Origin of the sequence: Citrobacter sp. wls706 (assembly GCF_005281305.1) — a bacterium.
Lineage (GTDB): Bacteria > Pseudomonadota > Gammaproteobacteria > Enterobacterales > Enterobacteriaceae > Citrobacter > Citrobacter werkmanii.
Genome location: NZ_SZXG01000029.1, coordinates 402,442 through 458,831, shown reverse-complemented (window position 1 = coordinate 458,831; position 56,390 = coordinate 402,442). Strand labels below are relative to the sequence as shown.

The window sequence follows — 56,390 nt, the reverse complement described above, 5'->3', positions numbered from 1 at the left end:
TCGCACGGTCGCCAGGTGCTGAAATTAGGTGTCAGACGCAGGCTGGCGAGCTGTTCAACGGCCTGGTGCGTAGGACCATCCTCCCCCAGACCAATCGAGTCGTGGGTATAAACCATGATTTGTCTGGCCTTCATCAGCGCCGCCATGCGCGCGGCATTACGGGCATATTCGACAAACATCAGGAACGTGGCGGTGTAAGGCACAAAGCCACCGTGATGGGCGATACCGTTAGCAATCGCGGTCATGCCAAACTCCCGCACGCCATAGTGGATGTAATTTCCGGCTGGATCCTCTTTAAGCGACGTAGATCCTTTCCAAATGGTCAGGTTGCTCGGCGCCAGATCCGCCGAGCCGCCAAGCAGCTCAGGCAGAATCGGCCCGTAGGCGTTCAGGGTATTTTGCGAGGCCTTACGGGTGGCGATTTTGGCCGGATTTGCCTGTAAGTCGGTAATGTACTTCTGGGTTGTTTCTTCCCACTGTTCCGGCAGCCCGCCGCTCATTCGACGGGTAAATTCAGCCGCCAGCTCCGGGTGTGCTTGTTGATACGCCGCGAATTTCTCATTCCAGGCCTGTTGCGCTTTTTCGCCTTTTTCCCGTGCATCCCACGCCCGGTAAATCTCTTTGGGGATCTCAAAAGCAGGATGGTGCCACCCCAGCTTCTGTCGGGTTAGCGCCACTTCTTCTTCACCCAGCGCGGCGCCGTGCGCTTCTTCTTTCCCGGCTTTATTCGGTGAGCCAAAACCAATCACCGTGCGGCAGATAATCAGCGATGGCTTATCGGTAACAGCCTGCGCTTCCTGAATCGCTTTTTTCACCGCCTCAGGATCATGACCATCAATCTCATGCACCACATGCCAGTGATAGGCCTCAAAGCGTTTTGCGGTATCGTCGGTAAACCAGCCGTCGGTTTCGCCATCAATCGAGATGCCGTTGTGATCGTAGAAGCCGATCAGTTTGCCCAGTCCCAGGGTTCCCGCCAGGGAACAAACCTCGTGGGAAATCCCCTCCATCAGGCAGCCGTCGCCCATAAACACCCAGGTATAGTGGTTAACAATCTCATGATCCGGCTGGTTAAATTGCGCAGCCAGCGTGCGTTCGGCAATCGCCAGGCCAACCGCGTTGGCTAAACCCTGACCCAGCGGGCCGGTGGTGGTTTCCACGCCCGGCGTGTAGCCGATTTCCGGATGCCCTGGCGTCTTCGAATGCAGTTGGCGGAAGTTCTTCAACTCCTCTAACGGCAAATCGTAGCCGGAAAGATGCAGCAGACTGTAAAGCAGCATTGAAGCGTGACCATTGGACAGAATAAACCGGTCACGATCGTACCAGGTGGGATCGGTCGGGTTATGGCGGAGGAAATCATTCCACAGTACTTCGGCGATATCGGCCATACCCATTGGTGCGCCGGGGTGGCCTGAGTTAGCTTTTTGTACGGCATCCATACTTAGCGCACGAATGGCATTGGCAAGCTCTTTACGGGTCATAGGAAATACTCCTTGAAAAGTAAAGCGTTAGATGCGTGTGTTAATTCACACTTTTGGGAAAATTGCGGGCTGCACACGCAAAAAGCATAGCAGACAAGCATGGCATTGCTGGATTAAGCAGGTAACATGGCTGTTATAAGTTGATAACAAATTCTTTCTTTGAATGGCGAGAGTTTGGGGACCTTCAAAGTTTGGGCCGCTGACTGAGGTGATAATGTGCGGCTCGTAGCATGGTTACCCGCGCCACTTTTTTGATCGACACGTGAAAGGAACAACAAGATGGATGACCAGTTAAAACAAAGCGCCCTCGATTTCCACGAATTTCCAGTACCAGGTAAAATTCAGGTTTCTCCGACCAAGCCTCTTGCAACACAGCGCGATCTTGCTCTGGCCTACTCGCCAGGCGTTGCAGCGCCGTGTCTGGAAATTGAAAAGGACCCGCTGGCGGCCTATAAATACACCGCGCGCGGCAACCTGGTTGCGGTTATCTCCAACGGTACCGCGGTGCTGGGCCTGGGCAATATCGGCGCACTGGCTGGCAAACCGGTGATGGAAGGTAAAGGCGTTCTGTTTAAGAAATTCGCCGGGATTGACGTGTTCGATATCGAAGTGGATGAGCTCGATCCGGATAAATTTATCAATGTCGTGGCGGCTCTGGAGCCAACATTTGGCGGCATCAACCTCGAAGATATCAAAGCGCCGGAGTGCTTCTACATTGAGCAAAAACTGCGCGAGCGCATGAATATTCCGGTATTCCATGATGATCAGCACGGCACGGCGATCATCAGCACCGCCGCAATTCTGAACGGTCTGCGGGTGGTGGAGAAGAACATCTCTGACGTACGCATGGTGGTGTCCGGCGCAGGTGCGGCGGCGATTGCCTGTATGAACCTGCTGGTGGCGCTGGGGATGCAGAAACACAATATTGTGGTCTGCGACTCCAAAGGCGTGATTTACAAAGACCGCGAACCGAACATGGCGGAGACCAAAGCGGCTTACGCGGTAGTGGATGATGGTAAACGTACGCTGGATGATGTGATTGACGGCGCAGACATTTTCCTCGGCTGTTCTGGCCCGAAAGTGCTGACCCAGGAAATGGTCAAGAAGATGGCGCGAGCGCCAATGATCCTGGCACTCGCCAACCCGGAACCGGAAATCCTGCCGCCGCTGGCAAAAGAGGTGCGTTCCGACGCCATCATTTGTACCGGTCGCTCCGACTACCCGAACCAGGTTAACAACGTCCTGTGCTTCCCGTTCATCTTCCGCGGCGCGCTGGATGTCGGCGCTACCGCCATCAACGAAGAGATGAAACTGGCTGCAGTACACGCGATTGCTGAGCTGGCGCACGCCGAGCAGAGCGAGGTGGTGGCCTCTGCCTATGGCGACCAGGATCTGAGCTTTGGCCCGGAATACATCATTCCGAAACCGTTCGACCCACGTCTGATCGTCAAAATCGCCCCAGCGGTAGCAAAAGCGGCGATGGACTCCGGTGTGGCGACGCGTCCGATTGCTGACTTTGACGCTTATATCGATAAGCTGACCGAATTTGTCTACAAAACCAACCTGTTCATGAAGCCGATTTTCTCCCGGGCACGTAAAGCGCCGAAGCGCGTGGTGCTGACGGAAGGGGAAGAGGCGCGTGTGCTGCATGCGACTCAGGAGCTGATCACCTTAGGTCTGGCGAAGCCGATCCTGATTGGTCGTCCGAGCGTGATCGAAATGCGTATCCAGAAACTGGGGCTGCAGATCAAAGCCGGTGTCGATTTTGAAATCGTTAACAATGAGTCCGATCCGCGCTTTAAAGAGTACTGGAGCGAGTACTACCAGATCATGAAGCGCCGTGGTATTACCCAGGAGCAGGCGCAGCGTGCGGTGATTGCTAACACCACGGTGATCGGTGCGATCATGGTGCAGCGCGGTGAAGCGGATGCGATGATCTGCGGTACGATTGGCGACTATCATGAGCACTTCAGCGTAGTTAAAGAGGTGTTTGGTTACCGCGAAGGCGTGCATACGGCCGGAGCGATGAACGCTTTGCTGCTGCCAAGCGGTAACACCTTTATCGCCGACACCTACGTCAACGATGACCCTACGCCGGAGCAACTGGCTGAAATCGCCGTGATGGCGGCAGAAACCGTACGTCGCTTTGGTATTGAACCGAAGGTGGCATTACTGTCGCATTCCAACTTTGGCTCATCAAACTGTCCGTCGGCCAGCAAAATGCGTGAAGCGCTGGCGCTGATTAAGGCGCGTGCGCCAGAATTGATGATTGACGGTGAAATGCACGGTGATGCCGCGCTGGTGGAAAGTATCCGTAATGACCGTATGCCGGACAGCCCGTTGAAAGGCTCAGCGAATATTCTGGTGATGCCGAATATGGAGGCTGCTCGTATTAGTTACAACTTACTACGTGTTTCCAGCTCCGAAGGCGTAACGGTCGGCCCAGTGCTGATGGGGGTAGCGAAACCGGTTCACGTATTAACGCAGATCGCCTCTGTTCGTCGTATCGTTAATATGGTGGCGCTGGCCGTTGTAGAAGCTCAAACACAGCCGCTGTAATTTCACTTTAATTATTTCTGGCGCGGGTACCTCCCGCGCCTTTTTATTTTCCTTTTCTTAGTGATCCACTTCACCTTTTAAACCTGGTTGCCGAATTTTGTTATTTACTCTGACAAAAAATTGCCACGATGAGGGCAGTTTTAGCGGAGGCGGTGAGCAATGGAAAAAGAACGCATCATTCAGGAATTTGTGCCGGGGAAACAGGTCACGCTGGCGCATCTCATTGCGCACCCTGGCGAAGAACTGGCGAAAAAGATCGGCGTTCCCGAAGCGGGCGCCATCGGCATTATGACGCTGACGCCAGGAGAAACCGCGATGATAGCCGGTGATTTAGCCATGAAAGCGGCGGATGTACATATCGGCTTTCTCGATAGATTCAGCGGGGCGCTGGTGATTTATGGCTCGGTAGGCGCGGTAGAAGAAGCGCTATTACAGACGGTGAGCGGTCTGGGTCGGTTATTAAATTTCACGTTGTGCAACCTGACAAAAAGTTAATCAGAGGCGGCGATGAAACGTATTGCGTTTGTCGGTACGGTGGGCGCGGGGAAAACAACGCTCTTTAATGCGCTACAGGGGAATTATTCCCTCGCCAGAAAAACACAGGCCGTTGAGTTTAATGAAAATGGCGATATCGACACGCCTGGGGAATATTTTAGCCATCCGCGTTGGTACCACGCCTTAATTACCACGCTGCAGGATGTCGATACGTTGATTTATATACACGCGGCAAATGATAAAGAAAGTCGCTTACCTGCCGGGCTGTTGGATATCGGCGCCAGTAAACGACAAATCGCCGTTATCAGCAAAACGGACATGCCGGATGCCGACGTCGCCGCAACGCGACAACTACTTCGCGGGATGGGGTTTCATGAGCCGATTTTCGAGCTCAATAGCCATGACCCGCGCAGCGTGCAGCACCTGGTGGATTATCTGACTGAGCTCAGCCAAAAGGAGGAAAGGGCAGGTGAAAAAACTCATCACAGCTAACGATATTCGTGCGGCCCACGCACGCGGCGAACAGGAAATGTCGGTTGTTCTGCGCGCCAGCATCATCACCCCGGAGGCACGCGAAGTGGCGGAGCTGCTGGGCGTCACTATCCGTGAATGCGACGAATCCGCGCCAACTGCCGCCGCTGTTGCACCGGCTGCGGTGGATGATGGCAAAACGGAGAGCCAGCGCATTCGTGAAACCATCATTGCGCAATTGCCCGAAGGACAATTTACCGAAAGCCTGGTCGCGCAGCTGATGGACAAAGTCATGAAGGAGAAACAGTCGCTGGAGCAGGGCGGAATGCAGCCGAGCTTTAAATCGGTCACCGGCAAAGGCGGCGTCAAAGTCATCGACGGTAGCAGCGTGAAGTTTGGGCGTTTTGACGGCGCACAACCACACTGCGTTGGCTTAACCGATCTGGTGACCGACCAGGACGGTAGCAGCATGGCCGCCGGGTTCATGCAGTGGGATAACGCCTTTTTCCCATGGACGCTGAACTACGACGAAATCGACATGATTCTGGAAGGCGAGCTGCACGTTCGCCACGAAGGCGAAACCATGATTGCTAAAGCCGGGGACGTCATGTTTATCCCGAAAGGCTCCAGCATTGAATTTGGTACGCCATCGACGGTGAAGTTTCTGTATGTGGCCTGGCCTGCGAACTGGCAGTCCTGCTAAGGCGGATGTATGAAGGATTTCATTACCGAAGCATGGCTCAGAGCGAATCATACGCTCAGCGAGGGGGCTGAAATTCATCTCCCCGCTGATGCTCGCCTGACGCCGTCTGCCCGGGAATTACTGGAAAGCCGACATCTGCGCATTAAGTTTATCGACGAGCAGGGCAGCCTGTTTATTGATGACGAACAACAGCAGCCGCAGCCGGTGCATGGTTTAACCAGCAGCGATACCCATCCACAGGCCAGCTGCGAACTGTGTCATCAACCGGTGGCGAAGAAACCAGACACGCTGACGCATCTGACGGCTGACAAGATGGTGGCCAAAAGTGATCCACGTCTGGGATTTCGCGCCGCGCTGGACAGCACCATCGCGCTGGCCGTGTGGTTGCAGATCGAGCTGGCGGAACCGTGGCAGCCGTGGCTGGCGGATATCCGTTCGCGTCTGGGCAATATTATGCGCGCCGATGCTATGGATGAGCCGCTGGCCGCACAAGCTATCGTCGGTTTGAGCGACGAAGATTTACACCGGCTTTCACATCATCCGCTGCGCTATCTGGATCACGATCATCTGGTGCCTGAGGCCAGCCACGGACGTGATTGCGCGCTGCTGAATCTGCTGCGTACCAAAGTCCGTGAAACGGAGACGGTGGCGGCTCAGGTCTTCATTACCCGCAGTTTTGAAGTTATACGACCGGACATCATGCAGGCGCTCAATCGCCTTTCCAGTACGGTCTACGTGATGATGATTCTGAGCGTGGCGAAACATCCGCTGACGGTTAGCCAAATTCAACAACGACTGGGGGAGAAGCCATGATCATCGAACGTGCTCGTCAACTCGCCCAGCAAGCCCCTGCTCGGGTGGTGTTCCCGGATGCGCTGGATGTCCGGGTGCTGAAAGCCGCGAATTATCTGCATCAGCACGGTCTGGCACGCCCCATTCTTGTCGCCAGCCCATTTGCTTTGCGCCAGTTTGCTCTCAGCCATCGGGTGGCGATGGATGGTATCCAGGTTATCGATCCGCAAAGCAATCTGGCAATGCGCGAAGAGTTTGCGCTGCGCTGGCTGACCCGCGCGGGAGATAAAACGCCAGCCGATGCGCTGGAAAAGCTCAATGATCCGCTGATGTTCGCTGCGGCAATGGTCAGCGCGCGAGAAGCTGACGTCTGTATTGCCGGCAATCTGTCGTCAACAGCAAACGTGCTGCGCGCCGGGTTACGCATTATTGGGCTACAGCCGGGCTGTAAAACGCTGTCGTCGATTTTTCTGATGCTGCCGCAGTATCTCGGACCGTCATTAGGCTTTGCCGATTGCAGCGTCGTACCCCAGCCCACCGCTGCACAGCTGGCGGATATTGCGATTGCCAGCGCGCAGACCTGGCAGGCAATTACCGGTGAAGAGCCGCGCGTGGCCATGCTGTCGTTTTCAAGTAATGGCAGTGCCCGTCACCCCAACGTCGCTAACGTGCAGCAGGCGACCGAGATCGTTCGTGAACGTGCGCCGCAGCTTATCGTGGATGGCGAACTGCAATTTGATGCCGCCTTTGTTCCGGATGTCGCCGCGCAAAAAGCGCCTGCAAGTCCGTTAAAGGGTAATGCCAATGTGATGGTCTTCCCATCGCTTGAAGCAGGCAATATTGGTTACAAAATCGCCCAGCGTTTGGGAGGGTATCGTGCAGTCGGGCCACTGATCCAGGGGCTTGCCGCACCGCTTCATGACCTCTCTCGCGGCTGTAGCGTACAGGAAATTATCGAACTGGCGTTGGTGGCAGCAGTGCCGCGCCAGACTGACGTGAGTCGTGAAAACGCCTCACAAACACTGGTTGTTTAGGTCCCGTTCTGGACCCCTTAATGAGAGGAAAACACAATGGAAGCATTAGGAATGATTGAAACCCGGGGCCTGGTTGCACTGATTGAGGCTTCTGACGCAATGGTTAAAGCGGCACGCGTGAAACTGGTTGGCGTGAAGCAGATCGGTGGCGGTCTGGTCACTGCCATGGTCCGTGGCGACGTAGCGGCATGCAAAGCCGCAACGGACGCAGGTGCTGCGGCTGCACAGCGTATTGGCGAGCTGGTTTCCGTACATGTGATCCCGCGTCCGCATGGCGATCTGGAGGAAGTATTCCCGATCAGCTTTAAAGGCGACAGCAACGACATGTAAGTCGTCCATGTGACGCCACAGACTGTATTGCTGGCGTCACCCTCTCTCCTTTTCACATTACCTTCTGCGGAGGGTAGGGGGAGGTTTTACCTGAAATATGCCACGGAGGCGCGTATGAAACTGGCAATCGTCACAGGACAAATTGTTTGTACCGTACGCCATCAGGGGCTCGCGCACGACAAGTTGCTGATGGTGGAAATGATTGATGCCCAGGGTAACCCCGACGGGCAATGTGCTGTTGCTATCGACAGCATCGGGGCGGGAACCGGAGAGTGGGTGCTGCTGGTCAGCGGAAGCTCAGCCCGTCAGGCGCACCGTAACGAATCATCACCTGTCGATCTGTGCGTGATTGGCATTGTCGATGAAGTGGTGGCAGGTGGTCAGGTGATCTTCCATAAATAAGGCAGAAAATCATGAATCAACAGGATATTGAACAGGTCGTGAAAGCGGTACTGCTGAAAATGAAAGACAGCAGCCAACCCGTCAGTGCCGTTCAAGAAATGGGCGTTTTTGCCTCCCTGGATGACGCAGTGGCGGCAGCAAAACTGGCCCAGCAAGGGCTGAAAAGCGTTGCCATGCGCCAACTGGCTATCACGGCGCTACGTGAGGCGGGCGAAAAGCACGCCAGAGAATTAGCGGAACTTGCCGTCACAGAAACCGGCATGGGACGCGTTGAGGATAAATTTGCCAAAAACGTGGCGCAGGCACGCGGCACGCCGGGAGTGGAATGTCTGTCTCCACAGGTCCTGACCGGCGATAACGGCCTGACGCTGATTGAAAATGCGCCGTGGGGCGTGGTGGCCTCGGTGACACCGTCCACCAACCCGGCCGCAACCGTTATTAACAATGCCATTAGCCTGATCGCAGCTGGCAACAGCGTGGTCTTCGCGCCGCATCCGGCGGCGAAAAAAGTTTCTCAGCGCGCCATCACCCTGCTTAACCAGGCGGTGGTCGCTGCAGGCGGTCCGGCAAACCTGCTGGTCACCGTTGCCAATCCGGATATCGAAACCGCCCAGCGTCTGTTCAAGTACCCAGGCATCGGCCTGCTGGTCGTCACCGGTGGCGAAGCCGTAGTGGATGCCGCGCGTAAACACACCAACAAACGTTTGATTGCTGCCGGTGCGGGTAACCCGCCGGTGGTGGTGGATGAAACGGCCGACCTGGCACGCGCGGCGCAGTCGATCGTCAAAGGCGCGTCGTTTGACAACAACATTATCTGCGCCGACGAAAAAGTGCTGATTGTGGTCGACAGCGTCGCCGATGAGCTGATGCGTCTGATGGAAAGCCAGCATGCGGTGAAATTGACCGCGGCCCAAGCTGAACAGCTGCAACCAGTGCTGCTGAAAAATATCGATGAGCGCGGTAAAGGCACGGTCAGTCGTGACTGGGTAGGGCGCGACGCAGGAAAAATCGCTGCGGCGATTGGTCTGAACGTACCGGAGCAAACCCGGCTGTTATTCGTCGAAACCTCCGCGACGCATCCGTTTGCCGTCACCGAACTGATGATGCCGGTTCTGCCGGTCGTGCGGGTCGCTAACGTCGATGAAGCCATTGAACTGGCGGTCAAGCTTGAAGGCGGCTGCCACCATACGGCGGCGATGCACTCACGCAACATCGACAATATGAACCGCATGGCGAACGCCATTGATACCAGCATTTTCGTTAAGAACGGGCCGTGTATTGCCGGTCTGGGACTTGGCGGCGAAGGCTGGACCACGATGACCATTACCACGCCAACCGGGGAAGGGGTGACCAGCGCGCGTACGTTTGTGCGTCTGCGTCGCTGTGTGTTGGTGGACGCCTTCAGAATTGTATAAGGAGTAAAAGAGATGGCGCACGACGAACAACGTTGGCTGACACCCAGACTGCAAAAAGCAGCCACGCTATGCAACCAGACGCCTGCTGAGAGCGAATCACCGCTATGGTTGGGCGTTGATTTGGGGACGTGTGATGTGGTGTCGATGGTCGTCGACGGTGACGGGCAGCCGGTAGCGGTTTGCCTCGACTGGGCCGATGTCGTGCGCGATGGCATCGTCTGGGATTTCTTCGGCGCAGTAACCATTGTTCGTCGCCATCTCGATACGCTTGAACAACAGCTGGGTTGCCGCTTTACCCATGCGGCAACCTCGTTTCCACCGGGAACGGACCCACGAATCTCCATTAACGTGCTGGAGTCAGCCGGACTTGAAGTGAGTCATGTGCTCGACGAGCCGACCGCCGTGGCGGATCTGTTGCAGCTCGATAACGCTGGTGTGGTGGATATTGGTGGCGGTACCACCGGGATTGCCATTGTTAAACAGGGCAAAGTGACCTACTCCGCCGATGAAGCGACCGGTGGGCATCACATTTCTCTGACGCTGGCCGGTAACCGCCGTATCCAACTGGAAGAAGCCGAACAGTACAAACGTAGCAACGGTCAGGAAATCTGGCCGGTGGTTAAGCCGGTCTACGAAAAGATGGCGGAAATCGTGGCTCACCATATAGCCGGACAGGGCGTTACCGATTTATGGCTGGCCGGCGGTTCCTGCATGCAGCCGGGCGTGGATGAGCTGTTCCGTAAGCGCTTCCCGGAACTGCAGGTGCATTTACCCCAGCACAGCCTGTTTATGACCCCGCTGGCGATTGCCAACAGCGGAAAAGAAAAAGCGGAAGGAATCTATGCAAGCTGAATTGCAGACCGCGCTCTTTCAGGCATTCGACACCCTGAATCTGCAACGCGTAAAAACGTTTAGCGTCCCACCGGTCACCCTTTGCGGACTCGGAGCGCTCAGTACCTGCGGACAGGAAGCACAAACGCGCGGACTGACGCACATGTTTGTCATGGTAGACAGCTTCCTGCATCAGGCGGGAATGACCGCTGCGCTGGAACGCAGCCTGGCGATGAAAGGTGTGGCGATGACGCTGTGGCCATGTCCGGTGGGCGAACCGTGCATTACGGATGTCTGCGCCGCGGTCGCGCAACTGCGTGAATCGAAGTGCGACGGCGTGGTGGCCTTTGGCGGTGGCTCTGTACTGGATGCCGCTAAAGCAGTGGCGTTGCTGGTGACTAATCCCACGCAGACCCTGGCTGACATGGATGAGCGCAGCGCGTTACGTCCGCGTTTGCCGCTGATTGCCGTACCAACTACCGCCGGAACGGGGTCGGAAACCACTAACGTCACGGTGATTATCGACGCCGCGACCGGACTTAAAAAAGTGCTGGCGCATGCGTCGTTGATGCCGGATGTGGCGATTCTTGACGCCGCGCTAACGGAAGGCGTACCCGCACACGTCACGGCGATGACCGGGATCGATGCGCTGACGCATGCCGTTGAAGCGTATAGCGCCCTGAACGCGACGCCGTTTACCGACAGCCTGGCGATTGGCGCGATTGCGATGATCGGCAAATCGCTGCCGAAGGCCGTTGGCTATGGGCAGGATCTGGCGGCGCGGGAAAGCATGCTGCTGGCCTCCTGTATGGCCGGGATGGCGTTTTCCAGCGCGGGGCTGGGCCTGTGCCATGCGATGGCCCACCAGCCGGGTGCGACGTTGCACATTCCGCACGGGCAGGCTAACGCCATGCTGCTGCCCACGGTAATGGGGTTCAACCGCATGGTGTGTCGCGAACGCTTCAGTCATATCGGACGGGCGTTAACCAACAAGAAGTCGGACGATCGCGATGCCATCAACGCCGTCAGCGAGCTGATTAGCGAAGTGGGCCAGACCAGACGGCTCTCCGACGTTGGGGCAAAGCCCGAGCATTACAGCGCATGGGCTGACGCCGCGCTGGAGGATATTTGTATTCGCAGTAACCCACGCACCGCCACACAGGCACAGATTATCGACCTGTACGTGGCTGCCGGGTAATGCCTGTAGGCCGGATAAGGTGCTCGCACCGCCATCCGGCAATAACACGGCGTTAATGCCGGAGGCGACGTAAACGTCTTATCCGGCCTACAAATCACAAATGACAGGGAGTAGGGGCTATGGGAATTAACGAAATCATCATGTACATCATGATGTTCTTTATGCTGATTGCCGCCGTGGACAGGATCCTGTCGCAGTTTGGCGGTTCAGCGCGCTTCCTCGGTAAGTTCGGTAAGAGTATTGAGGGATCGGGCGGTCAGTTTGAAGAAGGTTTTATGGCGATGGGCGCGTTGGGCCTGGCGATGGTCGGTATGACCGCGCTGGCACCGGTACTGGCGCATGTGCTCGGTCCGGTGATTATTCCGCTGTACGAAATGCTGGGCGCGAACCCGTCGATGTTTGCCGGAACGCTGCTGGCGTGCGACATGGGCGGCTTCTTCCTGGCAAAAGAACTGGCGGGCGGCGACGTTGCGGCGTGGTTGTACTCTGGCCTGATCCTTGGGGCGATGATGGGGCCGACGCTGGTTTTCTCCATTCCGGTTGCGCTGGGGATTATTGAACCGTCCGACCGTCGTTATCTGGCGTTGGGCGTGCTGGCCGGTATCGTCACCATTCCGATTGGTTGTATTGCGGGTGGTTTGATAGCGATGTACTCCGGCGTTGAAATCAACGGTCAGCCGGTGGAGTTCACCTTCGCGCTAATCCTGATGAACATGATCCCGGTGCTGATCGTGGCTGTGCTGGTGGCGCTGGGTCTGAAATTCATCCCGGAAAAAATGATCAACGGCTTCCAGATTTTCGCGAAATTCCTGGTGGCGCTGATCACCATCGGTCTGGCGGCGGCGGTCATCAAATTCCTGCTTGGTTGGGAGCTGATCCCGGGTCTGGACCCTATCTTCATGGCGCCGGGCGACAAGCCGGGTGAAGTGATGCGCGCCATCGAAGTTATCGGCTCTATCTCCTGTGTACTGCTCGGCGCGTACCCGATGGTGCTGCTGCTGACCCGCTGGTTTGAAAAACCGCTGATGAGCGTCGGTAACCTGTTAAAAGTCAATAACATTGCGGCTGCGGGCATGGTGGCGACACTGGCGAACAACATCCCAATGTTCGGCATGATGAAGAATATGGATACCCGCGGCAAAGTGATCAACTGCGCGTTTGCGGTCTCCGCGGCCTTCGCGCTGGGTGACCACTTAGGTTTCGCCGCTGCCAACATGAACGCCATGATCTTCCCGATGATTGTCGGCAAGCTGATTGGCGGCGTGACGGCGATTGGTGTGGCTATGCTGTTGGTACCGAAAGATGAAGATGTGCCAGCAGAAGTGGAAACCAACCCGGAGGCGCAATCGTGAACACTCGCCAGCTACTGAGCGTCGGTATCGATATCGGCACCACCACCACTCAGGTGATCTTCTCGCGCCTTGAGCTGGTTAACCGTGCGGCAGTGTCGCAGGTGCCGCGCTACGAATTCATCAAACGCGAAATTAGCTGGCAAAGCCCGGTGTTCTTCACCCCTGTTGATAAGCAGGGCGGGTTGAAAGAGGCTGAACTTAAGGCACTGATCCTTGCCCAGTATCAGGCGGCGGGCATCAAGCCTGAAGCTGTTGATTCCGGGGCGATCATCATCACCGGCGAAAGCGCCAAAACCCGCAACGCCCGCCCGGCGGTAATGACGCTCTCCCAGTCGCTGGGGGACTTCGTGGTTGCCAGCGCCGGTCCGCACCTGGAGTCGGTGATCGCCGGTCACGGTGCGGGCGCACAAACGCTGTCTGAGCAGAAGTTGTGCCGTGTACTGAATATCGACATCGGTGGCGGGACGTCGAACTATGTGTTGTTCGACGCCGGAAAGGTCAGCGGTTCGGCCTGCCTGAACGTCGGTGGGCGACTGCTGGAAACTGACGGTCAGGGGCGCGTGGTGCATGCGCATCAGCCGGGACAGATGATTGTCGATGACGTATTTGGTCCGGGCTTTGACGCCCGAACGCTCAACGCCTCACAACTGGTCCAGGTAGCAAGACGCATGGCGGCGCTGATTGTGGAGGTGATTGACGGCACGCTGTCACCGCTGGCGCAGGCGCTGATGCAAACCGGTCTGCTGCCAACTGGCGTGAAGCCGGAAGTGATTACGTTGTCCGGTGGGGTAGGTGAATGCTACCGCAACCAACCTGCCGATCCGTTCTGTTTTTCCGACATCGGACCGCTGCTCGCCACGGCGCTGCATGAGCATCCGCGTCTGCGTGAGATGAACGTGCAGTTCCCGGCGCAAACCGTGCGCGCCACGGTGATTGGCGCCGGGGCGCATACGCTGTCGCTTTCGGGCAGCACTATCTGGCTGGAAGGCGTGGCGCTTCCGCTGCGCAATCTGCCGGTGGCGATTCCGGTTGATGAGGCTGATTTGGTGACTGCCTGGCAACAGGCGTTGATGCAGCTCGATCTGGATCCGCAAACGGACGCCTACGTGCTGGCGCTGCCCGGTTCGCTACCGGTGCGCTACGCAGCGCTGTTAACGGTAATTGATGCGCTGCTGGCCTTTGTCGCGCGCTATCCGAATCCGCATCCCCTGCTGGTGGTAGCCGAGCAGGATTTTGGTAAAGCCCTGGGCATGCTGTTACGCCCACAGTTACAGCAACACCCGCTGGCGGTCATCGATGAGGTGGTTGTCCGGGCGGGGGACTATATCGACATTGGTACGCCTCTTTTTGGCGGATCGGTTGTGCCGGTGACGGTGAAATCACTCGCATTTCCTTCCTGAGGGAACGACTTATGAAACTAAAGACCACATTGTTCGGCAATGTTTATCAGTTTAAGGATGTTAAAGAGGTGCTGGCCAAAGCCAACGAACTGCGTTCGGGGGATGTGCTGGCAGGGGTAGCTGCAACCAGTTCGCAGGAACGCGTGGCGGCCAAGCAGGTGCTGTCGGAAATGACGGTAGCGGATATCCGTAATAACCCGGTGATTTCCTATGAAGAGGACTGCGTGACGCGTCTGATTCAGGATGACGTCAACGAAACGGCCTATAACCGCATCAAAAACTGGAGTATCAGCGAGCTGCGCGAGTACGTGCTGAGCGATGAAACCTCTGTTGATGACATTGCGTTTACGCGCAAAGGGTTAACGTCGGAAGTGGTCGCTGCGGTAGCAAAAATCTGCTCCAACGCGGACCTGATCTACGGCGGCAAGAAAATGCCGGTGATCAAAAAAGCTAACACCACTATCGGGCTGCCGGGCACCTTTAGCTGCCGTTTGCAGCCGAACGACACCCGTGACGACGTGCAGAGTATTGCGGCGCAAATCTATGAAGGGCTGTCTTTCGGAGCGGGCGATGCGGTGATCGGCGTAAACCCGGTAACGGATGACGTGGAAAACTTAAGCCGCGTGCTTGATACCGTGTACGGCGTTATCGATAAATTCAATATTCCGACCCAGGGCTGCGTACTGGCGCACGTTACCACCCAGATTGAAGCGATTCGTCGCGGCGCGCCGGGTGGATTGATCTTCCAGAGTATCTGCGGCAGCGAGAAAGGTTTAAAAGAGTTCGGCGTGGAGCTGGCAATGCTCGATGAAGCGCGCGCCGTAGGCGCTGAATTCAACCGTATCGCCGGGGAAAACTGCCTGTACTTCGAAACCGGACAAGGTTCTGCGCTCTCCGCTGGCGCTAACTTCGGCGCCGATCAGGTGACAATGGAAGCGCGTAACTACGGGCTGGCGCGGCACTACGATCCGTTCCTGGTGAACACCGTGGTGGGCTTTATCGGGCCAGAGTATCTCTACAACGACCGTCAGATTATTCGCGCGGGTCTGGAAGATCACTTTATGGGCAAGCTGAGCGGCATCTCGATGGGCTGCGACTGCTGCTACACCAACCATGCTGATGCTGACCAGAACCTTAACGAAAACCTGATGATTCTGCTCGCCACCGCTGGCTGCAACTACATCATGGGCATGCCGCTCGGTGACGACATCATGCTCAACTATCAGACCACCGCATTCCACGATACCGCGACCGTGCGCCAGTTGCTGAACCTGCGCCCGTCGCCGGAGTTTGAACGCTGGCTGGAAACCATGGGCATTATGGCAAACGGTCGCCTGACCAAACGGGCGGGCGATCCGTCACTGTTCTTCTGATGATGCGGGGATGAAACACGATGGATCAAAAACAGATTGAAGAAATTGTACGCAGCGTAATGGCGTCAATGGGTGAGTCTCAACCGCAGGCTCAAGAACCGTCAGCACCAGCAAAATGCAGCACTACGCAGTGCGCCGCGCCGACTGGTGAAAGCTGTGCGATGGACTTAGGCTCAGCCGAAGCTAAAGCGTGGATAGGCGTTGAGAATCCGCACCGCGCAGAGGTGTTGACTGAACTGCGGCGCAGTACCGCGGCGCGTGTTTGTACCGGGCGCGCCGGTCCTCGTCCGCGTACCCAGGCGCTGCTGCGCTTCCTGGCCGACCACTCGCGTTCGAAAGATACGGTGTTAAAAGAAGTGCCGGAAGAGTGGGTAAAAGCGCAAGGGCTACTGGAAGTGCGTTCGGAAATCAGTGACAAAAACCTGTATCTGACGCGCCCGGATCTGGGCCGTCGTCTGAGTGCGGAAGCCATTGATGCGCTGAAATCGCAGTGTGTGATGAACCCGGATGTGCAGGTGATTATCTCTGATGGCTTGTCTACCGATGCCATCACTGCCAACTACGAAGAGATTCTCCCGCCGCTGTTGTCAGGCTTAAAACAAGCCGGATTAAAAGTCGGGACCCCGTTCTTCGTTCGCTATGGTCGCGTGAAAATCGAAGATCAGATCGGCGAACTGCTGGGCGCGAAAGCGGTGATCCTGCTGGTGGGGGAACGTCCGGGTCTCGGTCAGTCGGAAAGTCTCTCCTGCTACGCCGTCTATTCGCCGCGTGTGGCGACGACCGTAGAAGCGGACCGTACCTGTATCTCGAACATTCACCAGGGCGGTACGCCACCGGTTGAAGCAGCGGCGGTGATTGTGGATTTGGCCAAGCGCATGCTGGAGCAAAAAGCCTCCGGCATCAATATGACCCGTTAAGGAGGCATCATGCCAGCATTAGATTTGATTAGACCTTCAGTCACCGCAATGCGCGTGATTGCCTCGGTAAATGACGGTTTTGCCCGTGAGCTTAAGTTACCGCCACATATCCGTAGCCTCGGACTCATCACAGCAGACTCTGATGACGTGGCGTATATTGCCGCAGACGAAGCGACAAAACAGGCGATGGTGGAAGTGGTTTATGGCCGCTCGCTGTACGCCGGTGCGGCGCACAGTCCCTCTCCAACCTCGGGCGAAGTACTGATTATGCTCGGTGGCCCAAACCCGGCTGAAGTTCGCGCGGGTCTGGACGCGATGGTCGCCAATATTGAAAGTGGTGCGGCGTTCCAGTGGGCGAATGACGCAGAAGATACCGCCTTCCTGGCGCACGTGGTTTCGCGTACCGGTTCGTATCTTTCCGCGACCGCAGGATGCCGACTTGGCGATCCAATGGCGTATCTGGTGGCGCCGCCGCTGGAAGCGACGTTTGGTATTGATGCGGCGCTGAAATCTGCTGATGTACAACTGGTGACCTACGTGCCACCGCCGTCAGAAACCAACTATTCAGCCGCGTTTTTGACCGGTAGCCAGGCCGCTTGTAAAGCCGCATGTAACGCCTTTGCTGATGCCGTTCTGGATATTGCCCGTAATCCAATCCAGCGCGCGTAAGAGAGGTTGTGATGATCAATGCACTGGGATTACTGGAAGTGGATGGCATGGTGGCTGCCGTAGACGCGGCGGATGCCATGCTGAAAGCCGCGAACGTACGCCTGCTGAGCCACGAAGTGCTCGATCCAGGCAGGCTGACGCTGGTCGTGGAAGGCGATCTGGCGGCGTGCCGCGCAGCGCTGGATGCTGGCAGCGCCGCCGCAGCGCGAACGGGCCGTGTTATCAGCCGTAAGGAGATAGGCCGACCGGACGATGACACCCAGTGGCTGATCGGCGGTTTTAAGCGCCAGCCGAAGAAACCAGAACAGAAGCCAGAAGTGAAAACAGACGTAAAAGCAGAGAAGACACAGGACGCCCCGTTAACGTCTGAATCCTCTGAACAACTTCTGACGCTGTTAGCATCGGTCCGTCAAGGAATGACGGCAGGGGAAGTGGCTGCCCACTTTGGCTGGTCACTTGATGAAGCCAGAAAGGCGCTGGAACAGCTCTTTTCTGACGGAGCGTTGCGTAAACGCAGTAGTCGCTATCGCTTAAAAAATTAACCTGTCGGAGGGCCGGGGGCTTCGTTGAAGCTTCCGGCTTAAAAGATCATGAAAAAGAACCGTACTGCAAACCTGCACCATCTTTATCATGAAGTGTTACCCGAAGACGTTAAACTTACGCCGAAAGTGGAGGTGGACAACGTTCACCAGCGGCGAACAACGGATGTATATGAGCATGCGCTGACGATTACCGCCTGGCAGCAGATTTACGATCAGCTGCATCCGGGAAAATTTCATGGCGAGTTCACGGAAATCCTGCTCGACGATATTCAGGTTTTCCGTGAATACACCGGACTCGCGCTGCGCCAGTCGTGTCTTGTCTGGCCGAACTCGTTCTGGTTTGGCATTCCGGCCACGCGCGGCGAACAGGGTTTTATTGGCGCCCAATGTCTGGGCAGTGCTGAAATTGCCACCCGACCTGGTGGGACGGAGTTTGAACTGAGTACGCCGGATGATTACACCATTCTGGGGGTTGTCATTTCGGAAGAGGCGATTGCCCGTCAGGCCAACTTCCTGCATAACCCGGAAAGGGTGCTGCATATGCTGCGCAACCAGTCGGCGCTGGAAGTCAAAGAACAGCACAAAGCCGCGCTATGGGGCTTTGTGCAGCAGGCGCTGGCAACGTTTAGCGAAAATCCAGAAAACCTGCGTCAACCTGCGGTACGCAAAGTGTTGGGCGATAACCTGCTGCTGGCGATGGGGACCATGCTGGAAGAAGCGCAGCCGATTATAACCGCTGAGAGCATCAGCCATCAGAGCTATCGTCGTTTACTGTCGCGTGCGCGCGAGTATGTGTTGGAAAACATGTCAGAGCCGCTGACCGTGCTCGATCTGTGTAACCAACTGCACGTCAGCCGTCGGACGTTGCAAAACGCCTTTCACGCGATTCTGGGGATTGGTCCGAATGCCTGGTTAAAACGTATTCGCCTGAACGCCGTGCGTCGAGAGCTGATAAGTCCGTGGTCGCAGAGTGCGACGGTGAAAGATGCCGCCATGCAGTGGGGATTCTGGCATTTAGGGCAGTTTGCTACCGACTACCAGCAGTTGTTTGCGGAAAAACCGTCGTTGACGCTGCATCAGCGTATGCGCCAGTGGGCGTGATGGCATTACTGTGCCGGATGTGACGCTTTGCGTCTTATCAGGCCTATGGATTGTAGGCCTGATAAGCATTGCGTCATCAGGCAATTACACCCAGTCGCGGACCTGAATAAATTCGCTAAGGGCAGCTTCCGGGCTGTTCGCTTCCGGCTGCCAGTCATACTCCCAGCGCACCAGCGGCGGCATCGACATCAGAATCGATTCCGTGCGCCCACCGGTCTGCAGACCGAACAATGTGCCGCGATCCCACACCAGGTTAAATTCGACATAGCGCCCGCGACGATAAAGCTGGAAGTTGCGCTCGCGTTCACCCCAATTTATCGCTTTACGTCGCTCAACAATGGGCAGGTACGCCTCGGTGTAACCTTGCCCCACCGCCTGCATAAAGGCGAAGCAGTGGTCGAAACCCGGGGTATTCAAATCATCGAAAAACAGCCCGCCAATGCCGCGCTGCTCGTCGCGGTGTTTAAGGAAGAAGTAGTCATCGCACCACTTTTTGTAACGGGGATAAACGTCTTCACCGAACGGCTGACACAGATCCCGCGCCGTACGGTGCCAGTGTACCGCATCCTCTTCAAAGCCGTAGTAGGGAGTTAAGTCAAAGCCGCCGCCAAACCACCAGACGGGATCGGCGTCCGGTTTTTCCGCGATAAAAAAGCGCACGTTGGCATGACTGGTCGGAATATAGGGATTCTGCGGATGCACCACCAGCGAGACGCCCATGGCTTCAAAGCTGCGCCCGGCAAGTTCAGGTCGATGGGCGGTAGCCGAGGCCGGCATTGCATCGCCGTGGACGTGAGAGAAGTTGACGCCCGCTTGCTCGAAAATACCGCCGTTACGCAGTACCCGGCTGCGCCCGCCGCCACCTGCTTCGCGCTGCCAGTTATCTTCAACAAACTCGGTGCCGTCTACGGCGGATAATCGCTGGCAAATATCATCCTGCAGGCTAAGCAGGAACTGTTTTACGCGCTGTGCATCGGGCTTCATGATTAACGTTTCTTCGAGTGTGCTTTCTGGTTATCAAACCAGTGGAAATAGCTGATGATGCCATTGGCGATAGCGGTAGCAATTTTTTGTCGAAATGCCGCCGTGCCCAGCAGTCGTTCTTCTTCCGGATTAGTAATGAACGACGTTTCGACCAGTACCGAAGGAATTGAGGGTGATTTTAGCACCACGAAGGCGGCCTGTTCCGTACTGCGACTGTGCAGACGGTGTACCGGCTTGATCTTCTTAAGAATATGCGAACCTAACGTCAGGCTGTTTTTAATGGTATCGGTTTGCACCAGATCGAACAGCACCTGCTGCAACAAGTGATCTTTATCGGTGGTTTTTTTCCCGGCGACTTCATCGGCGCGGTTTTCGCGATCGGACAGATACTTCGCCATGGCGCTACTGGCTCCGCGATTGGACAACGCGAAGACCGATGCGCCCGCAGCGCTCGGGTTGGTAAAACCGTCGGCGTGGATCGACATAAACAGATCGGCCCCGTGTTTATGGGCGATCTCGACGCGATCGTAGAGCGGAATAAACGTATCGCCGGAACGGGTCAGGCGTGCATCAATTCCCTGATTGCGAAGAATCGAGCGCACGTTTTTGGCAATCGCTAGTACCACATGTTTTTCCTTGGAACCGTTGCGGCCAATTGCGCCGGTATCAATACCACCGTGACCCGGATCAAGGACAACCACGCGTTTAGCGCCTGATTTTTTCGCTTTCGGTTTGCTGTGTCCATTACTGGTTTTTAGCGCTTCTTCTTTAGCGATGGCTTGCGACATGCCTGACAGCGTCAGGGCGGCCAGCCCGGCTTTCAGCACCTGGCGGCGCGATGTGAGTGTTTTTAGTGGTTTAAAAGTGCTCATACGGCCTGAGTTGTAAAAAAAAGGTTCTAAACGTTATATCGTATCGCGTAGTCCGTTGCGACGGATCGGGATAAGAATTGTTTTACTTTTCATTTCAATACGTGACAATTCCGTATTATGCCATTTTTTCCGCCGCTTCGCGTCAGATATTGGCTAAATCAGCCGTTCGCGCCATAATCGCTTTTTAACGTCCTGAAAAGGTAACCAATACCATGGAAATACGCGTTTTTCGCCAGGAAGATTTCGAAGAGGTGATCACCCTCTGGGAGCGCTGTGATTTGCTGCGTCCATGGAATGACCCGGAAATGGACATTGAGCGTAAAGTAAATCATGACGTCAGCTTGTTCCTGGTCGCTGAAGTGAACGGCGAGGTCGTCGGTACGGTGATGGGCGGATACGACGGGCATCGCGGCTCGGCCTATTACCTCGGCGTGCATCCTGAGTTTCGCGGTCGCGGCATCGCCAATGCGCTGCTTAACCGACTGGAGAAAAAGCTCATCGCCCGCGGGTGTCCGAAGATTCAAATCATGGTGCGTGAAGATAATGATCTGGTGCTGGGGATGTATGAACGCCTGGGCTATGAACATGCGGATGTACTCAATCTCGGTAAGCGCTTGATCGAAGATGAAGAGTACTGAGTTTCACCCCGCCGACTATGACGGTCACGGGCGTCTGCGCCTGCCTTTTCTTTTCTGGTGCGTACTGCTGCTGCAGGCGCGCACCTGGGTGTTGTTCGTGATTGCCGGTTCTTCCCGTGAGCAGGGCAATACGCTACTGAATCTGTTTTATCCCGACCATGACGCATTCTGGCTGGGGTTGCTCCCCGGCGTTCCCGCGGTGCTGGCGTTTTTACTCAGCGGGCGGCGCTTTGCGTATCCGGGGGTATGGCGCTGGCTGCGCGGATTACTGATTCTCGCGCAACTGGTACTGCTCTGCTGGCAACCGGCGATGTGGCTGGCAGGCGATCCGGTCAACGGCGTCGGGCTGACGCTGCTGGTGGCGGATATCGTCGCGCTGGTCTGGCTGTTAACCAATCAACGTCTGCGCGCCTGTTTTTCCCTTGAGAAAGAATAACGGCACTTTTTGGTGAAAGCGGACTCCAAGCAACGTTGATAAATAAGGAAGGAAGTGAAATGAAATCACTGCGTTTGACTTTATGCGCGATGCCGCTGCTACTGACCGGGTGTTCCACGCTGTCGTCGGTGAACTGGTCTGCCGCCAATCCGTGGAACTGGTTCGGTTCTTCAACGCAGGTTACTGAGCAGGGTGTCGGCGCGTTAACGGGCGCTACGCCGCTGGATGAAAAAACTATTGCTGATGCGCTGGATGGTGATTACCGCCTGCGCAGCGGGATGAAGACCGATGACGGTAATGTGGTGCGCTTCTATGAGGCGATGAAAGATGACCAACTGGCAATGGTCATCAATGGCAGTCAGGGAACCATCAGCCGTATTGATGTCCTGGACAGCGATATTTCATCAGACGCGGGTGTCGAAATTGGTACACCGTTTAGCGACCTTTACACCAAAGCCTTTGGTAATTGCCAGAAAGCAACCGGCGATGACAGCGCGAGCGTTGAATGTAAAGCTGAAGGAAGTCAGCATATTAGCTACATTTTTTCCGGCGAATGGAGCGGGCCTGAGGGCTTAATGCCGTCGGACGACACGCTGAAAACGTGGAAAGTCAGCAAAATCATCTGGCGGCGTTAATTTGCGTCTGAACAAATCGACTTGCTAAAAAAACAGGTAGAATAGCGCCAATCAATGCCACGAGGTCGTGGCATCTTTTTTTCAGGAGGAACAATGTCTCAGGTTCAGAGTGGCATTTTGCCAGAACATTGCCGTGCGGCGATTTGGATTGAAGCCAATGTTAAAGGCGACGTTGAGGCCCTGCGTGCGGCCAGCAAAATCTTTGCTGATAAACTGGCGACCTTTGAAGCGAAGTTCCCGGATGCGCATCTGGGCGCGGTTGTGGCTTTCGGCAACAACACCTGGCGTGCATTAAGCGGCGGCGTTGGGGCGGAAGAGTTAAAAGACTTTATCCCTTACGGTAAAGGCCTGGCGCCAGCCACCCAGTATGATGTGTTGATCCACATTCTCTCTTTGCGTCATGACGTGAATTTCTCCGTCGCGCAGGCAGCAATGGAAGCATTTGGTGACTGCATTGACGTCAAAGAAGAGATCCACGGTTTCCGTTGGGTTGAAGAACGCGATCTCAGCGGCTTTGTTGACGGTACGGAAAATCCGGCTGGTGAAGAAACGCGTCGTGAAGTCGCGGTGATCAAAGATGGCGTGGATGCTGGTGGCAGCTATGTATTTGTGCAGCGTTGGGAACATAACCTGAAGCAGCTTAACCGCATGAGCATTCACGACCAGGAAATGATGATTGGTCGTACCAAGGAAGCCAACGAAGAGATCGACGGTGATGACCGTCCGGTTACCTCTCACCTGAGCCGCGTTGATCTGAAAGAAGACGGTAAAGGGCTGAAAATTGTGCGCCAGAGCCTGCCATACGGCACGGCCAGCGGCACACACGGTCTCTATTTCTGCGCCTACTGCGCACGTCTGCACAACATTGAGCAGCAACTGCTGAGTATGTTTGGCGACACAGACGGTAAGCGCGACGCGATGCTGCGTTTCACCAAGCCGGTAACCGGTGGCTATTACTTTGCCCCGTCGCTGGACCGCCTGATGGCGCTGTGATGGTAAGTTGCCGGATGGCGAACTGATCTTGTCATCTGCAACTAAATAGATATCCCCGAATTGTCGGGGATTTTTTTTACCTGAGATTAACCTGATTTAGTGAGCTATTCCTCAGCACTAATTTGTTATTGCTGTATCTTCTGCGTGAATGAAGCGAAGGCTTCATATTCAAAAGGAGAATATTGAAATGGGAAAACTCACGGGCAAAACAGCATTGATTACGGGCGCATCTCAGGGTATTGGCGAGGGGATCGCCAGAACGTTTGCCCGCCATGGCGCGAACTTAATCCTGCTGGATATCTCCGATGAGATTGAAAAACTGGCGGATGAGCTGGCAGGGCGCGGTCACCGCTGCACTGCGGTTCACGCGGATGTCAGAGATTTTGCTTCGGTCACAGAAGCGGTGAAACGCGCGAAGAAGGTTGAAGGCAAAATCGATATTCTGGTCAACAATGCCGGCGTATGTCGCCTCGGCAACTTCCTTGAGATGAGCGATGAAGATCGCGACTTCCATATTGATATCAATATCAAAGGCGTCTGGAACGTAACGAAAGCCGTGCTGCCGGAGATGATTGATCGCAAAGACGGGCGTATCGTGATGATGTCCTCAGTGACTGGCGATATGGTGGCCGATCCGGGCGAAACGGCCTATGCAATGTCAAAAGCGGCGATTATCGGCTTAACTAAATCGCTGGCGGTGGAATATGCGCAGTCCGGTATTCGCGTGAATGCCATTTGCCCAGGCTATGTTCGCACGCCGATGGCGGAAAATATTGCGCGTCAGTCCAATCCGGACGATCCGGAATCTGTATTAACCGAAATGGCGAAAGCGATCCCGATGCGTCGTCTGGCCTGCCCGCTAGAAGTCGGTGAGCTGGCTGCGTTCCTGGCCTCGGATGAGTCCAGTTATTTAACTGGCACGCAAAACGTGATTGATGGCGGTAGCACCTTGCCTGAAAGCGTTAGCGTCGGCGTCTGATTGATGCCGGTCTCCTCCCCGCGCGATGGGGAGGAGGTACCCCTTATTCTCTTTTCAACTTTCAAATCATCAAACGGTATATAAAACCGTTACTCCTTTAGCACTGGTTATAAATATGATGACCATAAGAAAGTCATTAAATTTATAAGGGTGCGCAATGGCCGTTAACTTACTGAAAAAAAGAACCCTGACGCTGGCAGCAATGCTGTTGCTGGTGGGGCAGGCGCAGGCAACGGAACTGCTGAACAGTTCATACGATGTCTCTCGCGAGCTGTTTGCCGCCCTTAACCCGCCATTTGAACAGCAATGGGCAAAGGATAACGGCGGCGACAAACTGACGATAAAACAATCTCATGCCGGGTCATCAAAACAGGCGCTGGCGATTTTGCAAGGGTTGAAGGCCGATGTAGTGACCTATAACCAGGTGACAGACGTGCAGATCCTGCATGACAAAGGCAAGCTGATCCCCGCCGACTGGCAAAGCCGACTGCCGAATAACAGCTCGCCATTCTATTCCACCATGGCGTTTTTGGTGCGTAAGGGTAACCCGAAGAATATCCACGAATGGAACGATCTGGTTCGCCCGGACGTGAAGCTAATTTTCCCTAACCCGAAGACTTCCGGTAACGCGCGTTATACCTATCTGGCTGCGTGGGGCGCGGCAGATAAAGCTGACGGTGGTGATAAAGCCAAAACCGAACAGTTTATGACCCAGTTTCTGAAAAACGTGGAAGTGTTTGATACCGGCGGTCGCGGTGCAACGACCACCTTTGTTGAACGCGGTCTGGGTGATGTGCTGATCACGTTTGAATCGGAAGTGAACAACATCCGTAAACAGTATGAAGATCAGGGTTTCGAAGTGGTGGTGCCGAAGGTCAACATTCTGGCGGAATTCCCGGTAGCCTGGGTAGATAAAAATGTGCAGGCCAACGGTACTGAAAAAGCGGCGAAAGCGTACCTGAACTGGCTGTACAGCCCACAGGCGCAAACCATCATTACCGATTTCTACTACCGCGTGAACAACCCGCAGGTTATGGACAAGCTGAAAGATAAATTCCCGCAAACCGAACTGTTCCGCGTCGAAGACAAGTTTGGCGCGTGGCCTGAGGTGATGAAAACGCACTTTGTCAGCGGCGGCGAGCTGGACAAACTGTTGGCGGCGGGGCGTAAGTAAATGTTTGCTGTTTCCTCCCGACGCGTGCTGCCCGGCTTCACCTTAAGCCTCGGGACCAGCTTATTGTTCGTTTGCCTGATATTGCTGCTGCCGCTTAGTGCGCTGGTCATGCAACTGGCGCAAATGAGCTGGGCGCAGTATTGGGAAGTGATTACCAATCCGCAGGTGGTAGCGGCTTATAAAGTGACACTGCTGTCGGCGTTTGTGGCATCAATTTTTAACGGCGTGTTCGGTCTGCTGATGGCGTGGATCTTAACCCGCTATCGCTTTCCGGGCCGTACGCTGTTGGATGCGCTGATGGATCTGCCGTTTGCGTTGCCTACGGCGGTAGCTGGCCTGACGCTGGCGTCGCTGTTTTCGGTCAATGGCTTCTACGGCGAGTGGCTGGCGAAGCTGGACATTAAGGTGACCTATACCTGGCTTGGCATCGCGGTGGCGATGGCCTTTACCAGCATTCCGTTCGTAGTGCGTACCGTACAGCCAGTGCTGGAAGAGTTAGGCCCGGAATATGAAGAAGCGGCGGAAACGCTCGGCGCCACGCGTTGGCAGAGTTTTCGTAAAGTGGTGCTGCCAGAGCTGTCTCCCGCGCTGGTGGCGGGCGTTGCGCTCTCGTTTACCCGAAGCCTCGGTGAGTTTGGCGCGGTTATTTTTATCGCCGGAAACATCGCATGGAAAACCGAAGTGACCTCGCTGATGATTTTTGTTCGCTTGCAGGAGTTTGACTACCCGGCCGCCAGCGCGATTGCTTCTGTGATCCTCGGGGCGTCGTTGTTGCTGCTGTTTTCAATTAACACCCTGCAAAGTCGCTTCGGTCGACGCGTGGTAGGTCACTGATGGCAGACATTACTCAATTGAAACGCTATGACGCACCCCGTATTAACTGGGGTAAATGGTTTCTGATCGGCACGGGCATGCTGGTATCGACCTTTATTTTGCTGGTACCGATGATTTATATCTTCGTGCAGGCGTTCAGTAAGGGATTAATGCCGGTACTACAGAACCTGGCTGACCCGGATATGCTGCATGCCATTTGGCTGACGGTGCTAATTGCGCTGATTGCGGTGCCGGTTAATCTGGTATTCGGCGTATTGCTGGCCTGGCTGGTGACTCGTTTCAACTTCCCAGGACGCCAGCTGCTGCTGACGCTGCTGGATATTCCCTTTGCCGTCTCGCCAGTGGTCGCAGGTCTGATCTATCTGCTGTTTTATGGTTCTAACGGTCCGCTGGGTGATTGGCTGGATGAACACAACCTGCAAATTATGTTCTCCTGGCCGGGGATGGTGCTGGTGACGGTGTTCGTGACCTGTCCGTTTGTGGTGCGCGAACTGGTGCCGGTAATGTTAAGTCAGGGCAGCAATGAAGACGAAGCGGCGATTTTGCTTGGTGCCTCCGGCTGGCAGATGTTCCGCCGCGTCACGCTGCCGAATATCCGTTGGGCGTTGCTGTATGGCGTGGTGCTGACTAACGCCCGTGCGATAGGTGAATTCGGCGCGGTGTCGGTGGTTTCCGGCTCGATTCGCGGCGAAACCTTGTCTTTACCACTACAGATTGAATTACTGGAGCAGGACTATAACGCCGTCGGCTCCTTTACCGCCGCCGCGCTGTTGACGCTGATGGCGATTATTACCCTGTTTTTGAAGAGCATGTTGCAATGGCGTCTGGAGAACCAGGAGAAACGCGCGCAGCAGGAGGAAAATCATGAGCATTGAGATTGCCAATATTAAGAAGTCTTTTGGTCGCACCCAGGTGCTGAACGATATCTCGCTGGATATTCCTTCAGGTCAAATGGTGGCTCTGTTGGGGCCATCCGGTTCGGGCAAAACCACGCTGCTGCGTATCATCGCCGGGCTGGAGCATCAGTCCAGCGGGCATATTCGTTTTCACGGCACCGACGTCAGTCGTTTGCACGCACGCGACCGTAAGGTGGGGTTTGTGTTTCAGCACTATGCGCTGTTTCGCCATATGACCGTTTTCGACAACATCGCTTTTGGTCTGACAGTTCTGCCACGGCGTGAGCGTCCGAACGCGGCGGCGATCAAAGCCAAAGTGACTAAACTGCTGGAGATGGTGCAATTGGCTCATCTGGCAGATCGTTTCCCGGCGCAGCTTTCCGGCGGCCAGAAACAGCGTGTGGCGTTGGCGCGTGCGCTGGCTGTCGAGCCGCAGATCCTGCTGCTCGACGAGCCGTTTGGCGCGCTCGACGCTCAGGTGCGTAAAGAACTGCGCCGCTGGCTGCGTCAGCTGCACGAGGAACTGAAGTTCACCAGCGTGTTTGTCACCCACGATCAGGAAGAAGCGACGGAAGTTGCGGATCGCGTGGTGGTGATGAGTCAGGGTCATATTGAACAGGCCGATGCGCCGGATCTGGTCTGGCGCGAACCGGCCACCCGTTTTGTGCTGGAGTTTATGGGCGAGGTTAACCGCCTGCAGGGGACGATTCGTGGCGGACAGTTCCACGTGGGCGCACACCGCTGGCCGTTGGGCTATACACCTGGCTATCAGGGACCGGTCGATCTGTTCCTGCGTCCATGGGAAGTGGATGTGAGCCGCCGTACCAGCCTGGATTCGCCGCTGCCGGTGCAGGTGCTGGAAGCCAGTCCGAAGGGGCACTACACCCAATTAGTTGTACAACCCCTCGGGTGGTACAACGAACCGCTGACGGTCATCATGCAGGGCGATGATTCCCCGAGCCGCGGTGAACGGCTGTTTGTTGGACTGCAAAATGCACGTTTGTATAACGGCGACCAGCGTATTGAAACGCGTGAAGAGGAACTTGCCCTGGCGCAATCAGCCTGATAGGTTAATTTGCATAGTTATCGCCCGGTGGCGCTACGCTTACCGGGCTTTTTTACGAGCTGAAAACGTGAACACATTAGAAAAAACAATTGGCAATACGCCTCTGGTGAAATTACAACGCCTGGCGCCGGATAACGGCAGCGAAATTTGGGTCAAGCTGGAAGGGAATAATCCTGCGGGTTCGGTGAAAGACCGGGCTGCGCTGTCGATGATTGTTGAAGCGGAAAAGCGTGGGGAAATTAAGCCGGGTGACGTATTGATTGAGGCTACCAGCGGCAATACTGGTATTGCGCTGGCCATGATCGCCGCGCTGAAGGGCTACCGCATGAAGCTGCTGATGCCAGACAACATGAGCCAGGAGCGCCGTGCGGCGATGCGCGCCTATGGTGCCGAGCTGATTCTGGTCACTAAAGAGCAGGGGATGGAGGGGGCGCGCGATTTAGCCCTCGCTATGTCTGAGCGCGGAGAAGGTAAACTGCTCGATCAGTTTAATAATCCCGATAACCCGTACGCGCATTACACCACCACCGGACCCGAAATCTGGCAGCAGACGTCAGGCCGCATCACCCATTTTGTCTCCAGTATGGGGACAACCGGCACCATTACCGGAGTGTCGCGTTTTCTGCGCGAGCAGGAAAAACCGGTCACTATCGTTGGCCTGCAGCCGGAAGAGGGCAGCAGTATTCCGGGAATTCGCCGCTGGCCTGCGGAATATATGCCGGGCATTTTTAACGCCTCGCTGGTGGATGAGGTGCTGGATATTCATCAGAATGATGCCGAAAATACCATGCGTGAACTGGCCGTGCGTGAAGGAATTTTCTGCGGTGTCAGCTCTGGCGGCGCGGTCGCGGGCGCGTTACGCGTTGCACGTGCCACGCCCGGCGCGGTAGTTGTGGCGATCATCTGCGATCGCGGCGATCGCTACCTTTCGACCGGCGTCTTTGGTGAAGAGCACTTTAATCAGGGGCTGGGAATTTAACTTTTTGGCCTGATAAGCGCAGCGCCATCAGGTAACTGCCTGGCACGATGGCCGGATAATGTTTTATCCGGCCAGGGATGATTAATCGTTACGTTTTTCCACCAGCTTATCCAGGAATTGCCACAGCTTCTCATTCATCTGCTGGTAGTTCCAGGCGCGCATCTCTTCAACCGGGCGGATGAAGCGTTTCCCTTCAGCTTCGGACAGCTCTTGCTCTGAGTGCTGAATTAATCCTTCAATCGCGTCAGCTGTGAACTCCATATGGCACTGGAAACCATAGACGAAATTACCGTATTGCACGATTTGTCGCGGACAGCCCTCACTGGTAGCAAGAATTATCGCCTGGTCGGTTAACCCCGGCATGTCGTTGTGCCAGTGACCGACGATAAGCGATGAGCCGAAATTGCTGAACAACGGGTGCTGTTGGCCTGCCTCGGTCAGGACGATTGGGTAGTGCCCAATCTCTTTTTCCGGGCTTTGACACACCTTCGCGCCCAGCGCTTCTCCAATTAACTGCGAACCCAAACAGATCCCCACCACGATTTTTCTTGCCGAAATCGCTTGGTTAATCAGATGCTGCTCAGCCTGAGAGTCAAAGTACGGGCACTCTTCCTGCGTGGTGCGGGGCGACTGCGGGCCACCAAAGACGACCAGCATATCGAAACCATCGGCATTGGCGGGAACTGTTTCTCCAGCGTATACGCGTGACCAGGTGATGGTATAGCCGCGCGATTCGGCCCACGGCAGGTACGCGCCAGCAGATTCAAAAGACTCATGAATAACAAAATGAACTCGCACTTTTTGTCTCCTGTTAGCGCTTTAGCGCCTGATGAATATCAACCGCCAGCTTATCAATGTCGCTGTCTTCTAATGTTGACAGCGTAATGCGTAAACCGTGTGCAGGCGTATTGACGCCGAACACTTCGCCTTCTCGAACCAGCCAGCCGGACTTTGCCAGCGCAAAAGCGATCTCCTGACTGTGATCTGCCAGCGGTAACCACAGATTCAGACCGTCACCGACGGGCAGTTCAATGCCATGTTGGCGCAGAGCCGTATTCAGCTTTTGCTGCTGGACGGCGTAAAACTGCTGCGTTTGTGCCAGCGTGTGTTGATATGTCTCGTCACTCAGGCACGCGCAGGCTAAATCCTGCAGCAGATGGCTGACCCACTGACTGCCGGAGTTGAGCCGTAAACGCAGTTTCCCGGATGTGACGGGATCGCTGGCTACGATAGCCAGGCGTAAATCCGGGCCTAAGGTTTTCGACATCGAACGGACAATCGCCCAGTGTACAGTTTCCTGCGCAATCACCGGATACCAGCGGCAAGCGGACAGCAGCGCAAAGTGGTCGTCGACGATCACCAGCGTTTGCGGATAGCGAGCCAGGATTTCCTGTAATTGCGCCGCGCGGGATGCGCTCAGACTGCATCCTGTCGGGTTATGAGCGCGCGGGGTCAGAATCACCGCCCGCGCGCCTTTCTGTAATGCGCATTCCAGCATGGCGGGTTGCATGCCTTCACTGTCGACGTTAACTGGACTGGCGGTAAATCCGGCATAGCGCAGCATGTTGATGCTACTCAAAAAGCACGGATCTTCTACAGCCACGCTATCGCCGGGCAATAAATGGGCGCATAGCAGCCGCTCAATGGCATCGATGGCGCCGCTGGTGATATCAATTTCCCCCTGACCCGGTATCGCATCCTGTATCCATTGCGTGGCCCAGCTCTTGAGTCCTGGGGAGACGGCCGCATCACCATACAAACGCGGATCCTTATTTATCTTCGCGAAATAACTACTCAGGTCAGGAAGCCGTGAGGGCGCTGGATTACCGCCGGAAAGATCGATGAGTGGAGTATCTGGGTTACCACCTTCCAGCGCAACGGGGGCTGTAATCCCCTTAATCACCGTGCCGTTGCGTCCCAGACTCTGTGCCAACCCGGAGGTGACCAGACGTTTGTAAGCCGCCGCGACAGTATTGCGGTTCACGTTTAATTCCGTTGCCAGTTCCCGCACTGGCGGCAACGTTTCTCCTGCTGCCAGCGTGCCTGTAGCAACATGTTGACGGATACTGTCAAAAATTTCGTTAGCGGTTTTTCCGTCGATCATTATTGACCTATGACAAAATGGATTTTAGCATATGACGATAATAATGAGGCGTAAGCGCGCTGTCCAGCGAGAGGAGAAATTTATGGAGCAGGAGAGTGATATTCAGTCAGTGCTCTTCGACGACAAGCATCGGGCATTACAGACCGATATCGTCGCCGTCCAGTCACAGGTGGTATATGGCAGCGTAGGCAACAGCATCGCTGTGCCGGCCATTAAAGCGCAGGGATTAAGCGTGACGGCAGTACCCACGGTACTGTTCAGTAACACCCCGCATTATGAAACCTTTTATGGCGGCGTTATTCCGCCCGAATGGTTTAGCGGCTATCTCCGCGCCTTAAGCGAACGTGATGCCTTGCGCGAGCTAAAGGCGGTGACGACAGGGTACATGGGCAGCGCGGAGCAAATCGCCTTGCTGGCACAATGGCTGGAAACCGTTCGGGCCACGCATCCGGACCTGTGCATTTTGGTTGACCCCGTGATTGGCGATACGGATAGCGGTATGTATGTTAAAGCCGAAATCCCGGAGGCTTATCGTCAACGTCTGCTGCCGCTGGCGCAGGGGCTGACGCCGAACGTATTCGAGCTGCAAATGCTGAGCGGAAAGCCGTGTCGTACGCTTGATGAAGCAATCGCAGCGGCAAAATCTCTGCTTAGCGACACACTGAAATGGGTGGTGATCACCAGCGCGCCGGGTGATAGCGAAGAAGTTATTAATGTGGCGGTAGTGACGGCTGAAACGGTTGAGGTGTTCGCTCACCTGCGGGTGAAGACGGATTTAAAAGGCACCGGCGATCTGTTCTGTGCTGAACTGGTGAGCGGCATTGTGCTGGGGAAAGAGCTGACTACGGCGGCATACGATGCCGCGCAGCGCGTGCTGGACGTCATGAGCTGGACGCATCAGTGCGGTTGTGATGAATTAATTCTGCCACCGGCAGGGGAGGCGCGATGAAGAGTTATCGGCTGGTGGTTCGCCAGCATGGACGTTTAGTCGGGCATTTTGATACCAGTGGGACAGAGGCGCTGGAAGATATTTGCGTAGCGCGGGCGATGTTTGGTATTGCGGGTGGGTATGATTGTGAACTGCTGGTGTCTGATTCCGAAAGGCGGATGCTGGAAAGTGGACCGGAAGGGATGAAAATCCTGATGCGCGAGGCGTGTTATCGGCCGATGACCTCACAAATTTAACGCCGCCATCCGTTAGATAAAAAAATGGCGCCATCTGGCGCCATTCTTCTCTGCGGCAAGAATTACTTCTTGATGCGGATAACCGGAGTTTCACCCACGGTCACGCTACCGGACAGTTTGATCAGCTCTTTGATTTCGTCCATGTTGGAGATAACAACCGGAGTCAGGGTAGACTTGGCTTTTTCTTCCAGCAGCGGCAGATCGAATTCAATAACCGGGTCGCCCACTTTAACGCGCTGACCTTCTTCAGCGATACGCTTGAAGCCTTCGCCTTTCAGTTCAACGGTATCAATACCGAAGTGAACAAACAGCTCAATGCCGCTGTCGGATTCGATAGAGAAAGCGTGGTTGGTTTCAAAGATTTTGCCGATGGTGCCATCAACAGGGGCGACCATTTTATTACCGGTTGGTTTGATAGCGATGCCATCACCAACGATTTTTTCAGCAAAAACTACATCCGGCACGTCTTCGATGTTGACGATCTCGCCAGAGAGCGGAGCAACAATCTCAATAGTTCCGGTGTCTTTCTTATCATCAGAAACCAGAGATTTCAGTTTATCGAACAAACCCATGATCTTCTCCTAAGCAGTAAATTGGGCCGCATCTCGTGGATTAGCAGATTGTTTTTTCTTCAATGAACTTGTTAACCAGCGTCATTAACTCGTCCGTTGTCGGTTGAGCAAGAGCCTGCTCTGCTAACACCTTCGCATCTTCGAAGTTCGTGTTACGGATAATCTTCTTAATGCGCGGGATAGAAATGGCGCTCATAGAGAATTCGTCCAGACCCATCCCCAGCAACAGAAGTGTAGCACGTTCGTCGCCTGCAAGCTCACCACACATGCCAGTCCATTTGCCTTCAGCATGAGAAGCATCAATAACTTGCTTGATCAGCGTCAGCACAGATGGCGACATCGGTTGGTAAAGGTGTGAAATCATATCATTACCACGGTCAACTGCCAAGGTGTACTGCGTTAAATCATTGGTGCCGATACTAAAGAAATCAACTTCTTTGGCTAAATGACGCGCAATCGTTGCCGCAGCCGGTGTTTCCACCATCACGCCAATCTCAATGCTTTCGTCAAATGCTTTACCTTCGTCGCGCAGTTCCTGTTTGTAGATTTCAATCTCTTTGCGCAGTGCACGCACTTCTTCAACAGAGATGATCATCGGGAACATGATGCGCAGTTTACCGAAAGCAGAGGCACGCAGGATAGCGCGAACCTGGTCACGCAGGATCTCTTTACGATCCATGGCGATACGCACGGCGCGCCAGCCCAGGAACGGGTTCTCTTCTTTCGGGAAGTTCATGTACGGCAGCTCTTTGTCGCCGCCGATGTCCATGGTACGGACGATGACCGCCTGAGAGCCACAGGCTTCCGCCACGGCTTTATACGCAGCGAACTGTTCTTCTTCAGTCGGCAGCGATTCACGGTCCATGAACAGGAATTCGGTGCGGTACAGACCAACACCTTCAGCGCCGTTACGCTCAGCGCCTTCAACGTCACGAACGGTACCGATGTTGGCGCAAACTTCAACCTGATGTCCGTCCAGCGTGATAGCCGGCAGATCTTTCAGTTTTGCGAGTTCCGCTTTCTCGGTCGCAACCTGCTCCTGAACGGCACGCAGTTGCTCGATAACGTCGTTGGTCGGATTGACGTAAACCTGGTTGTTTACGGCATCCAGAATCAGATAATCGTCGTTTTTCACCTGAGAGGTGACGCTACCCGTACCGACGATGGCAGGCAGTTCCAGGGAACGCGCCATAATGGAGGTGTGGGAAGTACGTCCACCCGCGTCAGTGATGAAACCCAGTACCTTGTTCAGGTTCAGCTGTGCGGTTTCAGACGGGGTCAGGTCTGCGGCAACCAGGATAACTTCTTCCTGGATAGCGCTCAGGTCAATAATTGCCAGACCCAGAATGTTACGCAGCAGGCGTTTACCGATGTCACGTACGTCAGCCGCACGTTCTTTCAGGTATTCATCATCCAGCTCTTCCAGGGCTGTGGCCTGACCTTCGATAACTTCATGCGCAGCTGCATCAGCCGTCATGTGCTTATCTTTAATCAGGGCTATGATTTCCTGCTCCAGCTCCTCATCTTCGAGCAGCATGATATGCCCTTCAAAGATGGCTTCTTTTTCTTCACCGAACGTTTCACCAGCTTTGGTTTTGATCGCTTCCAGTTGCGCAGATGCCTTGGCACGACCGCTCAGAAAACGTTCAGCTTCCTGATCAACCTTGTCGGCAGAAATTTTTTTCCGGTCAATGACGATTTCGTCTTCTTTCAGCAGCAATGCTTTGCCGAAAGCGATACCCGGGGATGCTAAAATGCCTGAAATCATAACCCTACCTTACTTGTGACTGATATTTAAAAGAACTCGTTGAACTTACTCGAGTTCAGCCATCAGTTTTACCAGATGCTCAACTGCTTTCTGCTCGTCTTCACCTTCTGCGGACAGGGTGACAACGGTACCCTGAGTCAGGCCCAGAGTCTGCAGTTTAAACAGGCTTTTGGCGCTAGCGCTTTTGCCGTTGGAGGTCACAGTAATTTCAGAAGTAAAACCTTTTGCTTCTTTAACAAACTGAGCAGCAGGGCGAGTATGCAGACCGTTCGGAGCGGTAATGGTAACTTCTTGCTGGAACATTATATTTCCCCAACTTATAGGTTTAGTGTTGTGGAACTAAAGTCTAGCCTGGCGGCTCAACTTTAGCCTGTATTGTTAGCATCGGCGTAAACTGGACGCGACACAAAAGGAGTTCGGTGCAATCCGTTGCTGGCAACTTCTTGCCGCTGACGTTTCGTTCGTCATTAAACATTATGCAGCGAAAGGAAGAGTTGAACCAAATCATAAAATCGATTCAGCTAGCGCTTTTCCTGTAACGATTAATTTCGCGCATCAAAATAATTAGCTTGGTTAAATACCAGTTCCGGCGGGTTGAATCAATGCCAGGAGAGTTGAAACTTTGAAGCAGGCCACAAAAAAGCACCCAAAAGGGTGCTTTTTTACGCGTTTTTAACATGCTGGCATTACTGTTGCAGTTCTTTCTCAGTGAAGAGATCGGCAAACAGTGCAGTGCTCAGATAACGCTCACCCGATGACGGTAGAATAACCACTATATTCTTATTGGTAAAGGTTTCATCTTCCTGGAGCTTAAGCGCGGCAGCAACCGCGGCACCGGAAGAGATCCCCGCCAGAATACCTTCTTCTTCCATCAGGCGACGCGCGGTAGAAATAGCTTCATCGTTGGTGATGGCAACGACTTTATCGATAAGCTTCAGATCAAGGTTACCTGGAATGAAGCCTGCGCCGATACCCTGTATTTTATGCGGGCCTGGTTTGAGTTCTTCGCCCGCCAGGGCCTGGGCGATAACCGGTGAGTCGGTCGGTTCTACCGCGACGGTGATCAGATCCGTTTTACCTTTGGTGCCTTTAATGTAACGGGTCACGCCAGTCAGCGTACCGCCGGTGCCGACGCCGGAAATAAAGACATCAACCTGGCCATCGGTATCTTCCCAGATTTCCGGGCCGGTGGTTTTTTCGTGGATTTCCGGGTTGGCCGGGTTGCTGAACTGCTGCAGCAACAGGAATTTTTCCGGATCGCTGGCCACAATTTCTTCCGCTTTCTGGATCGCGCCCTTCATCCCTTTTGCGCCTTCGGTCAGCACCAGATTCGCGCCCAGCGCTTTTAACAGCTTGCGGCGCTCAATGCTCATGGTTTCCGGCATGGTTAACGTCAACTTGTAACCACGTGCGGCGGCAACGTAGGCCAGCGCAATCCCGGTGTTGCCGCTGGTCGGTTCAACCAGCTCAACGCCCGGTTTCAGCACCCCACGTTTTTCGGCATCCCAAATCATATTGGCACCGATACGGCATTTAACGCTAAAGCTCGGGTTACGTGATTCCACCTTCGCCAGAATGCGTCCGTTACCGATACGGTTCAGTCGAACCAGCGGCGTATGACCGATAGTCAGCGAGTTGTCTTCAAAAATCTTACTCATGGCCTGTCCTTAACTGTATGAAATTGGGATACCGCTTCAGCATACCTGTTGAGAAAGTATGGGGAAGTAAGGAAATCGCATATCTATATGCTGATGGGAAATAATGCCTTGCAGTATGGAATAAGAGCGGGCATAAGCCAGCCCGCTTTTACACATTTTTGCATTACTTCCATAACGCGTGCTTAGCACGATAGCAGTCTACCCACATCGCCGTGGCGCCACAAACCGCCACCGGCATGATGAACAGATTGAGCACCGGGATCATGGTGAACAGGCTGGTCAACGCGCCAAACTGCATATTGGTCACCTTACGCGTACGCAGCGCAATGCGCATTTCCTTAAAGGGAACCTTATGGTTATCAAACGGATAATCGCAATACTGAATGGCCAGCATCCACGCGCTGAACAGGAACCACAGCACCGGGGCGACGGTCTGTCCAATGCCGGGAATAAAATAGAGGATCAGCAACACGAAAGCGCGCGGGAGATACCACGCCAGCTTTTGCCATTCACGCTTCATAATGCGTGGAACGTCTTTCATGATGCCGAGAACGCCAGTGTCGGGTGGCGTTGCGCCCGTTAAGCGCGCTTCAAGTTGCTCCGCCAGTAAACCGTTAAACGGTGCGGCAATCCAGTTGGCAATGGTGGAGAACAAGTAGCCGAACACTAACAGTACGGAGATGGTGACGATCGGCCACAGTAAATAGCTGAGCCATTGAAGCCAGTCAGGTACGTGGCTCATCAACGCAGGGATCCAGCTATCGAGTTGGGTAAATAACCACCAGAATGCGCCGCCCATCAACAGGATATTCACCAGCAAAGGCAGAATAACAAACCGACGAATGCCCGGTTGGGAGATGAGCTTCCATCCCTGAGAAAAGTAATAAAGGCCGCTGCGAGGTACAACTGCAGATGATGAAACCATGGTCAGGACATACTCCTTGTTATATAAGCTCTGGTAAACCTGGTGTATCTTACCGGGTTGTTGAGCGTTAAGCTGTTCGGAAATGTTCGAAAAAACAGCAAAAAGCACAATTTTGTTCATCTTTATGCCGTGAAAGCCAAGAGTGCACTTGCACTTGGCGTAATCGACAAATACTCTTAGTGAGTAAATGTTTGCCGTGGTGGCAAGGTGTTAGAACAACAGAGAATATAATGATGCAGGATTTGCGTCTGATATTAATCATTGTTGGCGCGATCGCCATAATCGCTTTACTGGTACATGGTTTTTGGACTAGCCGTAAAGAGCGGTCTTCTATATTCCGCGATCGCCCACTGAAACGCATGAAGTCTAAACGTGAAGACGAGGATTCGTTCGACGACAACGTCGAGGAAGACGAAGGCGTGGGCGAAGTTCGCGTTCATCGTGTGAATCATGCTCCCGGTAACGCGCAGGAACATGGTGTTCCTCCTCAGTCGCCGCAACACCAGTACCAGCCGCCTTATGCGTCTGCTCAGCCGCGTCCAACCGCGCAGCAGCCTGCACAAGAGCCGGTACCGCCGCCGCATGTTCAGCAGCCGCCTCAGCCTGTTCAACCGCAACAGCCTGTGCAACATCAGCCTGTTCAGCCGCAACCGGTGCAACAGCCGGTGCAGCATCAGCCTGTTGCCCCTCAGGTTCAGCAGCCGGTGCAGCAGGCTCCGCAACCTGCGCCACAAACCTTCCAGCCAGCAGAGCCTGTCGTTGAACATCAACCGCAGCCTGAGCCGGTAGTCGAAGAAGCGCCTGTTGCAGAAAAACCGCAGCGTAAAGAAGCGGTCATCATTATGAACGTTGCGGCCCACCATGGTAGCGAGCTCAACGGTGATGTGCTGCTTAACAGCATTCAGCAAGCCGGTTTTAAATTTGGCGATATGAATATTTTCCATCGCCATTTGAGCCCGGATGGTAGTGGTCCGTCGCTGTTCAGTCTTGCCAACATGGTTAATCCTGGGACGTTTGACCCGGAGATGACGGGCGACTTCAGCACGCCTGGCGTGACTATTTTTATGCAGGTTCCGTCCTATGGCGACGAGCTGCAAAACTTTAAGCTGATGCTGCAGTCCGCGCAGCACATTGCTGATGAAGTTGGCGGTGTGGTGCTCGACGATCAACGTCGTATGATGACGCCGCAGAAACTGCGCGAATATCAGGACCGCATCCGCGAAGTTAAAGAATCTCACGCCTGATTTACTTCTGGCGTGACATCTCCTTGCTAAACCCCCGCCTGTCGGGGGTTTTTTATCATTGATGGTGCGATATGGAATCAATCGAACAACAACTGACAGAACTGCGAACCACGCTTCGCCATCATGAGTATCTCTACCATGTGATGGACGCGCCGGAAATTCCCGATGCGGAATATGATCGTCTGATGCGCGAACTGCGCGAGCTGGAAGCGCTGCACCCGGACCTGGTTACCCCTGACTCGCCAACCCAACGCGTTGGCGCCGCTCCGTTGTCGGCGTTCAGCCAGATTCGCCATGAAGTGCCAATGCTGTCGCTGGATAACGTGTTTGATGAGGAGAGTTTTCTCGCCTTCAACAAGCGCGTGCAGGACCGACTGAAGAGCACCGATAAGCTGACCTGGTGCTGTGAACTGAAACTGGACGGCCTGGCGGTCAGTATCCTGTATGAAAACGGCGTGCTGGTCAGCGCCGCAACGCGCGGTGATGGCACCACGGGGGAGGACATTACCTCTAACGTGCGCACTATCCGCGCGATCCCGTTAAAACTGCGTGGCGAAAATATTCCCGCCCGTCTGGAAGTGCGCGGGGAAGTGTTCCTGCCACAGGCCGGATTTGAAAAAATTAATGAAGAAGCCCGCCGCACTGGCAATAAAGTGTTTGCTAACCCGCGCAACGCGGCAGCCGGGTCATTACGTCAGCTTGATCCACGTATCACGGCGAAGCGACCGCTTACTTTCTTCTGCTATGGCGTTGGTGTGCTGGAAGGCGGCGTGCTGCCTGATACTCACCTCGGCCGTCTGCTGCAATTTAAAGAGTGGGGACTGCCGGTAAGCGACAGGGTAGCGCTGTGTGACTCACCGGAGGAAGTACTCGCTTACTATCACAAGGTTGAAGAAGACCGACCGACGTTGGGCTTCGATATTGACGGTGTGGTGATTAAAGTCAACTCCATGGCGTTGCAGGAGCAACTGGGCTTTGTCGCTCGCGCGCCGCGCTGGGCAGTGGCTTTTAAGTTTCCGGCGCAGGAGCAGATGACCTTTGTACGCGAGGTTGAGTTTCAGGTCGGACGTACCGGGGCGATTACGCCCGTCGCTCGTCTTGAGCCGGTTCAGGTTGCCGGGGTTCTGGTCAGTAACGCCACTCTGCATAATGCCGATGAAATCGATCGTCTGGGGTTGCGTATTGGCGATAAAGTCGTTATTCGCCGGGCGGGCGATGTGATCCCGCAGGTCGTCAACGTGGTGCTTTCCGAGCGCCCGGAAGAGACGCGTGAAATCGTGTTTCCACAGCATTGTCCGGTGTGCGGGTCTGATGTTGAACGTGTGGAAGGCGAAGCGGTCGCTCGCTGTACCGGTGGCCTGATTTGCGGGGCACAGCGTAAGGAATCGCTGAAACATTTCGTTTCCCGCCGTGCGCTCGACGTTGACGGTATGGGCGACAAAATTATCGATCAACTGGTCGAGAAAGAGTATGTCCATACGCCAGCAGATCTCTTCACCTTGACGGCAGGCAAGCTGACCGGGCTCGATCGGATGGGGCCGAAGTCGGCGCAAAACGTGGTGAATGCGCTGGAAAAAGCGAAAGAAACGACGTTTGCCCGTTTCCTCTACGCGCTGGGCATTCGTGAAGTCGGCGAGGCCACAGCCGCAGGTCTGGCGGCGTATTTCGGCACGCTTGAAGCGCTGGAAGCGGCCTCTATTGACGAGCTGCAAAAAGTGCCGGATGTCGGCATTGTGGTGGCGACGCACGTGTTTAATTTCTTTGCCGAAGAGAGCAACCGCGAGGTGATAGGCCAGTTACTGGCGCAGGGCATTCACTGGCCCGCGCCAGTGGTTATCAACGCTGAGGAAATCGACAGCCCCTTCGCGGGCAAAACGGTGGTGCTGACCGGAAGCCTGAGCCTGATGTCGCGTGATGACGCCAAAGCACGGTTGACCGAACTGGGCGCGAAAGTGGCCGGTAGCGTGTCGAAGAAAACCGATCTGGTTATTGCCGGCGAAGCGGCGGGTTCGAAACTGGCAAAAGCGCAGGAACTCGGTATTAGCGTGATTGATGAAGCTGAAATGATCCGCTTACTGGGTGCCTGAGATGGAAAAAGAGCAGCTGGTTGAAATCGCCAACACCGTGATGCCCTTTGGCAAATATAAGGGGCGTCGGCTGATTGATGTCCCGGAAGAGTATCTGCTGTGGTTTGCCCGTAAGGATGAATTCCCGCCGGGTAAACTGGGCGAGCTGATGCAAATCACGCTGCTGATTAAAACTGAGGGGCTGACGCAACTGGTGCAGCCCCTGAAACGCCCGCTTTAAGCTTTTGCGGCGGGGCTTTTCTGCTGCGCCTGCAATGCGTCCGTCTGTTGCTTGTAGCGACGGGCCAATACGGCGCAGACCATCAGCTGAATTTGATGGAAGATCATCAACGGCAGCACCATCATGCCAATCACCGAAGTCGGGAACAGAATATTTGCCATTGGGATCCCATTCGCCAGGCTCTTTTTCGAACCGCAGAAGACAATGGTGATTTCATCGGCTTTATTGAAGCCGCATTTCCGGGCAACAAAGACGTTTATGCCAATCACAATTGCCAGCAGAACGATGCTGACCACGCTGATAAAAAGCAGTGAGCCAATTCCTACTTTGTGCCAGATCCCGTTAACGACGGCTTCGCTAAAGGCGGAGTACACCACCAGTAAAATGGAGGATTGGTCCGTTTTGGCGATCCATTTTTTATGTCGTGATACCCAGTTACCAATCCATGGACGCGAAAGATGTCCCAACACGAATGGCAGCAGCAGTTGCAGCATAATTTTCCCCACCTGCTCCAGGCTGCCTTCCGCGCCGTGCATATTCATCACCAGGCCTACCAGCAGTGGTGAAAGGAAAATACCCAGCAGGCTGGAGGCCGAAGCGGAGCACACGGCGGCGGCGACGTTACCTCCGGCCAGCGATGTAAAGGCGATGGCCGACTGCACCGTGGCCGGCAAAATACACAGATACAGGAAACCGGAATACAGCATCGGGTCAACATTGACCGGTGCCCACCACGCGAACAGAACACCCAATACCGGGAAGACGACGAAAGTGCTGCACATGACCCACAGATGCAAACGCCAGTGGCTACCACCGGCAATAATGGCCTCACGCGACAGCTTTGCCCCGTGCATAAAAAACAGCAGGGCAATGGCGGCGGTGGTTAAGCCTTCAAAAAAAGGGACAAAACCGCCCTCGGCCGGGAAAAAGGAAGCCAGTAAAACGACGGTAATTAGCGTTATCGTGAACGGATCAAGAATACGAAATAGTTTCATAAAAGCTCCTGAAATTCGGTAGGAACATTTTGCGTTTTTCCGTTTGAGAAATAAAATTGATTTATTGCATCCATATATGAATCGAATAGATGAATTACTCTCTGCGTCAGCTCCGTATTTTTGTTACCGTCGCTCAGGCTAAAAGTTTTAGCCGGGCGGGGGATATCATTGGCTTAAGCCAGTCGGCAGTCAGCCATAGCGTTAAAGAGCTGGAAGGGCAGACGGGCGTCCGGTTATTAGATAGAACAACGCGAGAAGTGGTACTGACAGAAGCCGGGCATCAGTTGGCGGCACGACTGGAGCGTATTCTGGATGAACTGCACAGCACCCTGCGTGAAGCAGGCCAGGTGGGGACACAGTTAACCGGAACGGTGCGCGTTGCCGCCAGCCAGACGATCTCCGCGCACCTGATTCCACAGTGTATTGCCCAGAGTAATCAGCTTTATCCTGCGATCGATTTTGTGCTGCACGACAGGCCACAGCAGTGGGTGCTGGAAAGCATTCGCCAGGGAGAAGTCGATTTTGGCATTGTGATTGATCCTGGTGCTGTGACCGATCTGCAGTGTGAAGCCGTACTGTCCGAACCTTTCCTGTTGCTGTGTCGGCAGGATCATCCGTTAGCCCAGCGGGAATGGGTAAACTGGCAGGATCTCTATCATGAGCGTCTGGTGCTACAGGATTACGCTTCCGGCAGTCGACCGCTGATCGATGCGGCGCTGGCCCACTTTTCGATTGATGCCAATATTGTTCAGGAGATTGGTCACCCGGCTACGTTGTTTCCGATGGTAGAGGCGGGCATTGGTATCAGCGTACTGCCCGCGCTGGCGCTTCCTCTGCCACAGGGCAGCCATTTGCAGGTAAAACGCCTGACGCCGGTTGTGGAACGACAATTGATGCTGGCACGACGTAAAAATCGTTCTTTATCGACTGCAGCCCAGGCGCTGTGGGACGTAGTGCGGATGCAGGCCAGTGAATTAACCGCCGGTCGTGCCCGAGATCCGTTGTATCAGATATAAATATCGACCTGATGTTGGCCGGTAGCATTGTTGACGCCCTCAGCTTTTCTTTGATCGGCGCTTTGCTTTTGCTGTGACTCCTCGGCCTGCTGGCGCAACAATTGAGCCAGCTGTGCTTGTAACATCTTGATTTGAGTCTGAATAAGCTCTTGCTGCTCGCGTTTCTGCTCAACACTGCCACTGCTATTGGGGATATCTTTGAGCTGCTGGGTTAGCTTGGTTATCTTTTGGGTGATTTGTGCAATTTTTGCGGAGATGTCATTCCCAGCTGATGCTTTTCCACCGCCGCTACTGCTTTGAACAGTTGGGGTGGAAACGTTGATAGTTGTCATACGGATTCCTCGTGCCATAAAACATGAGTATCGGCATCAGCGAACAGAACTTCAGCGACAATACGGCCGAGTGGAGTTTAATCATTAAAATCCCAAACCTTCATGTATCTGTATTCCTGTGCCATTTCTGGCTCGAAAATAATGTGATTTCAAGCTAATTTAGTGCAACTCATCGATACAGATTTACTATCGCTTATCGGGATAAACGGTATTGGTAATCGATTGCGTAGTCCCGCTATAACAGTCCGGTACGCGATGTTATTTCGATTACTCAGTATTAAGGATATCTCATGAGCCACTCTCTTTTCTCGCAAAATCCCTGGTACAGCGCCGATATTATTCGTAGCTATAAGCCGGATTTCACTCCACGTGTCGCTTTTATTCTTGGCTCAGGCCTGGGCGCGTTGGCGGATCAAATTGAGGATGCGGTGGCCATCTCTTACGAGAAACTTCCCGGGTTCCCGGTGAGCACCGTTCACGGTCATGCCGGTGAACTTGTGCTGGGAAATCTGGCGGGCGTACCGGTGGCCTGTATGAAAGGTCGCGGGCATTTTTATGAAGGGCGCGGTATGACGGTGATGACCGATGCCATTCGCACACTGAAGCTGCTGGGCTGTGAACTGTTATTTTGTACTAATGCCGCAGGCTCCCTCCGCCCTGAAGTTGGGCCAGGTAGTCTGGTTGCGCTTAGCGATCACATCAATACGATGCCTGGTACACCGATGGTGGGACTTAACGATGAGCGTTTTGGCGAGCGATTCTTTTCGCTGGCGAATGCCTATGATGCTGAATATCGTGCAATCCTACAAACCGTTGCCGCAGAAGAAGGTTTCCCGCTGAGCGAAGGCGTATTTGTCTCTTATCCGGGGCCAAATTTTGAAACCGCGGCAGAAATTCGCATGATGCAAATCATTGGTGGCGATGTGGTGGGGATGTCGGTGGTGCCTGAAGTTATCTCTGCACGCCACTGCGGTCTGAAAGTGGTTGCGGTCGCAGCTATCACTAACCTGGCTGAAGGGTTGGGCGATGTGAAATTATCTCACGCGCAGACGCTGGCGGCAGCTGAACTTTCTCGGCAGAATTTTATCAATCTGATCTGCGGCTTTTTGCGCAAACTGGCCTGAATAATTAGAAAATGACCCCGCTTGCGGGGTCTTACTTTTTTGGCAAGGAACGGGAAAATGGGTATCGCATCTCGCTTAAAGCTCATGTCGTTTTTGCAATATTTCATCTGGGGAAGCTGGCTGGTCACCCTGGGTTCTTACATGATTAATACCCTTGATTTTACCGGCGCGAATGTGGGTATGGTCTACAGTTCAAAAGGGCTGGCGGCGATAATCATGCCGGGCATTATGGGGATCATCGCCGATAAATGGCTACGCGCCGAACGCGCCTATATGCTTTGTCATCTGGTCTGCGCGGGGGTGTTGCTATACGCCACCACCGTTACTGATCCCCAGACGATGTTTTGGGTGATGTTGGTTAACGCGATGGCATATATGCCGACGATTGCGTTATCGAACAGCGTCTCATACTCATGCCTTGCACAATCGGGTCAGGATCCGGTCACCGCTTTCCCCCCCATTCGCGTGTTTGGCACTATAGGGTTTATTGTGGCCATGTGGACGGTGAGCCTGATGGGACTGGAGCTCAGCAGTGCGCAACTGTATATCGCTTCTGGCGCATCGTTATTGCTGGCGCTGTATGCGTTGACGTTGCCGAAAATTCCGGTTGCAGAGAAGAAAGCGAACACAACGCTTGCCAGCAAGCTTGGGCTGGATGCTTTTGTTTTGTTTAAAAATCCACGCATGGCTATCTTCTTTTTGTTTGCGATGATGTTGGGGGCGGTACTGCAAATCACTAATGTTTTCGGCAATCCGTTCCTGCATGATTTTGCCCGTAATCCTGAGTTTGCCGACAGTTTTGTGGTGAAGTATCCCTCTATCCTGCTTTCAGTTTCGCAGATGGCGGAAGTGGGCTTTATCCTCACCATCCCGTTCTTCCTCAAACGCTTTGGTATTAAAACGGTAATGCTAATGAGCATGCTGGCGTGGACGCTGCGCTTTGGTTTTTTTGCCTTTGGCGATCCGTCCCCGGTCGGCTTTGTTATGCTGCTGATGTCGATGATTGTCTACGGTTGCGCGTTTGATTTCTTCAATATTTCAGGATCGGTGTTTGTAGAGCAGGAAGTGAGTTCTAACATTCGCGCCAGTGCGCAGGGGCTATTTATGACGATGGTCAACGGCGTGGGCGCTTGGGTGGGTTCAATCCTGAGCGGGATGGCGGTAGATTACTTCTCTGTCGATGGCGTTAAGGATTGGCAAACCATCTGGCTGGTGTTTGCCGCGTATGCGTTAGCGCTTGCGGTTATCTTTGCGTTGTTCTTCAAATATAAACATGACCCTGAACGGCGGGTGCAGAAATCACTGGCACATTAACGTGACATTAGCGGCGGGGTCCTGATACCTGCCGTTTCATGTTCTGCGCTGCGATGTGGTAACTTTGCGCATTATCCTTTGTCCTCAGGAGCGCACTATCCATGGAACGCACGCACCGTATCGATCTGAAGTTACTGCGTTATTTTCTTGCTGTCGCAGAAGAACTGCATTTTGGACGCGCTGCTGCTCGCCTGAATATGTCGCAACCACCGCTCAGTACGCATATTAAAGAGCTGGAACAACAGCTCGGCACTTTGCTATTTATCCGACATTCTCGCAGTGTAGCCTTAACTCACGCCGGAAAAATTTTGATGGAAGAGTCGCGCCGATTGCTATCCAGTGCGAATCAGGCGCTGGCGAGAGTCGAGCAGATTGGTCGCGGCGAGGCGGGGCGGATTGAGCTTGGTGTTATCGGGACGGCGATGTGGGGGAAAATGCGCCCCGTGATGCGGCGTTTCTTAAAAGATAACCCTAACGTTGAGGTGCTGTTTCGCGAGAACATGCCTGCAATGCAGATGACGATGCTGGAACGACGTGAACTGGATGCGGGAATTTGGCGGATGGCCACTGAGCCTTCTCCTGGATTTACCAGCCTGCGTTTGCACGAATCCTCTTTTCTGGTGGCGATGCCAGAAGAGCATCCCCTGGCTGAACTTGCCGCGATACCATTGGAAGCGTTGCGGAACGAATATTTTGTCACAATGCCGTCCATTCATACCGACTGGGCATTTTTACAGCGCGTTTGCCAAAGCGCCGGATTTTCGCCAATGATTATTCGCGAGGTGAAGGAGCCGCAAACGGTGTTGGCGATGATCAGTATGGGGGTTGGAATTACGTTGATTGCAGACAGTTATGCGCAGATGAGCTGGCCGGGTGTGGTGTTCCGTCCGTTAGAGGAACGTATTCCGGCAGATTTGTATATTGTGTATGACCAGCAACAGGCGACGCCAGCACTGGAGAAACTGGTGGCAGCGTTAACGGTATGATGACTGTGCCGGATGGCGACTAAAGTCTTATCCGGCCTACGTGTCAGGCCGTCTGTAGGCCTGATAAGCGCAGTGCATCAGGCAAGCAGATTCTGAATCGTTGAATTTTGCGCATAGCAAAAAGGCGCCTTTAGGGCGCCTTTTTACATTGGTGGGTCGTGCAGGATTCGAACCTGCGACCAATTGATTAAAAGTCAACTGCTCTACCAACTGAGCTAACGACCCGAAGTGGTGGGTGATGACGGGATCGAACCGCCGACCCCCTCCTTGTAAGGGAGGTGCTCTCCCAGCTGAGCTAATCACCCACTTCGGTACTTCACATTTTAACAAGAAATCCAGCTGGCGAGAAAGTGGTGGGTGATGACGGGATCGAACCGCCGACCCCCTCCTTGTAAGGGAGGTGCTCTCCCAGCTGAGCTAATCACCCACTTCTCAATTTCTTGTTTTACACGGCGGAGACTACATAAAGTAGTTGGTGGGTGATGACGGGTTCGAACCGCCGACCCCCTCCTTGTAAGGGAGGTGCTCTCCCAGCTGAGCTAATCACCCACTTCTCAATTTCTTGTTTTACACGGCGGAGACTACATAAAGTAGTTGGTGGGTGATGACGGGTTCGAACCGCCGACCCCCTCCTTGTAAGGGAGGTGCTCTCCCAGCTGAGCTAATCACCCCCGCTGTGTGGAGTCGCATTATAGGGAGAGTTGAAAATGAGTCAACGCATTTTCTAAAGAAATTGTTCGTTCGTCGTAAATTTAAACAAAACGATCGCAAAACAATCCATGCAGCATGATTTGTATACGAAAATGGCAAAGCGTGATGTTCCAACCCGATCAACATTGAGGAATCAGACCACAGTGATAGAATACGAGCCTGATAATCTTCCCTGGATTTGCCGGTTGTCGGCATCTTTATAAACGTAAGGCCATTTCATGAAAATCAAAACTCGCTTCGCGCCAAGCCCGACAGGTTACCTGCACGTCGGCGGTGCGCGTACTGCTCTTTATTCCTGGCTTTTTGCACGTAACCATGGCGGTGAGTTTGTGCTGCGTATTGAAGACACCGATCTCGAACGCTCCACGCCGGAAGCTATTGAAGCCATTATGGATGGTATGAACTGGCTGAATTTGGAATGGGATGAAGGCCCGTACTTCCAGACCAAACGTTTTGATCGCTACAACGCTGTTATTGATGAAATGCTGGAAGCAGGCACCGCATATAAGTGCTACTGCTCCAAAGAGCGCCTGGATGCGCTGCGCGAAGAGCAGATGGCGAACGGTGAGAAGCCGCGTTACGACGGCCGCTGCCGCCATGGTCATGAGCACCATGCCGCCGACGAGCCGTGCGTGGTGCGTTTTGCCAACCCGCAGGACGGTTCCGTTATTTTTGACGATCAGATCCGTGGGCCGATCGAATTCAGTAACCAGGAGCTGGACGATCTGATCATCCGCCGTACCGACGGTTCCCCGACCTACAACTTCTGTGTGGTGGTCGACGACTGGGATATGGAAATTACCCACGTTATTCGTGGCGAAGACCATATCAATAACACCCCGCGTCAGATCAACATCCTGAAAGCGCTGAACGCGCCGGTGCCGGTTTACGCGCACGTGTCGATGATCAACGGCGACGACGGTAAAAAACTCTCTAAACGTCACGGTGCGGTCAGCGTGATGCAGTACCGCGATGACGGCTACCTGCCGGAAGCGCTGCTGAACTATCTGGTACGCTTGGGCTGGTCCAGCGGCGATCAGGAAATCTTCACCCGTGAAGAGATGATTAAACTGTTCTCCCTCGGTGCGGTGAGCAAGTCTGCGAGCGCGTTCAACACTGAAAAACTGCAGTGGTTGAACCATCACTACATTAATGCGCTGGCGCCGGAATATGTGGCAACGCATCTGCAATGGCACATTGAGCAGGAAAATATCGATACCCGCGTTGGGCCTCAACTGTCTGAGCTGGTGAAACTGCTGGGCGAGCGTTGTAAGACTCTGAAAGAGATGGCGCAGAGCTGCCGCTACTTCTACGAAGACTTTGCTGAGTTCGATGCCGACGCGGCGAAGAAACACCTGCGTCCGGTTGCGCGTCAGCCTCTGGAAGTGGTTCGCGACAAACTGGCCGCCATTACCGAGTGGACGGCAGAAAACGTCCACCACGCGATTCAGGCAACCGCTGATGAGCTGGAAGTGGGCATGGGTAAAGTTGGGATGCCGCTGCGTGTCGCGGTAACCGGCGCGGGTCAGTCCCCGGCGTTAGACGTCACGGTGCATGCGATTGGCAAATCCCGCAGCGTTGAGCGTATTAACAAAGCGCTGGCGTTTATTGCAGAGCGTGAAAGTCAGCAGTAATTCAGGCTGATTGATGACACAACGGCAGGATGCACTCCTGCCGTTTTTTTATCCGTTATTCAGACTCATCAATCCCCAGACGGATAAGGAAATTACGAATCCCTTCGCGCGAGATATACATCGCCAGCTTTTCTTGTTCCGTTGGAGACATATTATCCAGCGCGCTAATTATCTGGCGGCAGGCATGGCTGCGCACTACATGGGTGTATTCTGCCAGCGGCTCTTCAGCCTGATAAACCTCAGGAACTTTGCGAAAAGCGGGAATGTTGAGCAGAAACGTGCGGACGCCGGAGTCGATATGAATAAGTCTTGCACGACCACCTTTAACACCGGGAAATTTTTCGGTGGTCCAGTTTTGTTCTCTGATCCAACGATTGACGGTTTGTTTGGCGACCCCGAGACATTCCGCCAGCTCTTCGGTCGTCATTTTGCTGCGTAATTTTTTCATATTATTTGTTATCGCGGATCCCTAAGCGTTGTAATAAACCCGTAATGCCTTCACGCAGGATCAGTGACGTAAACATTTTCTGTTCTGACGGTGTCATCTCTTTGGCGAGCCTAATCAGCAGAGCTTCAATAGAGGTATCGCCGGATAACGATAAGTTATCTGATAAACCTTCGGCTGAACGCTCGGCGCTGCGAATGTATTCACGAACTTGTTCGGTGACGTGAACCAGACGGGCTTTACCGCCCTGAACGCCTGGTTTTGGTGATGTAGCCCAACCTTCCTTGCGCACCCATTTATTGATGGTCTGTCGGCTGTATCCGGTCAGATTAGCAAGCTCTTCTGGCGTCATCCGTTCCTTGAACATAACGATTCCCTGAATAGTCGTGGGGTTAATTAGTGGTTCATTTTATAGCACCATTTTAGTAGAAACCGTGACGCGTTTAACTACTGAATGCGAGTTGTTACGCAATGTTCTTCATTTGACTGCTTTTTCAGCGATTGAATTCTATGAGCTAATTTTGCCGTTGACACACGCGAAGGGAATTCATATGATGCCGCCCGTCAACTCGACAAGCTTTACGTGACGGGGCTATAGCTCAGCTGGGAGAGCGCTTGCATGGCATGCAAGAGGTCAGCGGTTCGATCCCGCTTAGCTCCACCAAATTTAATCCCAATGAATTTGGTATGTACGTAAAAGCATCGTGGGGCTATAGCTCAGCTGGGAGAGCGCTTGCATGGCATGCAAGAGGTCAGCGGTTCGATCCCGCTTAGCTCCACCAAAATTTAAACCCTCGCTGAAAAGCGGGGGTTTTTTGTTTCTGCATCCTGCCAGTTCTCACTCTCTGTCTCTTTGGTTTGCTGAATAGCAGACATAAAAAAACCGGGGAAATCTCCCCGGTCTTGTCACAATTACGTTGCCTGACGCTTACAGCACCAGAGCTGCAATGGACGCGGACAGTACGCTCACCAGCGTAGAGCCGTATACCAGCTTCAGACCAAAGCGGGACACCACGTTACCTTGCTCTTCGTTCAGGCCTTTAATCGCACCGGCGATAATCCCGATAGAAGAGAAGTTAGCGAAGGAGACCAGGAACACAGAGATGATGCCTTCGGCGCGTGGAGAGAGCGTAGAGGCGATTTTCTGCAGATCCATCATCGCGACGAATTCGTTAGAAACCAGTTTGGTTGCCATGATACTGCCCACCTGCAGCGCTTCGCTGGACGGCACACCCATCACCCATGCAACAGGGTAGAAGATGTAGCCCAGGATGCCCTGGAAGGAGATGCTGTAGCCAAACCAACCGGTTACGGTAGCGAACAGGGCGTTCAGGGCGGCGATCAGCGCAATGAAACCAATCAGCATGGCTGCAACGATAATGGCTACTTTGAAACCTGCCAGGATGTATTCACCCAGCATTTCGAAGAAGCTCTGACCTTCGTGCAGGTTAGACATCTGAATATTTTCTTCGCTGGCATCAACGGTGTAGGGGTTGATCAGCGACAGCACGATGAAGGTGCTGAACATGTTCAGAACCAGCGCAGCAACCACGTACTTCGGCTCCAGCATGGTCATATACGCGCCGACGATAGACATGGAAACGGTCGACATCGCCGTTGCAGCCATGGTGTACATACGGTTGCGGGACATTTTGCCGAGAATATCTTTATAGGCGATAAAGTTCTCGGACTGACCCAGGATCAGGGAGCTGACGGCGTTGAAGGATTCCAGCTTGCCCATACCGTTGACTTTGGATAACAGGAAACCAATCGCGCGAATAACAACCGGTAGAACGCGGATGTGCTGCAAAATACCGATCAGCGCGGAAATGAAGACGATCGGGCAAAGCACTTTCAGGAAGAAGAATGCCAGGCCTTTGTCGTTCATGCTGCCGAAGACAAAGTTTGTCCCTTCATTAGCGAAGCCGAGCAGTTTTTCAAACATCTCGGAGAAGCCTCTCACGAAGCCCAGACCGACATCAGAGTTCAGGAAGAACCATGCCAGTAACACTTCAATAACAAGCAGTTGAATAACATAACGAATGCGGATTTTTTTACGGTCACTGCTTACCAGCAGTGCGAGTACCGCAACCACGGCAAGGGCCAGGACAAAATGAAGAACGCGGTCCATATTTGCTCCAAATATGAGGCAGGTTTAGTTTTCGTGCACATTCTATGTAACAACCATAAAGAAAACGAGATCAAACACACACTATAATAAGGACCTGTGACGAGATTCAAAATTAGTGATCGGTGATACACTTCCGTTATGTTGAGTAGGGAAGTGAAAAGTTATGTCATTGTGCTAATCTCATAACAATAATCAAACATCTCACCAGTCTTTCAAGAATCCTTATCGATCCATAGACAAAAGCTATCAGAGAAATCAACTTCACCCATTAAAATGAATTTGATAATCATTCTCAATAAGCGTAGCTTGAAACATAGCAAAGGCTATGTTTCTGAGGCACTAAAATGACTAACGATCGCGTTGAGAGTAGCAGTGGACGGGCAGCGCGCAAGTTGAAGCTCGCATTAATGGGACCTGCGTTCATCGCGGCGATCGGCTATATCGATCCGGGTAACTTTGCCACCAATATCCAGGCAGGGGCCAGCTTTGGCTATAAACTGTTGTGGGTTGTGGTCTGGGCAAACCTGATGGCAATGCTGATTCAGGTGCTGTCGGCAAAACTGGGTATTGCCACCGGTAAAAACCTGGCGGAGCAAATTCGCGATCATTATCCTCGTCCGGTGGTATGGTTTTACTGGGTGCAGGCTGAAATTATCGCCATGGCGACCGACCTTGCTGAGTTTATTGGCGCTGCGATTGGTTTCAAACTGATCCTGGGTGTTTCATTATTGCAGGGGGCCGTACTTACCGGTATCGCGACGTTTTTAATTCTGATGCTGCAGCGCCGCGGGCAAAAACCGCTGGAAAAAGTCATTGGCGGCTTGCTGCTGTTTGTGGCAGCGGCTTACATCGTGGAACTGATCTTTTCCCAACCCAATCTGGCGCAGCTTAGCAAAGGGATGATTATTCCCAACCTGCCCAATTCTGAGGCTGTGTTCCTGGCTGCTGGCGTGCTTGGCGCGACCATCATGCCGCATGTGATCTATTTGCATTCTTCTTTAACCCAGCATCTGCACGGCGGAACGCGGCAACAACGCTATGCGGCCACGAAATGGGATGTGGCTATCGCCATGACGATTGCCGGGTTTGTGAATCTGGCGATGATGGCGACAGCTGCCGCCGCATTTCATTTTAGCGGGCATACCGGTATCGCCGATCTCGATCAGGCGTACCTGACCCTTGAACCGCTGTTGAGCCACGCGGCGGCGACGGTGTTTGGTTTAAGCCTGGTGGCAGCGGGGCTGTCTTCTACTGTGGTCGGCACGTTGGCGGGGCAGGTGGTGATGCAGGGGTTTATCCGCTTCCACATTCCGCTGTGGGTACGCCGTACTGTCACCATGATGCCATCATTTATTGTGATTCTGATGGGGCTGGATCCCACCCGTATTCTGGTGATGAGCCAGGTGTTGCTCAGTTTCGGGATTGCCCTTGCGTTGGTGCCGCTACTAATCTTTACCAGCAACGGCCCATTGATGGGGGATTTGGTTAACACCGCCTGGGTCAAATACATTGGCTGGATGATTGTGGTGTTAGTGGTCGCACTGAATATCTGGTTACTGGTGGGAACCGCGCTGGGTTTGTAAAAACAAAAGAGCCCGTAGGCTCTTTTGTTACATTAATGATGATGTTTGTGGCCGCGCCCGCGACCGCGATGGTCGTCACGGTCATTCCAGCCTTCACGATAGCCGCGCTCATAAGCTTTACGTTTATCCCAGCCACGATGATAGCCATTGTCATGACGCCACCAGCGGTTTTTGCGCCACTCATAGTTATGATGCCAGTAATCCCGGTCGCGCCAGCGGCCGCCATCCCAGTAGTTACCGTAATTATCGCGATCGCCAATTTGCAATTTTATTGATGGCAGCAGGGTGATTTCGCCAGCGTTCGCGGCCAGCGGGGTAAAAGCCAATAAGACTGCCGCCAGAATCAGTGACCTGAACATTTTTACTCTCCTTCACGATCGAGCCGTAGCCGGCCTGTTAACGTAATATTACGGGGCAGTAAAGCCCCGTTTCATCGCCTTAACTCTTAAATCGCGAGCGAGAGCACTTTTTGTTAATAAATGTGTCTTTATTTCAATCAGCTCAGAATGGCATCAATTTCCGCGCACTCTTCGGCAGAGAAATGACGGTTTGCCAGCATGCCAACGGCGTCTTCAATTTGCGCGGGTTTACTGGCGCCAATCAACACCGAGGTGACCTTGTCTTCCCGTAATACCCACGCGAGCGCCATCTGAGAAAGTTTTTGTCCCCGACGTTCTGCCAGCGCGTTCAGCGCACGGACCTTTTCCAGTTTTTGTGGCGTTAACTGGTCCGGGTTAAGAAAACGGCTGGAGCTTGCCGCGCGCGAGTCCGCAGGAATACCGTTCAGGTAGCGGTCGGTTAATTGCCCACCCGCCAGTGGCGAGAAGGCGATACTGCCAACCCCCTTTTCCTGTAATAGCGACAGCAGGCCACTTTCGACCCAACGTTCAAACAGGGAATATTTAGGCTGGTGGATAAGGCAGGGAGTGCCTAAATCGTCGAGTATTTCAATCGCCTGCCTGGCAAGCTCCGCCGGATAATTAGACAGTCCGACATATAGCGCTTTACCCTGACGGACAATATGATCCAGCGCGCGCATGGTTTCTCTGAGCGGCGTTTCAGGATCGGGCCGGTGGTGATAGAAGATATCAACATACTCCAGCCCCAGGCGTTTGAGGCTTTGATCGAGGCTGGCAATCAGGTATTTGCGTGATCCCCAGTCGCCGTAGGGCCCCTCCCACATGGTGTAACCAGCTTTGGTGGAGATGACCAGCTCGTCCCGCCACGGTAAAAAATCTTCCTGCAGAATGCGGCCAAAATTTCGCTCCGCTGAGCCCGGCGGTGGACCATAGTTATTCGCCAGGTCAAAATGATTAATTCCCAGATCGAATGCGCGCTGTAACAGAGCCCGACTGTTCTCTACCTGCGTGGCATCACCAAAATTATGCCACAAACCCAAAGAGACAATCGGGAGTTTGAGGCCGCTCTGGCCGCAGCGGCGATACTCCATTGTTTGATAGCGATTTTCATCAGCCTGATAAACCATGTAGCCTCCTGTCGGATAACGTGTGTCATTGAGTGTATACGTTTACATAAAGCAGGCGGCAATGAATTTTTAATCGGCAAAACTGTACATTTTGCTTTCCACCCCCTTCACTATGGCTTCTCTGGACAGTCAACACAGTTCTTCGATACTCAACATTGAGGTTACCGTCAGAAGGATAGCTGTCATGCAAACCCAATATTCCGTTGCTGATTATCTGCTGGACAGGCTGGCAGGCTGTGGCGTCGGCCACCTCTTTGGTGTGCCTGGTGATTATAATTTGCAGTTTCTTGACCACGTGATTGAACATCCCGGCATACGTTGGGTTGGGTGTGCGAACGAATTAAATGCGGCTTATGCCGCGGATGGCTATGCCAGGGTGGCAGGGGCAGGAGCATTGCTCACCACGTTTGGCGTGGGAGAGTTAAGTGCAATTAACGGTATCGCTGGAAGCTATGCGGAATATGTTCCTGTCTTACATGTTGTCGGCGCGCCCTGTCGCGGTGCGCAGCGTCGCGGGGAACTGATGCATCACACCCTTGGCGACGGTGACTTTCAGCATTTTTACCGTATGCAGCAGGCGGTAACGACGGCCAGCGCAATGCTGGATGAACAAAACGCCTGTTATGAAATTGACCGTGTGCTGCGGGCGATGTTAACAGAGCGCAGGCCAGGCTACCTGATGTTGCCTGCTGATGTGGCCAAACAGCCCGCTACGCCGCCGAATGACATTCTGATTGTTCCTCTGAGCGAACCGGAAAGCAGCGTGGCAGAAGCGTTTCGCTATTATGCCCGCGAGCGGCTGTTGGACAGTCCGCGTGTAGCGCTGTTGGCCGACTTTCTCGCGCAGCGCTTTGGTTTACAGCCTGTTTTGCAGCGTTGGATGGCGGAAACGCCGATGGCCCACGCCACGCTGTTGATGGGGAAAGGGTTATTTGATGAGCGTCACCCGGCGTTTGTCGGTACGTACAGCGCCGGAGCCAGTAGCGATTATGTGCGCCAGGCGATTGAAGATGCCGATACGATTATTTGCGTCGGTACACAATTTGTCGACACCCTGACCGCTGGGTTTACGCAACGGTTACCAGCGGAGCGTACTATTGAAGTTCAGCCCCATGCGTCACGTGTTGGTACCCAATGGTTTAACGTTCCGATGGAACAGGCCGTCACTACGTTACGCGAGTTGTGTCTGGAGATGTCGTTTTCACTGCCGCCCGAACGTCCGCCAGTTAGGCGTATCCAGGTTGAGAAGGGGCTGCTGACCCAGGAAAATTTCTGGCCAACGGTGCAGCATTATCTGGCGCCGGATGACATCATCCTCG

Annotated in this window: 57 protein-coding genes and 7 tRNA genes (2 of these 64 only partly in view); 42 read left to right on the top strand and 22 right to left on the bottom strand. The window is 54.1% G+C overall.

Translation table 11 applies throughout. The annotated features are described in order from the left end of the window. A protein-coding gene (gene tkt / locus FDW92_RS07125; RefSeq protein ID WP_042306890.1) for a transketolase crosses the window boundary here: on the bottom strand, positions 1-1,481 show its 5' portion. Its footprint begins 514 nt before the window's first position; 1,481 of the gene's 1,995 nt are visible here — the first part of the coding sequence; it begins with the start codon at positions 1,479-1,481; the stop codon falls past the left edge of the window. Between the two features lie 279 nt (positions 1,482-1,760). Between tkt and maeB the strand changes: the two genes are divergently transcribed. The 18 genes from maeB (at position 1,761) to eutR (ending at position 19,065) form a co-directional block, all read left to right on the top strand. Next, positions 1,761-4,040 (top strand): NADP-dependent oxaloacetate-decarboxylating malate dehydrogenase, encoded by a 2,280-nt coding sequence (gene maeB, locus FDW92_RS07120; RefSeq protein WP_137400590.1) that lies wholly within the window; start codon positions 1,761-1,763, stop codon positions 4,038-4,040. 159 nt (positions 4,041-4,199) lie between these two features. Beyond that, complete coding sequence (gene eutS / locus FDW92_RS07115) at positions 4,200-4,535, top strand: ethanolamine utilization microcompartment protein EutS (RefSeq protein WP_003037995.1); 336 nt, start codon at positions 4,200-4,202, stop codon at positions 4,533-4,535. A 12-nt stretch (positions 4,536-4,547) separates the two neighbouring features. Continuing rightward, positions 4,548-5,027 (top strand): ethanolamine utilization acetate kinase EutP, encoded by a 480-nt coding sequence (gene eutP / locus FDW92_RS07110; protein ID WP_042306895.1) that lies wholly within the window; start codon positions 4,548-4,550, stop codon positions 5,025-5,027. After that, positions 5,005-5,709 carry an ethanolamine utilization acetate kinase EutQ gene (gene eutQ / locus FDW92_RS07105; protein ID WP_042306897.1) on the top strand — a complete coding sequence of 235 codons (705 nt, stop codon included), beginning with the start codon at positions 5,005-5,007 and terminating at the stop codon, positions 5,707-5,709. The genes eutP and eutQ overlap by 23 nt, the downstream gene beginning before the upstream one ends. A 9-nt stretch (positions 5,710-5,718) precedes the next feature. Next, on the top strand, positions 5,719-6,522 hold the full coding sequence (gene eutT, locus FDW92_RS07100; protein ID WP_042306900.1) for an ethanolamine utilization cob(I)yrinic acid a,c-diamide adenosyltransferase EutT: 804 nt from the start codon (positions 5,719-5,721) through the stop codon (positions 6,520-6,522). After that, complete coding sequence (gene pta, locus FDW92_RS07095) at positions 6,519-7,535, top strand: phosphate acetyltransferase (RefSeq protein ID WP_042306902.1); 1,017 nt, start codon at positions 6,519-6,521, stop codon at positions 7,533-7,535. Before eutT ends, pta begins: the two co-directional genes overlap by 4 nt. Before the next feature lie 36 nt (positions 7,536-7,571). Then, positions 7,572-7,865 (top strand): ethanolamine utilization microcompartment protein EutM, encoded by a 294-nt coding sequence (gene eutM, locus FDW92_RS07090; RefSeq protein WP_003835054.1) that lies wholly within the window; start codon positions 7,572-7,574, stop codon positions 7,863-7,865. Positions 7,866-7,979: 114 nt separating this feature from the next. Further along, on the top strand, positions 7,980-8,267 hold the full coding sequence (eutN, locus tag FDW92_RS07085) for an ethanolamine utilization microcompartment protein EutN (protein WP_003038011.1): 288 nt from the start codon (positions 7,980-7,982) through the stop codon (positions 8,265-8,267). Between the two features lie 11 nt (positions 8,268-8,278). Then, positions 8,279-9,682, top strand: a complete 1,404-nt coding sequence (locus FDW92_RS07080) for an aldehyde dehydrogenase family protein (protein ID WP_042306904.1) — start codon at positions 8,279-8,281, stop codon at positions 9,680-9,682. Between the two features lie 12 nt (positions 9,683-9,694). Further along, positions 9,695-10,534 carry an ethanolamine utilization protein EutJ gene (gene eutJ, locus FDW92_RS07075; RefSeq protein ID WP_038642530.1) on the top strand — a complete coding sequence of 280 codons (840 nt, stop codon included), beginning with the start codon at positions 9,695-9,697 and terminating at the stop codon, positions 10,532-10,534. Continuing rightward, positions 10,524-11,711 (top strand): ethanolamine utilization ethanol dehydrogenase EutG, encoded by a 1,188-nt coding sequence (gene eutG, locus FDW92_RS07070; RefSeq protein ID WP_042306907.1) that lies wholly within the window; start codon positions 10,524-10,526, stop codon positions 11,709-11,711. Before eutJ ends, eutG begins: the two co-directional genes overlap by 11 nt. Positions 11,712-11,830: 119 nt before the next feature. Next, on the top strand, positions 11,831-13,063 hold the full coding sequence (gene eutH / locus FDW92_RS07065; protein ID WP_042306909.1) for an ethanolamine utilization protein EutH: 1,233 nt from the start codon (positions 11,831-11,833) through the stop codon (positions 13,061-13,063). Then, complete coding sequence (gene eutA / locus FDW92_RS07060) at positions 13,060-14,463, top strand: ethanolamine ammonia-lyase reactivating factor EutA (protein WP_042306911.1); 1,404 nt, start codon at positions 13,060-13,062, stop codon at positions 14,461-14,463. The genes eutH and eutA overlap by 4 nt, the downstream gene beginning before the upstream one ends. A gap of 11 nt (positions 14,464-14,474) precedes the next feature. Next, a complete protein-coding gene (gene eutB, locus FDW92_RS07055) occupies positions 14,475-15,836 on the top strand; it encodes an ethanolamine ammonia-lyase subunit alpha (RefSeq protein ID WP_003038029.1) in 1,362 nt (453 codons plus the stop codon). A 20-nt stretch (positions 15,837-15,856) separates the two neighbouring features. Further along, on the top strand, positions 15,857-16,753 hold the full coding sequence (gene eutC / locus FDW92_RS07050) for an ethanolamine ammonia-lyase subunit EutC (protein ID WP_038642522.1): 897 nt from the start codon (positions 15,857-15,859) through the stop codon (positions 16,751-16,753). A gap of 9 nt (positions 16,754-16,762) precedes the next feature. Continuing rightward, on the top strand, positions 16,763-17,422 hold the full coding sequence (eutL, locus tag FDW92_RS07045; protein ID WP_003838537.1) for an ethanolamine utilization microcompartment protein EutL: 660 nt from the start codon (positions 16,763-16,765) through the stop codon (positions 17,420-17,422). A gap of 11 nt (positions 17,423-17,433) precedes the next feature. Then, positions 17,434-17,964, top strand: coding sequence for an ethanolamine utilization microcompartment protein EutK (gene eutK / locus FDW92_RS07040; RefSeq protein WP_042306913.1), 531 nt, complete (start codon positions 17,434-17,436; stop codon positions 17,962-17,964). A 48-nt stretch (positions 17,965-18,012) separates the two neighbouring features. Beyond that, positions 18,013-19,065: an HTH-type transcriptional regulator EutR gene (gene eutR, locus FDW92_RS07035; protein ID WP_042306914.1), complete on the top strand. Its 1,053-nt coding sequence runs from the start codon at positions 18,013-18,015 to the stop codon at positions 19,063-19,065. A gap of 84 nt (positions 19,066-19,149) precedes the next feature. On the opposite strand, the gene hemF is transcribed toward eutR, so the two are convergent. Continuing rightward, positions 19,150-20,049 (bottom strand): oxygen-dependent coproporphyrinogen oxidase, encoded by a 900-nt coding sequence (hemF, locus tag FDW92_RS07030; RefSeq protein ID WP_042306917.1) that lies wholly within the window; start codon positions 20,047-20,049, stop codon positions 19,150-19,152. Positions 20,050-20,051: 2 nt separating this feature from the next. Further along, positions 20,052-20,921 carry an N-acetylmuramoyl-L-alanine amidase AmiA gene (gene amiA, locus FDW92_RS07025; RefSeq protein ID WP_038642512.1) on the bottom strand — a complete coding sequence of 290 codons (870 nt, stop codon included), beginning with the start codon at positions 20,919-20,921 and terminating at the stop codon, positions 20,052-20,054. Between the two features lie 212 nt (positions 20,922-21,133). Between amiA and FDW92_RS07020 the strand changes: the two genes are divergently transcribed. The 10 genes from FDW92_RS07020 (at position 21,134) to cysM (ending at position 29,551) form a co-directional block, all read left to right on the top strand. After that, positions 21,134-21,559, top strand: coding sequence for a GNAT family acetyltransferase (locus FDW92_RS07020; protein WP_006683546.1), 426 nt, complete (start codon positions 21,134-21,136; stop codon positions 21,557-21,559). Then, on the top strand, positions 21,546-21,995 hold the full coding sequence (locus FDW92_RS07015; protein WP_042306920.1) for a DUF2919 domain-containing protein: 450 nt from the start codon (positions 21,546-21,548) through the stop codon (positions 21,993-21,995). The genes FDW92_RS07020 and FDW92_RS07015 overlap by 14 nt, the downstream gene beginning before the upstream one ends. 59 nt (positions 21,996-22,054) lie before the next feature. Further along, positions 22,055-22,630, top strand: a complete 576-nt coding sequence (locus FDW92_RS07010; RefSeq protein WP_042306922.1) for an RpoE-regulated lipoprotein — start codon at positions 22,055-22,057, stop codon at positions 22,628-22,630. Between the two features lie 93 nt (positions 22,631-22,723). Then, positions 22,724-23,623, top strand: a complete 900-nt coding sequence (gene yfeX / locus FDW92_RS07005) for a porphyrinogen peroxidase (RefSeq protein WP_042306924.1) — start codon at positions 22,724-22,726, stop codon at positions 23,621-23,623. Positions 23,624-23,810: 187 nt separating this feature from the next. Next, complete coding sequence (gene ucpA, locus FDW92_RS07000) at positions 23,811-24,602, top strand: SDR family oxidoreductase UcpA (RefSeq protein ID WP_042306926.1); 792 nt, start codon at positions 23,811-23,813, stop codon at positions 24,600-24,602. Positions 24,603-24,759: 157 nt separating this feature from the next. Next, positions 24,760-25,776: a sulfate ABC transporter substrate-binding protein gene (locus FDW92_RS06995; RefSeq protein WP_042306928.1), complete on the top strand. Its 1,017-nt coding sequence runs from the start codon at positions 24,760-24,762 to the stop codon at positions 25,774-25,776. Continuing rightward, the gene (cysT, locus tag FDW92_RS06990) at positions 25,777-26,610 is read left to right on the top strand and encodes a sulfate/thiosulfate ABC transporter permease CysT (protein ID WP_038642497.1); all 834 of its coding nucleotides are present in this window, start codon (positions 25,777-25,779) and stop codon (positions 26,608-26,610) included. Then, positions 26,610-27,485, top strand: coding sequence for a sulfate/thiosulfate ABC transporter permease CysW (gene cysW / locus FDW92_RS06985; protein ID WP_042306930.1), 876 nt, complete (start codon positions 26,610-26,612; stop codon positions 27,483-27,485). Before cysT ends, cysW begins: the two co-directional genes overlap by 1 nt. Beyond that, complete coding sequence (cysA, locus tag FDW92_RS06980; RefSeq protein ID WP_137400589.1) at positions 27,475-28,572, top strand: sulfate/thiosulfate ABC transporter ATP-binding protein CysA; 1,098 nt, start codon at positions 27,475-27,477, stop codon at positions 28,570-28,572. The genes cysW and cysA overlap by 11 nt, the downstream gene beginning before the upstream one ends. 67 nt (positions 28,573-28,639) lie before the next feature. Continuing rightward, the gene (cysM, locus tag FDW92_RS06975) at positions 28,640-29,551 is read left to right on the top strand and encodes a cysteine synthase CysM (RefSeq protein ID WP_042306932.1); all 912 of its coding nucleotides are present in this window, start codon (positions 28,640-28,642) and stop codon (positions 29,549-29,551) included. An 81-nt stretch (positions 29,552-29,632) separates the two neighbouring features. On the opposite strand, the gene FDW92_RS06970 is transcribed toward cysM, so the two are convergent. Both FDW92_RS06970 and ptsJ read right to left on the bottom strand, forming a co-directional pair. After that, on the bottom strand, positions 29,633-30,349 hold the full coding sequence (locus tag FDW92_RS06970; RefSeq protein ID WP_042306934.1) for a type 1 glutamine amidotransferase: 717 nt from the start codon (positions 30,347-30,349) through the stop codon (positions 29,633-29,635). Positions 30,350-30,362: 13 nt separating this feature from the next. Then, the gene (gene ptsJ / locus FDW92_RS06965; RefSeq protein ID WP_042306936.1) at positions 30,363-31,655 is read right to left on the bottom strand and encodes a transcriptional regulator PtsJ; all 1,293 of its coding nucleotides are present in this window, start codon (positions 31,653-31,655) and stop codon (positions 30,363-30,365) included. Positions 31,656-31,737: 82 nt separating this feature from the next. Between ptsJ and pdxK the strand changes: the two genes are divergently transcribed. Next, positions 31,738-32,604 carry a pyridoxine/pyridoxal/pyridoxamine kinase gene (gene pdxK, locus FDW92_RS06960; RefSeq protein ID WP_042306938.1) on the top strand — a complete coding sequence of 289 codons (867 nt, stop codon included), beginning with the start codon at positions 31,738-31,740 and terminating at the stop codon, positions 32,602-32,604. Next, complete coding sequence (locus FDW92_RS06955) at positions 32,601-32,840, top strand: hypothetical protein (protein ID WP_038642483.1); 240 nt, start codon at positions 32,601-32,603, stop codon at positions 32,838-32,840. The genes pdxK and FDW92_RS06955 overlap by 4 nt, the downstream gene beginning before the upstream one ends. Before the next feature lie 62 nt (positions 32,841-32,902). On the opposite strand, the gene crr is transcribed toward FDW92_RS06955, so the two are convergent. The 5 genes from crr to cysZ all read right to left on the bottom strand — a co-directional run bounded on the left by crr (position 32,903) and on the right by cysZ (position 37,763). Beyond that, the gene (gene crr / locus FDW92_RS06950; protein WP_000522253.1) at positions 32,903-33,412 is read right to left on the bottom strand and encodes a PTS glucose transporter subunit IIA; all 510 of its coding nucleotides are present in this window, start codon (positions 33,410-33,412) and stop codon (positions 32,903-32,905) included. Between the two features lie 40 nt (positions 33,413-33,452). Beyond that, positions 33,453-35,180, bottom strand: a complete 1,728-nt coding sequence (gene ptsI, locus FDW92_RS06945; RefSeq protein ID WP_042306940.1) for a phosphoenolpyruvate-protein phosphotransferase PtsI — start codon at positions 35,178-35,180, stop codon at positions 33,453-33,455. 45 nt (positions 35,181-35,225) lie between these two features. After that, positions 35,226-35,483: a phosphocarrier protein Hpr gene (gene ptsH, locus FDW92_RS06940; RefSeq protein ID WP_002913505.1), complete on the bottom strand. Its 258-nt coding sequence runs from the start codon at positions 35,481-35,483 to the stop codon at positions 35,226-35,228. A gap of 383 nt (positions 35,484-35,866) precedes the next feature. Beyond that, positions 35,867-36,838, bottom strand: coding sequence for a cysteine synthase A (gene cysK, locus FDW92_RS06935; RefSeq protein ID WP_003038091.1), 972 nt, complete (start codon positions 36,836-36,838; stop codon positions 35,867-35,869). 163 nt (positions 36,839-37,001) lie between these two features. Continuing rightward, a complete protein-coding gene (cysZ, locus tag FDW92_RS06930) occupies positions 37,002-37,763 on the bottom strand; it encodes a sulfate transporter CysZ (RefSeq protein ID WP_137350002.1) in 762 nt (253 codons plus the stop codon). A 230-nt stretch (positions 37,764-37,993) separates the two neighbouring features. Here cysZ and zipA point away from each other — a divergent pair, with 230 nt between their 5' ends. The 3 genes from zipA to FDW92_RS06915 all read left to right on the top strand — a co-directional run bounded on the left by zipA (position 37,994) and on the right by FDW92_RS06915 (position 41,314). Further along, positions 37,994-39,007, top strand: a complete 1,014-nt coding sequence (gene zipA, locus FDW92_RS06925) for a cell division protein ZipA (protein ID WP_042306945.1) — start codon at positions 37,994-37,996, stop codon at positions 39,005-39,007. A 71-nt stretch (positions 39,008-39,078) separates the two neighbouring features. Continuing rightward, positions 39,079-41,094 (top strand): NAD-dependent DNA ligase LigA, encoded by a 2,016-nt coding sequence (gene ligA / locus FDW92_RS06920; protein ID WP_042306947.1) that lies wholly within the window; start codon positions 39,079-39,081, stop codon positions 41,092-41,094. 1 nt (position 41,095) lies between these two features. Continuing rightward, a complete protein-coding gene (locus tag FDW92_RS06915; RefSeq protein WP_003038102.1) occupies positions 41,096-41,314 on the top strand; it encodes a DUF3820 family protein in 219 nt (72 codons plus the stop codon). Here FDW92_RS06915 and FDW92_RS06910 read toward each other — a convergent pair. Then, positions 41,311-42,309, bottom strand: coding sequence for a bile acid:sodium symporter family protein (locus tag FDW92_RS06910; protein ID WP_042306950.1), 999 nt, complete (start codon positions 42,307-42,309; stop codon positions 41,311-41,313). The genes FDW92_RS06915 and FDW92_RS06910 overlap by 4 nt on opposite strands. Positions 42,310-42,398: 89 nt before the next feature. On the opposite strand from FDW92_RS06910, the gene FDW92_RS06905 reads away from it, so the two are divergent. Continuing rightward, positions 42,399-43,325, top strand: a complete 927-nt coding sequence (locus tag FDW92_RS06905; RefSeq protein ID WP_042306952.1) for a LysR family transcriptional regulator — start codon at positions 42,399-42,401, stop codon at positions 43,323-43,325. Here FDW92_RS06905 and FDW92_RS06900 read toward each other — a convergent pair. After that, the gene (locus FDW92_RS06900; protein ID WP_042306953.1) at positions 43,316-43,657 is read right to left on the bottom strand and encodes a FlxA-like family protein; all 342 of its coding nucleotides are present in this window, start codon (positions 43,655-43,657) and stop codon (positions 43,316-43,318) included. The genes FDW92_RS06905 and FDW92_RS06900 overlap by 10 nt on opposite strands. A 290-nt stretch (positions 43,658-43,947) precedes the next feature. Between FDW92_RS06900 and xapA the strand changes: the two genes are divergently transcribed. From xapA to FDW92_RS06885, 3 genes are all read left to right on the top strand, one after another. Continuing rightward, complete coding sequence (gene xapA / locus FDW92_RS06895; RefSeq protein ID WP_042306955.1) at positions 43,948-44,781, top strand: xanthosine phosphorylase; 834 nt, start codon at positions 43,948-43,950, stop codon at positions 44,779-44,781. Between the two features lie 57 nt (positions 44,782-44,838). Then, a complete protein-coding gene (locus tag FDW92_RS06890) occupies positions 44,839-46,095 on the top strand; it encodes a nucleoside permease (protein ID WP_042306957.1) in 1,257 nt (418 codons plus the stop codon). A 101-nt stretch (positions 46,096-46,196) separates the two neighbouring features. Next, complete coding sequence (locus FDW92_RS06885; protein ID WP_042306959.1) at positions 46,197-47,081, top strand: LysR family transcriptional regulator; 885 nt, start codon at positions 46,197-46,199, stop codon at positions 47,079-47,081. 149 nt (positions 47,082-47,230) lie between these two features. On the opposite strand, the gene FDW92_RS06880 is transcribed toward FDW92_RS06885, so the two are convergent. From FDW92_RS06880 to FDW92_RS06860, 5 genes are all read right to left on the bottom strand, one after another. Next, a tRNA-Lys gene (locus tag FDW92_RS06880) sits at positions 47,231-47,306 on the bottom strand. Between the two features lie 4 nt (positions 47,307-47,310). Continuing rightward, positions 47,311-47,386 (bottom strand) — tRNA-Val (locus FDW92_RS06875). Between the two features lie 46 nt (positions 47,387-47,432). Beyond that, a tRNA-Val gene (locus FDW92_RS06870) sits at positions 47,433-47,508 on the bottom strand. A gap of 46 nt (positions 47,509-47,554) precedes the next feature. Further along, positions 47,555-47,630: transfer RNA gene (locus FDW92_RS06865), tRNA-Val, on the bottom strand. 46 nt (positions 47,631-47,676) lie between these two features. Beyond that, a tRNA-Val gene (locus tag FDW92_RS06860) sits at positions 47,677-47,752 on the bottom strand. Between the two features lie 258 nt (positions 47,753-48,010). Between FDW92_RS06860 and gltX the strand changes: the two genes are divergently transcribed. Next, positions 48,011-49,426, top strand: a complete 1,416-nt coding sequence (gene gltX, locus FDW92_RS06855; RefSeq protein WP_038642458.1) for a glutamate--tRNA ligase — start codon at positions 48,011-48,013, stop codon at positions 49,424-49,426. Positions 49,427-49,481: 55 nt separating this feature from the next. Here gltX and FDW92_RS06850 read toward each other — a convergent pair whose 3' ends face one another. Beyond that, positions 49,482-49,874 (bottom strand): YfeC-like transcriptional regulator, encoded by a 393-nt coding sequence (locus tag FDW92_RS06850; RefSeq protein WP_042306962.1) that lies wholly within the window; start codon positions 49,872-49,874, stop codon positions 49,482-49,484. A 1-nt stretch (position 49,875) separates the two neighbouring features. Continuing rightward, positions 49,876-50,238, bottom strand: a complete 363-nt coding sequence (locus tag FDW92_RS06845; RefSeq protein WP_003028277.1) for a YfeC-like transcriptional regulator — start codon at positions 50,236-50,238, stop codon at positions 49,876-49,878. A gap of 221 nt (positions 50,239-50,459) precedes the next feature. Here FDW92_RS06845 and FDW92_RS06840 point away from each other — a divergent pair. Next, a tRNA-Ala gene (locus tag FDW92_RS06840) sits at positions 50,460-50,535 on the top strand. A 42-nt stretch (positions 50,536-50,577) separates the two neighbouring features. Next, positions 50,578-50,653: transfer RNA gene (locus FDW92_RS06835), tRNA-Ala, on the top strand. A 146-nt stretch (positions 50,654-50,799) separates the two neighbouring features. Here FDW92_RS06835 and nupC read toward each other — a convergent pair. Continuing rightward, positions 50,800-52,002: a nucleoside permease NupC gene (nupC, locus tag FDW92_RS06830; protein ID WP_042306965.1), complete on the bottom strand. Its 1,203-nt coding sequence runs from the start codon at positions 52,000-52,002 to the stop codon at positions 50,800-50,802. Positions 52,003-52,346: 344 nt separating this feature from the next. On the opposite strand from nupC, the gene FDW92_RS06825 reads away from it, so the two are divergent. Next, positions 52,347-53,585 (top strand): Nramp family divalent metal transporter, encoded by a 1,239-nt coding sequence (locus FDW92_RS06825; RefSeq protein WP_042306967.1) that lies wholly within the window; start codon positions 52,347-52,349, stop codon positions 53,583-53,585. Between the two features lie 32 nt (positions 53,586-53,617). Here FDW92_RS06825 and ypeC read toward each other — a convergent pair whose 3' ends face one another. After that, the gene (ypeC, locus tag FDW92_RS06820; RefSeq protein ID WP_003834889.1) at positions 53,618-53,944 is read right to left on the bottom strand and encodes a DUF2502 domain-containing protein YpeC; all 327 of its coding nucleotides are present in this window, start codon (positions 53,942-53,944) and stop codon (positions 53,618-53,620) included. Between the two features lie 137 nt (positions 53,945-54,081). Beyond that, a complete protein-coding gene (gene mgrA, locus FDW92_RS06815; protein ID WP_042306968.1) occupies positions 54,082-55,071 on the bottom strand; it encodes an L-glyceraldehyde 3-phosphate reductase in 990 nt (329 codons plus the stop codon). 184 nt (positions 55,072-55,255) lie between these two features. On the opposite strand from mgrA, the gene FDW92_RS06810 reads away from it, so the two are divergent. Continuing rightward, positions 55,256-56,390, top strand: the 5' portion of a protein-coding gene (locus tag FDW92_RS06810) for a thiamine pyrophosphate-binding protein (protein ID WP_042306969.1). The gene runs 518 nt beyond the window's last position; the window shows 1,135 of its 1,653 coding nt (coding positions 1-1,135); its start codon is at positions 55,256-55,258; its stop codon lies off the right edge, out of view.

Bases quoted from the DNA above. Each gene is read 5' to 3' on its own strand.
- maeB (WP_137400590.1), top strand. From the start codon at position 1,761: ATGGATGACCAGTTAAAACAAAGCGCCCTCGATTTCCACGAATTTCCA.
- eutS (WP_003037995.1), top strand. From the start codon at position 4,200: ATGGAAAAAGAACGCATCATTCAGGAATTTGTGCCGGGGAAACAGGTC.
- eutP (WP_042306895.1), top strand. From the start codon at position 4,548: ATGAAACGTATTGCGTTTGTCGGTACGGTGGGCGCGGGGAAAACAACG.
- eutT (WP_042306900.1), top strand. From the start codon at position 5,719: ATGAAGGATTTCATTACCGAAGCATGGCTCAGAGCGAATCATACGCTC.
- pta (WP_042306902.1), top strand. From the start codon at position 6,519: ATGATCATCGAACGTGCTCGTCAACTCGCCCAGCAAGCCCCTGCTCGG.
- eutM (WP_003835054.1), top strand. From the start codon at position 7,572: ATGGAAGCATTAGGAATGATTGAAACCCGGGGCCTGGTTGCACTGATT.
- eutN (WP_003038011.1), top strand. From the start codon at position 7,980: ATGAAACTGGCAATCGTCACAGGACAAATTGTTTGTACCGTACGCCAT.
- FDW92_RS07080 (WP_042306904.1), top strand. From the start codon at position 8,279: ATGAATCAACAGGATATTGAACAGGTCGTGAAAGCGGTACTGCTGAAA.
- eutJ (WP_038642530.1), top strand. From the start codon at position 9,695: ATGGCGCACGACGAACAACGTTGGCTGACACCCAGACTGCAAAAAGCA.
- eutG (WP_042306907.1), top strand. From the start codon at position 10,524: ATGCAAGCTGAATTGCAGACCGCGCTCTTTCAGGCATTCGACACCCTG.
- eutH (WP_042306909.1), top strand. From the start codon at position 11,831: ATGGGAATTAACGAAATCATCATGTACATCATGATGTTCTTTATGCTG.
- eutB (WP_003038029.1), top strand. From the start codon at position 14,475: ATGAAACTAAAGACCACATTGTTCGGCAATGTTTATCAGTTTAAGGAT.
- eutC (WP_038642522.1), top strand. From the start codon at position 15,857: ATGGATCAAAAACAGATTGAAGAAATTGTACGCAGCGTAATGGCGTCA.
- eutL (WP_003838537.1), top strand. From the start codon at position 16,763: ATGCCAGCATTAGATTTGATTAGACCTTCAGTCACCGCAATGCGCGTG.
- eutK (WP_042306913.1), top strand. From the start codon at position 17,434: ATGATCAATGCACTGGGATTACTGGAAGTGGATGGCATGGTGGCTGCC.
- eutR (WP_042306914.1), top strand. From the start codon at position 18,013: ATGAAAAAGAACCGTACTGCAAACCTGCACCATCTTTATCATGAAGTG.
- hemF (WP_042306917.1), bottom strand. From the start codon at position 20,049: ATGAAGCCCGATGCACAGCGCGTAAAACAGTTCCTGCTTAGCCTGCAG.
- amiA (WP_038642512.1), bottom strand. From the start codon at position 20,921: ATGAGCACTTTTAAACCACTAAAAACACTCACATCGCGCCGCCAGGTG.
- FDW92_RS07020 (WP_006683546.1), top strand. From the start codon at position 21,134: ATGGAAATACGCGTTTTTCGCCAGGAAGATTTCGAAGAGGTGATCACC.
- FDW92_RS07015 (WP_042306920.1), top strand. From the start codon at position 21,546: ATGAAGAGTACTGAGTTTCACCCCGCCGACTATGACGGTCACGGGCGT.
- FDW92_RS07010 (WP_042306922.1), top strand. From the start codon at position 22,055: ATGAAATCACTGCGTTTGACTTTATGCGCGATGCCGCTGCTACTGACC.
- yfeX (WP_042306924.1), top strand. From the start codon at position 22,724: ATGTCTCAGGTTCAGAGTGGCATTTTGCCAGAACATTGCCGTGCGGCG.
- ucpA (WP_042306926.1), top strand. From the start codon at position 23,811: ATGGGAAAACTCACGGGCAAAACAGCATTGATTACGGGCGCATCTCAG.
- FDW92_RS06995 (WP_042306928.1), top strand. From the start codon at position 24,760: ATGGCCGTTAACTTACTGAAAAAAAGAACCCTGACGCTGGCAGCAATG.
- cysT (WP_038642497.1), top strand. From the start codon at position 25,777: ATGTTTGCTGTTTCCTCCCGACGCGTGCTGCCCGGCTTCACCTTAAGC.
- cysW (WP_042306930.1), top strand. From the start codon at position 26,610: ATGGCAGACATTACTCAATTGAAACGCTATGACGCACCCCGTATTAAC.
- cysA (WP_137400589.1), top strand. From the start codon at position 27,475: ATGAGCATTGAGATTGCCAATATTAAGAAGTCTTTTGGTCGCACCCAG.
- ptsJ (WP_042306936.1), bottom strand. From the start codon at position 31,655: ATGATCGACGGAAAAACCGCTAACGAAATTTTTGACAGTATCCGTCAA.
- pdxK (WP_042306938.1), top strand. From the start codon at position 31,738: ATGGAGCAGGAGAGTGATATTCAGTCAGTGCTCTTCGACGACAAGCAT.
- FDW92_RS06955 (WP_038642483.1), top strand. From the start codon at position 32,601: ATGAAGAGTTATCGGCTGGTGGTTCGCCAGCATGGACGTTTAGTCGGG.
- crr (WP_000522253.1), bottom strand. From the start codon at position 33,412: ATGGGTTTGTTCGATAAACTGAAATCTCTGGTTTCTGATGATAAGAAA.
- ptsI (WP_042306940.1), bottom strand. From the start codon at position 35,180: ATGATTTCAGGCATTTTAGCATCCCCGGGTATCGCTTTCGGCAAAGCA.
- ptsH (WP_002913505.1), bottom strand. From the start codon at position 35,483: ATGTTCCAGCAAGAAGTTACCATTACCGCTCCGAACGGTCTGCATACT.
- cysK (WP_003038091.1), bottom strand. From the start codon at position 36,838: ATGAGTAAGATTTTTGAAGACAACTCGCTGACTATCGGTCATACGCCG.
- cysZ (WP_137350002.1), bottom strand. From the start codon at position 37,763: ATGGTTTCATCATCTGCAGTTGTACCTCGCAGCGGCCTTTATTACTTT.
- zipA (WP_042306945.1), top strand. From the start codon at position 37,994: ATGATGCAGGATTTGCGTCTGATATTAATCATTGTTGGCGCGATCGCC.
- ligA (WP_042306947.1), top strand. From the start codon at position 39,079: ATGGAATCAATCGAACAACAACTGACAGAACTGCGAACCACGCTTCGC.
- FDW92_RS06915 (WP_003038102.1), top strand. From the start codon at position 41,096: ATGGAAAAAGAGCAGCTGGTTGAAATCGCCAACACCGTGATGCCCTTT.
- FDW92_RS06910 (WP_042306950.1), bottom strand. From the start codon at position 42,309: ATGAAACTATTTCGTATTCTTGATCCGTTCACGATAACGCTAATTACC.
- FDW92_RS06905 (WP_042306952.1), top strand. From the start codon at position 42,399: ATGAATTACTCTCTGCGTCAGCTCCGTATTTTTGTTACCGTCGCTCAG.
- FDW92_RS06900 (WP_042306953.1), bottom strand. From the start codon at position 43,657: ATGACAACTATCAACGTTTCCACCCCAACTGTTCAAAGCAGTAGCGGC.
- xapA (WP_042306955.1), top strand. From the start codon at position 43,948: ATGAGCCACTCTCTTTTCTCGCAAAATCCCTGGTACAGCGCCGATATT.
- FDW92_RS06890 (WP_042306957.1), top strand. From the start codon at position 44,839: ATGGGTATCGCATCTCGCTTAAAGCTCATGTCGTTTTTGCAATATTTC.
- FDW92_RS06885 (WP_042306959.1), top strand. From the start codon at position 46,197: ATGGAACGCACGCACCGTATCGATCTGAAGTTACTGCGTTATTTTCTT.
- gltX (WP_038642458.1), top strand. From the start codon at position 48,011: ATGAAAATCAAAACTCGCTTCGCGCCAAGCCCGACAGGTTACCTGCAC.
- FDW92_RS06850 (WP_042306962.1), bottom strand. From the start codon at position 49,874: ATGAAAAAATTACGCAGCAAAATGACGACCGAAGAGCTGGCGGAATGT.
- FDW92_RS06845 (WP_003028277.1), bottom strand. From the start codon at position 50,238: ATGTTCAAGGAACGGATGACGCCAGAAGAGCTTGCTAATCTGACCGGA.
- nupC (WP_042306965.1), bottom strand. From the start codon at position 52,002: ATGGACCGCGTTCTTCATTTTGTCCTGGCCCTTGCCGTGGTTGCGGTA.
- FDW92_RS06825 (WP_042306967.1), top strand. From the start codon at position 52,347: ATGACTAACGATCGCGTTGAGAGTAGCAGTGGACGGGCAGCGCGCAAG.
- ypeC (WP_003834889.1), bottom strand. From the start codon at position 53,944: ATGTTCAGGTCACTGATTCTGGCGGCAGTCTTATTGGCTTTTACCCCG.
- mgrA (WP_042306968.1), bottom strand. From the start codon at position 55,071: ATGGTTTATCAGGCTGATGAAAATCGCTATCAAACAATGGAGTATCGC.